The sequence below is a fragment of the Paenibacillus sp. FSL E2-0190 genome, assembly GCF_037992965.1.
In the GTDB taxonomy this organism is placed as follows: Bacteria; Bacillota; Bacilli; order Paenibacillales; family Paenibacillaceae; genus Paenibacillus_AQ; species Paenibacillus_AQ odorifer.
The window spans coordinates 3,459,793-3,517,463 of the sequence record NZ_CP150306.1 but is presented as its reverse complement, the minus strand read 5'-3'; the positions used below and the strand labels follow the sequence as shown (position 1 = coordinate 3,517,463).

At 45.8% G+C, this 57,671-nt stretch carries 36 protein-coding genes (2 of these 36 only partly in view); 5 read left to right on the top strand and 31 right to left on the bottom strand.

Going from position 1 to position 57,671, the window contains the following annotated elements:
- The 10 genes from NST25_RS15315 to NST25_RS15270 all read right to left on the bottom strand — a co-directional run.
- On the bottom strand, positions 1-1,970 hold the 5' portion of the coding sequence (locus tag NST25_RS15315; RefSeq protein ID WP_340391713.1) for a glycoside hydrolase family 9 protein. The gene continues 1,381 nt to the left of window position 1, outside the view; only the first 1,970 of its 3,351 coding nucleotides appear in the window; its start codon is at positions 1,968-1,970; its stop codon lies beyond the left edge, outside the window.
- Positions 1,971-2,197: 227 nt separating this feature from the next.
- Entirely contained in the window at positions 2,198-3,940 is a 1,743-nt protein-coding gene (locus NST25_RS15310; RefSeq protein ID WP_076130602.1) for an extracellular solute-binding protein, read from the bottom strand.
- The gene (locus tag NST25_RS15305; RefSeq protein WP_076306559.1) at positions 3,937-5,532 is read right to left on the bottom strand and encodes a response regulator; all 1,596 of its coding nucleotides are present in this window, start codon (positions 5,530-5,532) and stop codon (positions 3,937-3,939) included. Before NST25_RS15305 ends, NST25_RS15310 begins: the two co-directional genes overlap by 4 nt.
- Entirely contained in the window at positions 5,529-7,271 is a 1,743-nt protein-coding gene (locus NST25_RS15300) for a histidine kinase (protein ID WP_340391709.1), read from the bottom strand. Before NST25_RS15300 ends, NST25_RS15305 begins: the two co-directional genes overlap by 4 nt.
- Positions 7,272-7,413: 142 nt before the next feature.
- Positions 7,414-8,625, bottom strand: coding sequence for an FAD-dependent monooxygenase (locus NST25_RS15295; protein ID WP_340391706.1), 1,212 nt, complete (start codon positions 8,623-8,625; stop codon positions 7,414-7,416).
- Positions 8,626-8,630: 5 nt separating this feature from the next.
- The gene (locus tag NST25_RS15290) at positions 8,631-9,905 is read right to left on the bottom strand and encodes an MFS transporter (RefSeq protein ID WP_340391704.1); all 1,275 of its coding nucleotides are present in this window, start codon (positions 9,903-9,905) and stop codon (positions 8,631-8,633) included.
- Positions 9,895-10,458: a TetR/AcrR family transcriptional regulator gene (locus NST25_RS15285; RefSeq protein ID WP_340391703.1), complete on the bottom strand. Its 564-nt coding sequence runs from the start codon at positions 10,456-10,458 to the stop codon at positions 9,895-9,897. Before NST25_RS15285 ends, NST25_RS15290 begins: the two co-directional genes overlap by 11 nt.
- 324 nt (positions 10,459-10,782) lie before the next feature.
- Positions 10,783-11,124, bottom strand: coding sequence for a helix-turn-helix domain-containing protein (locus NST25_RS15280; RefSeq protein WP_036677218.1), 342 nt, complete (start codon positions 11,122-11,124; stop codon positions 10,783-10,785).
- A gap of 515 nt (positions 11,125-11,639) precedes the next feature.
- The gene (locus NST25_RS15275; protein ID WP_339167805.1) at positions 11,640-12,497 is read right to left on the bottom strand and encodes a hypothetical protein; all 858 of its coding nucleotides are present in this window, start codon (positions 12,495-12,497) and stop codon (positions 11,640-11,642) included.
- A gap of 136 nt (positions 12,498-12,633) precedes the next feature.
- On the bottom strand, positions 12,634-13,389 hold the full coding sequence (locus tag NST25_RS15270; RefSeq protein ID WP_076130950.1) for a hypothetical protein: 756 nt from the start codon (positions 13,387-13,389) through the stop codon (positions 12,634-12,636).
- A 373-nt stretch (positions 13,390-13,762) separates the two neighbouring features.
- Here NST25_RS15270 and NST25_RS15265 point away from each other — a divergent pair, with 373 nt between their 5' ends.
- The 3 genes from NST25_RS15265 to NST25_RS15255 are packed head-to-tail and all read left to right on the top strand — an operon-like array spanning position 13,763 to position 15,590.
- The gene (locus tag NST25_RS15265; protein ID WP_036677226.1) at positions 13,763-14,203 is read left to right on the top strand and encodes a BlaI/MecI/CopY family transcriptional regulator; all 441 of its coding nucleotides are present in this window, start codon (positions 13,763-13,765) and stop codon (positions 14,201-14,203) included.
- Positions 14,200-15,348, top strand: coding sequence for a M56 family metallopeptidase (locus NST25_RS15260; RefSeq protein ID WP_340394343.1), 1,149 nt, complete (start codon positions 14,200-14,202; stop codon positions 15,346-15,348). Before NST25_RS15265 ends, NST25_RS15260 begins: the two co-directional genes overlap by 4 nt.
- A complete protein-coding gene (locus tag NST25_RS15255) occupies positions 15,345-15,590 on the top strand; it encodes a hypothetical protein (RefSeq protein WP_036677231.1) in 246 nt (81 codons plus the stop codon). Before NST25_RS15260 ends, NST25_RS15255 begins: the two co-directional genes overlap by 4 nt.
- Positions 15,591-16,445: 855 nt before the next feature.
- Here NST25_RS15255 and NST25_RS15250 read toward each other — a convergent pair.
- The 4 genes from NST25_RS15250 to NST25_RS15235 all read right to left on the bottom strand — a co-directional run bounded on the left by NST25_RS15250 (position 16,446) and on the right by NST25_RS15235 (position 27,315).
- The gene (locus NST25_RS15250) at positions 16,446-21,371 is read right to left on the bottom strand and encodes an S-layer homology domain-containing protein (RefSeq protein ID WP_340394342.1); all 4,926 of its coding nucleotides are present in this window, start codon (positions 21,369-21,371) and stop codon (positions 16,446-16,448) included.
- Positions 21,372-21,396: 25 nt separating this feature from the next.
- A complete protein-coding gene (locus tag NST25_RS15245) occupies positions 21,397-22,494 on the bottom strand; it encodes a hypothetical protein (RefSeq protein ID WP_340394341.1) in 1,098 nt (365 codons plus the stop codon).
- A 417-nt stretch (positions 22,495-22,911) separates the two neighbouring features.
- Positions 22,912-25,077 (bottom strand): GH92 family glycosyl hydrolase, encoded by a 2,166-nt coding sequence (locus NST25_RS15240; RefSeq protein WP_340394339.1) that lies wholly within the window; start codon positions 25,075-25,077, stop codon positions 22,912-22,914.
- 63 nt (positions 25,078-25,140) lie between these two features.
- Positions 25,141-27,315, bottom strand: coding sequence for an alpha-amylase family protein (locus NST25_RS15235; RefSeq protein WP_340394338.1), 2,175 nt, complete (start codon positions 27,313-27,315; stop codon positions 25,141-25,143).
- Positions 27,316-27,585: 270 nt separating this feature from the next.
- Between NST25_RS15235 and NST25_RS15230 the strand changes: the two genes are divergently transcribed.
- On the top strand, positions 27,586-28,869 hold the full coding sequence (locus tag NST25_RS15230) for a response regulator (RefSeq protein WP_076307826.1): 1,284 nt from the start codon (positions 27,586-27,588) through the stop codon (positions 28,867-28,869).
- Positions 28,850-30,628, top strand: a complete 1,779-nt coding sequence (locus tag NST25_RS15225; RefSeq protein ID WP_143764970.1) for a sensor histidine kinase — start codon at positions 28,850-28,852, stop codon at positions 30,626-30,628. Before NST25_RS15230 ends, NST25_RS15225 begins: the two co-directional genes overlap by 20 nt.
- A 370-nt stretch (positions 30,629-30,998) precedes the next feature.
- Here NST25_RS15225 and NST25_RS15220 read toward each other — a convergent pair whose 3' ends face one another.
- The 17 genes from NST25_RS15220 to NST25_RS15140 form a co-directional block, all read right to left on the bottom strand.
- Positions 30,999-32,039 carry a hypothetical protein gene (locus NST25_RS15220; RefSeq protein ID WP_076218692.1) on the bottom strand — a complete coding sequence of 347 codons (1,041 nt, stop codon included), beginning with the start codon at positions 32,037-32,039 and terminating at the stop codon, positions 30,999-31,001.
- A gap of 60 nt (positions 32,040-32,099) precedes the next feature.
- Positions 32,100-34,562 (bottom strand): hypothetical protein, encoded by a 2,463-nt coding sequence (locus NST25_RS15215; protein ID WP_340394336.1) that lies wholly within the window; start codon positions 34,560-34,562, stop codon positions 32,100-32,102.
- 101 nt (positions 34,563-34,663) lie between these two features.
- Positions 34,664-36,094: an extracellular solute-binding protein gene (locus NST25_RS15210; protein ID WP_081383668.1), complete on the bottom strand. Its 1,431-nt coding sequence runs from the start codon at positions 36,092-36,094 to the stop codon at positions 34,664-34,666.
- A gap of 142 nt (positions 36,095-36,236) precedes the next feature.
- The gene (locus NST25_RS15205) at positions 36,237-37,121 is read right to left on the bottom strand and encodes a carbohydrate ABC transporter permease (protein WP_051490964.1); all 885 of its coding nucleotides are present in this window, start codon (positions 37,119-37,121) and stop codon (positions 36,237-36,239) included.
- A 5-nt stretch (positions 37,122-37,126) separates the two neighbouring features.
- Positions 37,127-38,059, bottom strand: coding sequence for a sugar ABC transporter permease (locus NST25_RS15200; protein WP_197740348.1), 933 nt, complete (start codon positions 38,057-38,059; stop codon positions 37,127-37,129).
- Positions 38,060-38,269: 210 nt separating this feature from the next.
- Positions 38,270-40,375, bottom strand: a complete 2,106-nt coding sequence (locus tag NST25_RS15195) for a hypothetical protein (protein WP_340394335.1) — start codon at positions 40,373-40,375, stop codon at positions 38,270-38,272.
- A complete protein-coding gene (locus NST25_RS15190; RefSeq protein WP_340394334.1) occupies positions 40,368-43,016 on the bottom strand; it encodes a glycoside hydrolase family 2 TIM barrel-domain containing protein in 2,649 nt (882 codons plus the stop codon). The genes NST25_RS15195 and NST25_RS15190 overlap by 8 nt, the downstream gene beginning before the upstream one ends.
- Before the next feature lie 840 nt (positions 43,017-43,856).
- Positions 43,857-46,661, bottom strand: a complete 2,805-nt coding sequence (locus NST25_RS15185; RefSeq protein ID WP_340394332.1) for a glycoside hydrolase family 2 TIM barrel-domain containing protein — start codon at positions 46,659-46,661, stop codon at positions 43,857-43,859.
- 10 nt (positions 46,662-46,671) lie between these two features.
- Positions 46,672-48,276 carry a response regulator gene (locus tag NST25_RS15180; protein ID WP_076184639.1) on the bottom strand — a complete coding sequence of 535 codons (1,605 nt, stop codon included), beginning with the start codon at positions 48,274-48,276 and terminating at the stop codon, positions 46,672-46,674.
- Positions 48,276-50,066 (bottom strand): sensor histidine kinase, encoded by a 1,791-nt coding sequence (locus NST25_RS15175; RefSeq protein WP_076184638.1) that lies wholly within the window; start codon positions 50,064-50,066, stop codon positions 48,276-48,278. Before NST25_RS15175 ends, NST25_RS15180 begins: the two co-directional genes overlap by 1 nt.
- Positions 50,067-50,168: 102 nt before the next feature.
- Entirely contained in the window at positions 50,169-51,854 is a 1,686-nt protein-coding gene (locus tag NST25_RS15170) for a hypothetical protein (RefSeq protein WP_076184637.1), read from the bottom strand.
- Between the two features lie 30 nt (positions 51,855-51,884).
- Positions 51,885-52,781 carry a carbohydrate ABC transporter permease gene (locus NST25_RS15165; protein ID WP_076218970.1) on the bottom strand — a complete coding sequence of 299 codons (897 nt, stop codon included), beginning with the start codon at positions 52,779-52,781 and terminating at the stop codon, positions 51,885-51,887.
- Positions 52,782-52,787: 6 nt separating this feature from the next.
- Entirely contained in the window at positions 52,788-53,681 is an 894-nt protein-coding gene (locus NST25_RS15160; RefSeq protein ID WP_081383282.1) for an ABC transporter permease subunit, read from the bottom strand.
- 207 nt (positions 53,682-53,888) lie between these two features.
- Positions 53,889-55,235, bottom strand: a complete 1,347-nt coding sequence (locus NST25_RS15155; RefSeq protein ID WP_076125544.1) for an LLM class flavin-dependent oxidoreductase — start codon at positions 55,233-55,235, stop codon at positions 53,889-53,891.
- Positions 55,236-55,310: 75 nt separating this feature from the next.
- Complete coding sequence (locus NST25_RS15150) at positions 55,311-55,790, bottom strand: DinB family protein (protein WP_076184634.1); 480 nt, start codon at positions 55,788-55,790, stop codon at positions 55,311-55,313.
- Positions 55,790-56,962: an N-methyl-L-tryptophan oxidase gene (gene solA, locus NST25_RS15145; protein WP_340394415.1), complete on the bottom strand. Its 1,173-nt coding sequence runs from the start codon at positions 56,960-56,962 to the stop codon at positions 55,790-55,792. Before solA ends, NST25_RS15150 begins: the two co-directional genes overlap by 1 nt.
- Positions 56,959-57,671, bottom strand: the 3' portion of a protein-coding gene (locus tag NST25_RS15140) for an amidohydrolase (protein ID WP_076218973.1). 469 nt of this gene lie beyond the right edge of the window; only the last 713 of its 1,182 coding nucleotides appear in the window; its start codon lies beyond the right edge, outside the window; its stop codon occupies positions 56,959-56,961. Before NST25_RS15140 ends, solA begins: the two co-directional genes overlap by 4 nt.

Sequence of the window (57,671 nt, the reverse complement as noted above, 5' to 3'; positions counted from 1 at the left end):
AGTAACTTCGTACCGATGATCATTTCCATCGGTGTGTCCGCAACCTGCATGGTGATTCCCCAATAGTAGTTACCATCTTTTATGATGCTTTTCCAAGGGCTATCGTTATATCTGCTCACTTTGTCATTGAACCATTGCTGGAATTTATCCGAATACCAGCTTAAGACTCCGGAGTCCGGATTAGCAGATTTCAGATAACTGAAGAAGCCTGTATTCCAGGTGTTTGCCCAACCACTGGCGAAATCAAGGGTATCCTCAAAAAATATTCCCATATCGGTGTAATTCGCCAGGAAATAATCATTGTATTCGGCATCGCCGGTCGATCGGTACAGGGAGCCTGCAGCCCACAGACGATTCGAAGCGTCATCCGTCACATCGTAAGGCCATCTGCCCGTGTTAGGCGTCCGAATATTTTCCGGATGTGCTTCCAGGTACCCCCATGCGTCTATTGCCGCATCCAAGCAACTTTGGGCAAAAGCCGGATCAATATTCTGATAAATTAAGTAGGCATGTGCCAATACACCGGCTGCGGTAGCTGTATCGGCGGTCGTTTTGATATCAGTCCGCGAGCTTACCGTATCCTTATCGATAATTTCTCTGTCTACCATATTGTCGTCATCCTGAAAGGTCACTCGCGCATAGAAACCGCCAGTTGCAGCATCCTGCATTTTGAGCATCCATTCCAGTTCCCACCTTGCCTCATCCAGGATGTCGGGAATGCCGTTTCCGCTCTCAGGAATATTAAATTGATTGTCTGTAAATTTCTCCGGCATCATTTCATAGGCCCAGAAGAGATCCGACAAGGCTTTGGCTCCTGCGTTAACGTACTTGCCTTTATCGCCCGCATCGTACCATCCCTTGGAAACATCTTTTTTGATGGAAGGGTTGGACATTAAAGGTACTGCTGTGTCAGGAGTAAAATCTGTTCTTTGATAATTTTGAGTGTATGGGCTGGTAATATTAATCCCGGTTCTCTGGTAATAGAAGTATCTCGTTACGTCATTTAAAAAGGGTTCATAGATTTCGTTAGCTTCGCCGATAGTGAACTTGGGCGAATTCTGGAGACCCTGCACTGAAACATAATATTTTCCCGGAATCGTTAAATTTGTGAAATCGGCGGTAAAAATACGCTCCCCGCTATCGATAGCATCATAATTTTTGGTGAGTACAAGCGTTCCGGAGTAAGCTGTCGAATTATTTGTGGCGTTAATAATGTTAAACGGAGTACCTGCATCGACCGTGAGCACATCCTCAAAACCAGTTACAAGCGCTTGCTTTACTCCATCTACGGGATATCCTAATTGATTAACCTTGATGGGGGCGTACTCTTTCTCCTTATCGGGAGACGTAACCCTAATGTCATTAAGCCACACTTTTAAAGGTTGAAAACCATTATTCTTGATGGATAATGCATCTATGGAAGATACATCAATTCCTTGGGAGACCTGAATTAGATCCTTTAACGGGATCTTCACATGGGTCCAACTTGTAGTAATGTTGACGTAATTGTTAATGTTTACTGTAGTGGTAATTTCATTGCCGGCAGCTCTTTCGAATACCCGGTCTTTGAAGCCCAGTAAAAAGGACTCTCCGCCCGCATTTCCTTTGATATTAAACTCAAGGAATCCATTTGGATGGTAAGAGGTAAAGTCATATGCTTTCCAGCCGGCAACCGTAATTAAAGCGTTGTACCAGGAAGGACTGGTAGGCGTCTTCGCATTCAACAATAATGAAGGCAATCCATTGTACATTGCTGTAGAATCAATGGGAAGCTTGCTGTTCTCCGTCTCCAATCCAAACCCGCTATCTCCTGCCCAGCCGTCGGATATATTACTGAATATTTGGTAATCTAGTAAGTCTCTCCACCCTGCAGGCGCTTCGGGGGTTGCCGCATTAGTCTTGATCGGATTTGAAAAAAAGATAGTCACAAACATAGTTAATGCCAGAAACACGCTTACTTTTTTCCTCATTACCTCTCCTCCTAAAAAGTTTTGTGAGCATAAACTGCTTCGCTCCGCTTCATACAAAAATCAGTTCGAAAGTTTACACTTAGTTAGTGAGAGTTACTCTATGATTAACTTCGTATACCATCACCTCTTTTTTTGAAAACGCTTTCTAATAAAATCATTTTAATTCACGAAGTTAATCCTGTTATATAGAAGAAATAAAGGAACATAGAAGAAAACAAGCCACAATATTATGGCTTGTTTTCCATGTACCAATTATTTACTTCTCTCGTGATTACGTCGCCGCCATTCTTGTAAAATTGGGCTACGAACTCATCAAAGTAGGAGATCGGCTTCTCGCCATAAATGATGCTCAGATAACTCTCCGTTGCGAGTTTCTGCAGGAACACTCCGTGTTTCTCCATCCCGTCCGTTAAAGGTCCGTGGTATCGGTTTGGGATTTCGAGTCCCTGCTCGGCAATCGCCACCCCAGCCGCCGTAAGTTGAGCTGAATTTAAACCTTTAATAGCTTGTTCGATCGGCGTCGTCACTATGGCTTCCGAATTTTCAGATAATTTTCTGATTGCATCCGCATTCATATAAGGCAAGGCTGGAGCACCACCTGTCAGCGGATAGAGCATCCAGCGCATATCCATTGAAGACCCGTCCGCAAGCGGCCACTTATCATTTGGCACGCCTTCAGTGGCGAAATTGACAGTAATGACTTTGTCGTTCATGATCACATAATCGTAACCTTCGTGAAACCCTTGTGCGAATCGGGGATCGAAGTACGGGTCATCCGGGCCGAAATTTTTGGCAAGCAACTTGTTATAATAAGCGAACCAGGCTTCCATATTCGTGAAATCCTTGCTGAACACCGTGTAGATACCGTACAACGGCTTTTGTGCCTTGCCCTTTAACCCATCTGGTCCGGCAGGAAGGGGGTAAGCCTGCCAAGCCGCTTCCGGGTCGACCTTCACTGTATCGCCGAGCGGCCAGGCTCCCATCCAAAACGGGCCGAACATGACACCAGCCATTCCGTTAACCGCCAGTTCGGACGCTTGGCTCGGGTCCTGCATGCCTGCATCCCTGTCCATGTAGCCCTTCGCCATCCAGGACGCCATCGTTTCCAGGTATTTCTTAGCATCCGGGTGTACGGCGCCAAAGATCAAGCTGCCCTTCTCGTCTTCATTCCAGAACAGTTTGATGTCAGACGTGCTAATCATCTGCCTTGAAAAAGCTCCGGCAATCGCATCTGTCTGCCCCATCCAGCTCCAGGGACCTTCCTTCAGCGGAACCGCTAGACCAACTTCGTCATCTTCGCCATTCCCATTAGGATCTTGTTCAGAAAATGCCTTCAGCACGTTCTCCAACTCACTTATCGTCGTAGGCGGGTTCAGCGACAGTTTCTCAAGCCAATCCTTACGGATCCACATGACCGTTCCCTCATCTCCTGCACTAAAACGGGGAAGTCCATATATCTTGCCGTCTTTGGTCACTTCTGCCATGGTATAAGCGTACTTCTCCAGCGCTTCTTTTAGCTTAGGATGAGCATACTTCTCGATGGCATCATCCAGCGGAAGCAACTTGTCGGCTTTGAGCAGATACTTCAGGATGTCTCCTTCAGCGCTAAGGGTGTCCGGCAGCTTGCCATTCACAGCCAGCGCGAGCCGAATTTTGGTATCTGCATCTTCGAACTTGCTGACAATCCAATCAAACTTCGTGACGATTCCCAGATTATCTTCCATCCAGCGGGTATGCACGTTGTCTGTAAGGCTTTCATCTGGCTTGAATGCGTTAGGCCGATTCTCGTCTACGATTCCTGTTGTGATCGTTATAGGCGGATCGTATTTAAAGTCCCATACCGGCTTCTTTTCCCCATTGGATGTACTGTTCTGTGCCGTTTTCCCTGTGCTACTTAAACAGCCGGAAACTAGCAGCACTCCGCTCAGAACTGCCCATAGAAAGATGGCCTTTCTTTTTTGCTTCTTCACCGGCCCAATCCCTCCATTCCCGATCGGTATCTGTCCCTGAATTCCTGCGGCGTCACCTGATAATAGTCACGGAATTTCCGAATAAACCAGTTAGTATTGGGATAGCCAATGCTTTCACCAATATGGTAGATTTTATTATTTGTATGCTTGAGCATCTCGCAGGCTTTGAGCATACGCTGCTCGTAAATATATTGGGATACGGTAGTGCCTGTACACTGCTTAAAGATTTTTGACAGATGGTTAGGATGTACGAAGACGCGTTTGGCCAGCAAAGTAAGTGACAAGTCCTTGTCCAGCTCCTTCTGGATGTAGAGTTGCGTCTTCCGGACGATCACCTGGCTGTGGTCCTCGGTCTCCTCCCCTAGCTTATCGCGAAGTGTGCGTAGTAAGTCGAGCGCCCAGCTTTCCAGCTGCGATGCGTGCAGCATTGCTTTTCCTTTTACGAAAGCCGATTGCTCAGGAGTGAGCATTTGGGCCAGCGTCCTGCCACTGCGATTCGCGATATACTGGAAGGCATTGGAGAGAAAGAAAAAGACGTCGCGCATGAGGTAAGGTGAACCCGTATGCATAAGCGGTGACACGAACGCTCGGATCTTAACTTCCGCCGCTTCCCATTGCTCCGTTTCCAAAAGATGTGTCAGCAGAGGCGTTTCATAGAGCTTGCGCATAAGACGCGCTTCCTCTTCATTCCGCTCTGGCACCTGCCCATCCGAAAAACTGTCACTATCCAATCGTGATTTAGCTGTCATATAACTAGCTTGCAGTTCTTCCGGGAATAGACAGTCGGTTTCTCCTACAGAAATTTCACCTTTAAGCAAACGCTGTACTTCTTTCTTTAATCGCTCTATCCGCTCAAGCACCCATTCCGGTTCGGGTGGTGCTCCTGATAGGTCGTATACCAGAGCGAGCAGGTTTCCTTCATCATCCGCAGCCGACCAGCAGTCATAGCGGTCCATCAGCAATTCTTCCAGCATGTTTGTTACCGCGAACCGGATCAGTGACTGCGAATAGAGATCTTGTCCGTCGAAAGGGGAACCCAACCGAACAAGGCACATCGAGACATGACCTGGTATTGGAAGAGGGAGGTCAAACAGCTTTAACTTCTCCGCAAGCGCCTTGCCATTCAGATTTCCGCTGAGCACTTTGAGCAACAACCCTGCTTTCAGTTCTGCACTATTGTCTCGGTAGATACGGAAGCCCTGTTCGATTGATCGCTCCTGCTCAAGCTGCTTAATGATCCGGCCCATTGCCGTAAGTAGCTGCTCGTCCTTCGCGGGCTTCATCAGGTAATCGAGCGCTTGCAGCTCAATCGCTTTTCGGGCGTAATCGAAGTCCGCATAACCTGTGAGCAGCAGGCACTTCAGCCCTGGAATACGAAGCCTGGCCTGTTCGATCAGTTCCAAGCCGTTCATGCGTGGCATACGGATATCCGTCATAAGGATGTCAATGGGGAAGGAGTCTATCAGAGCAAGTGCCTCGCTCGCGCTGTAAGCCTTCCAAACGCGGGAGATACCAAGTGTCTCCCATGGAATCGTATCTGCCAGACTGTCCGCATAATGTTTCTCGTCATCAACTACAAGCAGGCTATTCAATGCTCTTCCTCCTTCGTTTCTTCTTTCATCCCCTGTCTCCAATTCAGCCTCACGTTTAGACCACCCAGTCTGGACGGGCAAAACTCAATTTGAGCGTCTGAACCGAAGTTGCCTTGCAGTCTTTGATATACGTTCCAAAGACCGCAGCCTGCATATTCGCTGGCCGGAATATGAAGCTCCATTTGCAGTTGGTCCATCCGTTCTTTATTTAATCCTTTTCCGTTATCCTCCACTTCCAAGTGCAATTGGTCTTCATTGACGTAAACTCTAATTTCAACCCGGCCTGGATATTCGACGTTCTCAAGTCCATGCACGATCGCATTCTCCACGATTGGTTGGATAAGAAGCCGGGGAATTCGCAGCTCCGCCAACTCTTCAGGCAGTTCGATGCTGTAGGACAGTGTCTCATTGCGAAGCCGTAGAATCTCGAGGTGAATACGCACGAACGCCAGTTCTTCACCCAGGCTGACTCCTTGATTATCCATTCGCGTCGTATACCGGTAATAGTCGGCCAGATGATACGCCATGTCTATAACTGCCCGATTCTTTCCCATTTTGGTCATATTAATGATGAAACCCAAACAATTGTACAGAAAATGAGGATGGATCTGTGCTTGTAGCTGTTTTAGCGTGGCATCGCGCGCAAGGATACGCGATTGTAGGACATTCTCGATGAGATCTTGGATCTGCGTCGCCATCTCGTTAAAGTTCTGCATCAGGAACGTGAATTCATTGTTTGATTTCTTCGGTAGCCGGTACGCGTAATCGCCTTCCTTAATCCGCTGCACCGCACGCACAAGTTGGAAGATAGGTCGATGTACGTTCCAGTACAAAGCAGACGCGGCGGTAATACAGGATAGGAGCAAAATAATCGAAGAAGCTCCAAATAATAACCTCTGTTGCTTGATAGGTCCGATAATCTGGTTAAGTGGAACAGAATCGACGAGATGCCACTCAAGAATATTGGAATAATAATAGGTAATCAGATAAGGCCTGTCGTCGAAGGAATGAATTAAAAAACTTGAATCCCGGCTATTGATCCTGTCGCCTAATTCCGCGATAATTTGGTCCATCTTGGACCCATCTGCGGATCGGCTGGCGATGATGGCATGTCCTTCTTTGTAAAAAAACGGGTTGTCAGAGTGCCCAGATTTGTAGGTATCAAGCAAATTTTCAAAGCTCCACTTGTAGAGGTTAATGCGAACGGCAACATCCAGATCGTCCGGACGGGCTGGTTTGTAACCCGTAGTGACATAAGTTCGAGTAAAACCGGAGCCAATCTCCAAATCTTCGCTGTAGCTCCACCCTAGCGAAAATCGGCTATCAAACTCTTTAAGGTCATATTCATAGGAGGGGGAAGAAGAAATACTATCGTCTCGTTGCGGGAAATAGACGGTCACGTCATTGCGCCAGTTGCCCGATGCGCTGGCCAGCGACAGCTTCTCTTGGATCAGCAGCCTTGTCTTCATTAGGGAATAATCGCTCATGTTGAGGTTGTAAAGGTATTCCAGCACGTTCGTGTCAACTAGCATAGGTGCGGAGACTAAGTCGAATTTCTCAATGCTGGCATCCAGTTGTGCCACGAAAAGCTCCATCCGGTTCAGGCTGGCTTTGATAAGCTCCTCCTGTATGACGTTGATGCTCTTAGAGGTAGAATAATAGTACAGCGCCACGACCGGAGTTAGCAGAATCAGCAACAACACTAACATTTTCTGAAAAATATTAAATTTGATCCGCATGGGATTTCCATCCTTGTTTTGTAATTACACCTCAACCTGTATTTTACAATGGATAGAAAGCGTTTTCTATACAAATTCTTTGCGTTTCAGCAAATTAAAATAACCTCATTCCCAATGAACTCTACTTAGGAATGAGGCTGCGTTAAAATTTGAAGGCATTATCAACCGTTATTTTAGGACTCCCCAAAAAGAATCTCCGCATTAAATATCTTGCGATCCTGCTATTTCCCATCAGTTTCATGCAGGCTAGCGAGAATTTTTTAACCCCTTTAGGGGATTTAACGGCTATGCTGATTATCAACTGTTGAGCAAAATGCACAAAACGAATTTCCCGATTACGAATGGGCTGCAAACGATCTAAACACTTGTATTCATGATTTGGCTCTAATTTTGATGCAACAATAAGTTCAGCAGCGACCAGCGCTGTTTCAAAAGCCAAGGACAATCCGATAGCTCCGAGTGGTGAGGAACAATGTGCAGAATCACCGATTAGAATACAACCCTTATTATGCCAATTGTCCACCATGAAAGTTTCTGATTGGATAGAAACAAACGATTTGAAATCAATGATCTTTTCAATGTCTTCTTTAAGCTCAGGAAAGGCCTTTATGAATTCAAGCTTTAATGGTTCGATGCCTTTGCTTTTTATGGAATTCCATTGGTCTTTCTTCATTGTAAAACCTATCTGCACACAATCAGAGGAATAAGGAAGCCCTATGAAGTTACTAAAATCAGACAATCTGAAAAGGAGTTTTTGATTTAGCTTGAACTCATTAGTCGATATTTTGCACCAGATTAAATCAAAATCTTCTTTTTTATACTTAAAAGAAAAATCGCTTGTCTTCCTAACCGTGGACATCCGTCCATCCGCTCCGACTACTAAAGAAGCATGGATCGCAGTCATTTGTCCATCTACTAAGGCGTTTACTCCGACTGTTCGATTTGCACTTTTAATAGTTGAAGTGACCTTTGCGTTAAAAATGAGCTCAAAATTACTAAAATCCTTTGCTAGATCATAAAGAAAAGTTAACAGGACGGATTGTTTTATTTTAATTGCGTAAGGTGCCTCCGGCATTTCTTTTTCATAATCAATTTGAGTGATATATTTCTTATTATTCCATATTTCAGCATTAAATAATTTTATATGCTCATACTTTTCAAGACGCTGTTCCAGATTCAACTCTTTCATGAGCCTTACAAATCGAGGCTGAAGAACTTCTCCTCTGAACTTGCGATTAAAGCTTGTTTGACTTTCCAGTACGGTAACTCTAATTCCGTTTTTGGCTAACAACAGCCCTAGAAAGAGACCAGAAGGTCCACCACCAACAATGCAAATCTCCGTTTCTTTATTCATTCCTATCACTCTGTGGGTAAAGTAGCAGCCCGTTCAATTTTCACTACTGGAACCACCCTAGCCGATAATCTAAGAAAAAGAGAAATTAAAAAACCTAATAAAAGAATAGAACCTAATATAGTAAAGGATAACGAATAATTTTCTGTTTTTAGTAATTTCAAAGCTAATATCGGGCCTGTGCTAGCGCCTAGGAATAGAATAAATGCATTGAATGAAATCGCAGACCCTCTTGCATTTCCCCCTAATTGACTGACGATTGAGATGATAACGGGAGTTACCAGCGCGATACCAGCCACAAATACAACGCTCATTAGGACAAGAAGTGGCAGGTTCGTACTAAAACCTAGAGCAAGCAACCCAATTGCAGCTAAAGCTAAGCCTCCCCTTAGAACAGCGGCCATTCCAAGTTTTTGAGCAATTCTTCCGGAAAAGGGTGATAAAAGCATCCCCGCGATTCCAAATGCACGAATATAAAGGATATCCTGTGAGGAAAGACCAAACTTAGCTGAGCTTAAATAACTTCCCAAAACGGTGTACATGCCAACTAAAGTTAATAGAAGCATAAAGGTTATCGCAAAAGCCAAAAGCAATTGTGATTGTTTTAGCAGAATTGTCATTTGTTTAAACTTCCGCAGAACATTTTCTTTCGGTCTTAGCATTTCATCTTTAGGAAGGAACCTCATTACTATCACTGAAGTAATACCATACACAATTCCCAAAATAAAGAAAATAGCACGCCAGCCAAGAGCTTCGTTAACAATCCCACTAAAAACCTGGCCTACTATACCTGCCATTAACAGTCCTGAGCTTATAAATCCAACGGCTGTTAGTCTTTTATGAGGCGGGAACATCTCCCCTGCATACACTAGCGCAATAGGTGCAAAAGCAGCAGCCACTAGGCCTTGCACTCCTCTGAGCATAATAAGCCCGTAAAAACTATCCACAAATCCTAATGCAAGCGTAACTACGGTTAACCCAATAATGCTGGCTACTAAAAATACTTTACGTCCATATCTGTCTGAAAAAGGTCCATACAAAAGACAGCCCAGAGCATAACAAAGAGAAAATGAACTCCCAATCCAAGCCGCCTCACTCGAGCTAATCTGAAAGGCATGTGAAAATACTTCGGATAATGGAATTGTAATATACATGCTAGTTAAAATAACTAATCCACACCAAAATAAAATAATCGTCATTAATGAATAGTTCTTATTGTAATTCTGAACGTCTATCGTCTGATTCATAAAGTAAATATCCCCCGGTTTACTATTAATTTGCAATAGTGATGCCTTCCAAGACATGGATCAACAAATCGTTTATGTAATCCGCATCCGGAATTTGTTTATAGATGAGAATTTGAAAGTATATGGGACCATAAAGCAGATCTAAAGTTATATCCAGGTTGATTGTTGGTTTCAATTCTCCCATATCTATGGCTGCTTGGAGTAATTGTTTGGCTTCATTTCTTTTTGTCATTAAAAACAATACGTAAAAATCTTTCGCGATTTCTTCGCTCTCTGTAACTATAGTTAAAGTGGATTTCCCGATTTTGCTATTGAGGATACGAGCTAAAGCTTCAAGCTGTTGTTTGAAGTTATCCTGAATGGATTTATTACTATCAAATTCAAACTCTGATTCTACGGTCATTAGAAAAGCGTCCAGTACAAGACGCGCTTTATTTTCCCACCATCTATAGATGGTTGTTTTGCCTACTCCAGCTTGTGCTGCAATCGCCTCAATCGTTAAAGATGAATAACTGTTGGATTCTAACATTTCAAGTGTTGCAGTAAGAATCTCTTTTTTACTTCGAGGTTCTTTGTTTTTCAAGTTCATATTCATTTCACCTCCTAGATGTTATTTAAGTTATTAAAAGGATGTAATTATAGAACGATACGTATCGTTTCATTTGTTACACTATCTTATATCATTTTCATAAAATTAAAAATAGTTAATTTGAAAATTATTATTTTCTGGATTTAGGCATGCGGTAGATGACGAAACATAACTTGCGCATACAAAAAAATAACGCTTCGGAATGGTCCGAAGCGTTAGTTTTCGTGGATATTTGCAATTAAGGATTCGATGACTAGTCCAGATACATCATTCCACTGATGATGGCTAAAACTTGAGCTACATCTGTTATCGGTGCAATATCCTTTAAAATTCTTTCCTTTGTTGGATAGATTCTTTTATCCAATCATTTAAAACGGATGTACTAACAAAAATTTCATCTCCGATTTTAATAATGGGAAACAACACACCGGTATATGCACCTTGTGTTTTCAACATTGTTTCTTCTGTAGTAATAATCTTGCGCACTTGAGATTCAGTGATGTTTAAATATTTAGCAGTTTCTTTAAGTGTCATTAATGGTTTATTTGAATATTCATTGTTAATTGTTGGACTTATAGATGACTGACTGCCTTTGATGATAAAACAACCAGTAATGATTGCAATTCCTAAAATTATTGAACTAATAACGTTACTAAGATTTTTCATAGATATTCCCCCGCTTATTTAGTTCTTGTAATTTTTGCAGCTAATAAACTTCTTAATTTTATTTAGTTTGCTACCTTTAATAGAAACTTGTTCGTTTTTTCAATAAAGCACCATTTCTAATTCTTATTGTAATACATCAGAAAAAGATGAGTGTTGTACTTAGTTACATATTACTCCTCAATTTTATTCGACACACCACATATTTTCAGCTGCTCTCATTTTAAAGTGAAATAACTAAAACGTTCAGCAAATCATTAGACCCATGAAGATTGTGATAAAAGACAAGCAAAGGGAACGCGATCGTTACAAAGTTGCATCTGGAGAGAAGTGCCGCTTATCATACTTCCATCGTAAAACACTCTGGATTAAACGAAAAATGTGCATATTACTATTCATTGTTTCTTTTCTTATAGATTCTATATTAGCATTTAATACTTTTAGTATAAGCAACTATTACAAGTCATCTTCATGAAATAATTACTTATCTCCTATTTTTATATTAATAATATATTTTTCTAAAAATTAAAAAAACTTATTGGTGTAAATGGTGCTAAACTTTGTTCTTTATTATTATAAAGAAGTTTTATTTCTGGTTGAAAAACTATATTCTCCTTTTTCTTAATAATATAATTACATTTAATTTCATAAACTTTCAGTTCTTTTAAAATTTTTTTATCAACTTTATTTCTGAATTCTTCCTTAATTTCTTCCTCTGCATATATATCTGGATTAACTTCTACAGTAACAATTTCAATAAAACTCTTTACTTCTTTCGGATAAATTAATTCTGCTTTTATATCACTAGTAATAATATGATTTGAATCTAATATCTTATACGAGTATGAATACTCTTTATTTAGTGCTGTTACATTTTTAGGGGATATCGGAGATTCCATTACGGAAATTCCATTTTCCTCACCAGAATAAAATTGTAAATATACTGGACTAATATTTTTTTTAAAGGTTTTACTTCTTAGTTTTATTTTGATTTTATCAAAACCCAATTTTTCTAAACCTAATATCCTATCAGAATTTAACCTTATAGAAAATCCTTCTACTAAAAAATTCTGGTCAGTCAATTCCCATTCTATATCGTCTGGGCTAAATTCAATTTCATCCTTTTTTTCATTGGATAAAGTTATTGTTATATCCGATTTATTTAATTTTTCAAAAGTATCTTTTTTTAAATTTGATGTTGATCCAAATAACAGCAATGACGAACCATTATTTTCTGAATGTTTTATATTGATCGTATATATCCCAACTGCTTGGTTGAATTCTAGCTTATTTAGTATATTACTAATGCTATTAGATTCACACCCAAATACTATTAATAGAAGAGCTACTTCAATCAAAAACATTATTTTTTTCAAATAGTGTCAATTCCCTTCCAGTTATACAGATATAAAAAAGGAGTGAATAGTATGTATCCACTCCTTTTTTACATTAACTAAACTCTTAAACTCTCAAACCTATTTCTGCTGTTATAACTCATCTTTAATATCAAATCTATAGAGCAACCTGCTGTAATGCGTAATATTGGTCATGTGCTTCAGTAAAAGCGCTGCCTGCATATTTAACACCTAACTTAGTAACATCATAAGTATACTGTTCTTGGTAATATCTTAAAATAATCCTACCTTTGTATCCTTTAGTAGTTGGGTACGAAATAGTCTGTGTCGTTGTGAATGCAGCACTTGAACCGATCGTTCCTGAAATATTGGTTTTTAAAAACGCTACGTCCACTCCACCACCACCCGTAACTGAAGCAGTGACAGTTGTGGTTACTCCTTTCGAAACTGAAACAGTACCAGGATAAGCAACGTAATCTGAGACTGGCTTAAATAAATTATAACTTATAGGCTTACTTACATTAGAAAGTGTGTATGTCGCTCTTGCCAAATAATTTGTTGCATCGGGTTCATTCGGCGTAATTGTTTCCAGTTCTGGTGTAAAGCTGCGCTTGGTTGAATAGTCACCGATATATGTTTCAATTGCACCTGGTTCATTTACAGTAATTGTATCCTGTTCGGATTTAAAGATACTCTCGGATGCATAGTCACCGATATAAGTTTCAGTTGCGCCGGCTTCATTTACAGTAATTGTATCCTGATATTCTGATGCTGCAAAAGCGGTTGTGCTTAGACCAAAACAAAAAAAGCATGCAAGCAGCATTGTAAAAACTTTTCTAGTTTTTTGTGTTCTTACAGCTCCACCCCTTTTTTTTAAACCACCTATCTTAGTACAGTTTTTTTCATATCGCATCAAAGTCACCCTTTCGAATTTATGGAATTTTTCGTTAAAATGTGTTATCCAAATAATAGTTATTTACATCATCAACAATTTAGTTTCAAAAAATATCACAAGAAAAAAGTAACAACAATTGTACTTATTAATAAATCAATATGACCACCCACCTTCATATGAATAAAATAAAGACATGTATATACTTTTAACATTAACGCTTAACATTTAAAGTGTATGGATAAATTACCATTTAAATCATTATTTTGTCAACAATAATTTAATAGATACCATTATTCTCTTAATTATTAATATAAAGTAAAAATCAACGGTTGATATAACGTGAAAATCGATCTATAATTTTAAGATACTATATTATACTGGGGGAACCTTTATGTCCTATACAAAATTGACTAATCGGGAATTAGAAATCATGCATATTTTATGGAAGGAACCCCACCCTCTTACCGCGACAAATATTTTTGAGAAAATCGAGGAGAAATTTAGTATATACAGCATACAAAACGCCTTACAATCGTTACTTACTAAAAATGCAATTGAAGTTGCAGCTTATACAAAGGTTTTTAAAACAACTGCAAGAAAGTACAGACCTATTATCACTACAAATGATTATGCAGTTATGCAATTTGCTCAATATTACTCAACGGATGATGCTCAAACTGGTATTACAGAATTAATCTCAACATTATTTAAGTTCGAGGATGAAAATATTGATATACACACGATTGATAGATTAGAAAAGTTAATAAAAGCGAAAAAAACAGAGCTTGAACAAACGAAACTGACGCAAAAAAATGGGGAGGTCGATAGATGATAACCATTTGGAGTATACAAACTACTCTATTAGTAAGTAGTTTGTTTATTTGCTTATATTGCCTTATAACTAAAAAATCATCTACTATTAGTAAAGTTGGTGTTCCGGTTTTATCCCTATTGCTGTTACTTATTACAATCAGATTACTTGTTCCAATAGAAGTACCTTTTGCTCATACTATCGAATTACCAAAATTCCTACCCATAATAAATGATTTTTTTAATTTTTCTATTTATTCATTCAGCGATCAAATAAAGATTAACTTATATCTTTTTTTGGGTGTTATTTGGTTATCGGGAACACTCATAAGTATTAGTCGGATTTTTCAAAGATACTCTAATTTGTGTAAATTAATAATGACGTGTTCTATCAAGAAAAATATAAACTCTGAACTTTTAAGTGTCCTCCAGAAGGAAATTAAAATACCTAAAAATTTAAAGTTAATTGAAACCTCATTGACTTCAGTTCCCATGATGTATGGTTTTTTTAGACCCACAATTGTTTTTCCAGTACATAATTTTACTGATCAAGAGGAATATTTTATTATTCGGCATGAATTGCATCACTATTTTAATAAAGATAATTGGATTAAAACTATAATTGAACTGTTATGTGCTTTTTATTGGTGGAATCCTTTTGTATATCAATTGCGTAACCAAGTGGATAGAATTTTGGAAATAAAAAATGATCTTACCATAACAAAAAATTGGGAGGAATATAAACGGCTTAATTACCTCGAATTTCTTGTGAATACCTATAAAAACTCTATAAAATCTAAATATATGCCCTTTACTATGGACCTTATTGATAAAAACAGATCTACTTTCATGAACCGCTTTGAGCTACTGTTATCAAACAATAAACCTAAAGAATCATGGTTAAGGTTTTCAACCACGAGTATATTAGCCTTATCATGCTTTGTGTCTACATTATTTTTTGTTGTACAACCACGATATTCTTTTCCAGATAATTACGCTAGCACAGCTATTGATATAACGCCTGATACAGCTTACATAATAAAAAACAAGGATGGTACTTTTGATATTTATCTCAATAAATTAGGTTATTTCACTACCATACAAGAGATTAATCCGTTTTACGATAAGTTACCTATCATAAAAATGAAAGAGGACGATATTAAATGAAGAACCAGAAGATTTTCAAGAGGATCATTGGAAGTATTATAATCATTGCTTTTTTTAGTAATTTTTTGAGTGTACATATAGAAGCTAGTTCATATACAACACCACTCGAACAAAGTGACTTTAAAATATTTGCAGACGTACTGGAAAATAAGATAGTACTTATTGACGGTAAATGGTATGAAATCGTATTTAATAGAACTACGGGGAAGATCATTAGTAAAAAAGAAATTAAGCGGAATTAGATTATCTGCACGAATATAATTTTCTGAAAAATGATAAATGAGCTAAAAAAATCTTAAGATGCACGAGCTACCAAAGTCAAAAATTAAAGCGAGACCGTACTTCAATATAGAGAGTACAGTCTCGCTTTTTCAATATAAATTAAGATCATGGATAAACAATACCTAGCAATTTCACAGAAAAGTGTGGCTACACTAGCTGCGCGGTTCGGGTAATTTATCCACTAGAATTGTAAGGTCAACAACATCGGATAGTTCAGTTAGCGAGCTACAATTCCCTTCAGAATAATTACCTTTGAAGGGAATTTTGTAATAGATACGCTTTAATACCATTCACAGACGAAAAACGAAAATGGTTTTATTCTGTGTTTTACCACTAATCATTAATTATATTATAGTGTCTCAGTTCACAATCTTCCATTTATTACCAGAGTATATTTTTGCTCCGTTGTATAGGAGTCACATTCATCATTAGTGATATTCGCTTCGAAGAAGTTATCGTACTCTATGACTGTAGCATCCAAGTAAGAAGTAACCTCAGCATCACAATAAATTCACTAGTAACACTGCCTCCATCCAAAGACTCGACCAAAGGGCTGGTTCGTCCAACCCAACGATCCTTAATAACAGAAATAAGTGGCTGAATAGCGTCCTGTGATTAGTGTGATAAATGCTATTCTTCCATGTTTACCACTCCTTACTTCAAAAGATATTTATTAATAATTGTAGCTGTTAATGGATACATGTGAAAGGAAACAACATTTTTAATTATTAGATCTTTCGCCACCTATTAATAAACACTTTGTAAGCAAAAAAAGCTAGAGCCAAGTGAACTTGGCTCCAGCTCTTTTGTGGTGCTTACAATTCCATTACTCTGTAAATTAAAGCAGCGGCTTCCGCACGTGTGGTCAGGCTCAGTGGTCTGAAGGTACCGTCGGTATAACCGTTGACAATTCCTGTCTCCCGCAGGTACTCAACCGCATCCATCGCGTAAGAACCGATTTGCTTCTCATCGGCAAAAGTTGCTGCCTTGCCGGAGCTATCCGACTGGAGAGCAGATAATCTCAGAGCGCGAAACAGAATAACAGCCATTTCTTGGCGGGAAATAGGTTCTTTTGCGGCAAATACGCCTTCGCTACGTCCGTTAACAAGCTTTAGCGCCTGAGCTGTTGAGACAGCTTGGTAATACCAAGCATTTGAACTCACATCTTTGAAAGTACTGCTACTCTCGGCTTGAAGTTCTAGCGCTGATACTAACAGCTGAACAAATTCCGCTCTTGTAATTTGCCGGGCAGGCTCGAATTTGCCCCCGCCTGTGCCATGAATAAGATCACGGGAAGCCAAAGCTTCCAAGATGACTGTGGAGCCTGAATCAACATCAGAGAAGTGGATATTTGCATTAGCTGCAGCATAGAGTCCAAAATCACTTGATGTAAACGTAATTTTTCCAGTACCTGATACGTATTTGGAGTTTTTGACCACTTTGGCCACTCCCTCTCCGGTAACAGAGTAGACGATGGCTTGATGTGGGACTTCATCAGGGTTTAATTCATATCCAAATGATACCTTCATTGCCGCAGAAGGGCTTAATGTTTCTTTGGACTTACCGTCTACCGTCATTGAGATCCGGAACAAAGCATGCGTTTTCCATTTCTCTTTTAAGGCAACTGGAAGGGTTGACGCATCAACAAAATGGATAGATAGCTCCAACTGCCGGGCACCCTCTGGAATATTCTCACCTAAAGTGTTAATTGGAAGTGTTATTGTGGCAGCACCTGCTTTTACAGTTAGGGAAGTAACATTATCTTTTAGTTCGGGAACGGGCACTTGAAAAGCCACACCACTGGCAGTCGCATCCTCTTCAGCAAGCTCAAGTACTAAAGCTCCATCTTGCACTCCCTTCATCGCTTTTTGGAGTTCTCCTGTGGGAAGCTGTGCAATTTTCATTCCTTCAGCACCGGGTGAACCCTGAATGCGAATACGGCCCGCTGAAATTATATTCACTGGATTAACTATTTTTCCTCCACTACTCTCATTTGTGTTGCCACTATTATTGCTGCCGGACGAATTGCCGGGCGTATCTGTTCCCCCACCTTCTTCACTCCGCACTACATTCAAAGTGTATGTCTTAGTTGTTATGCCGTTCGCAGCGGTAACTTTAACATCGATTCTGTTATCTCCTACCTTAAGCTCACTTCCGCCTGTTACCGTCAATTTGGCTTCTGCATCAGAAGGTGTCCCAGTTACAGCCACCGCTGTCTTGGAAAAGGGCACATTTATTGTATAGGTCAGTTTCTTACGGTCAAACCCAGGGATGTCTGTACCGTCCATACTCAAAACGCTCAAATCGGCATTATCACTCAGTGGGGTCTCTTCTTCACCTTCTACGTTCATAAACTGGAAGGTGCGGAAAAGTGAGGCGTCCTTCGCAGCGCCAATGCCTGATCCCCATTCAATATATCCTTTTCGACCCGCGCCATCATTATCGTTAACCAGCATGGAGAAGCTTAAGATATCGCTCGCCGCTGGACGGATCGGGCTTATTTCGCTCCAAGGTAGTGCCAGTGCATATGATGTAACCTTGGTCGCCTCATCTCTGGTCACACTTAAAGTTCCCTTAGTCAACACTCCGGTAGCTGCACCTTTCATGGACAGCCAACGATATATTTGCGGCCCCTCTGGGGTTTGCGAGATTCCGTATTCATACCAGGATTGACTATCGCCCGGTACACCGGGAGCAAGACTGAACTGAATACTGTCATTTTGCCAAATATTAATCCCGGCGGCATTATGGCTGAATACATCATCGCGGATATCGGCGGTCAAATAAATGTGTTCTTCATCCCAGCGTAGTTGCGCTGTTCCACTAAGATCATCCGCACCCTTATATCCGTTGAGCAAAGGGGTTCCGTCCGCAAGATCAATCAGAGCTGGACTTCGTGTATCGGACTGATGCTGCATCCGGTTAATATCTATGTTTTGCTTGAGGTGAACTGTCTCATAACCTTCAAGGTCAACTGTCAACTCAAGAGGATATTTAACCCCTTCAGAGAATCCCGGCAGTGGAATTGAATAAGTAAATCCACTATTTGGGGCAATTTCAGACAATTGCGATTCACTACCGCTGATCTGACCAGTCTCTTCCCCTAGGGTCCAGGAAATCTTTTTAATTCTCAGAGGATCCACACTGGAACTGTTCGTAAATTGAAGTTGTAGCGACATGCCGCCGTTATTACCATCTGTAATATGAGGAGCAATTTTTAAACCTTGAAAATATAGTCGCAGATCATCTACAGGGGCTTCTGGAAGCGTAGCAGGATCAAGTCCGGGTCCATTATAAGCTCCGATATTCGGTGGAGTTGCTGCTGAAACGGGATTGCCCCAGTAGTCCCGCCCACCGCTGTCTGCAATGACAGCACCGGCCCCAAGTGCAGGAGACCCCTCTCTCAGCTTGTAACCGTCCACTGTATTCCAACCAATTCCGGCGGTGCCCTGAGCAACTAAGAGTGGATTTGCTGTGATAGGATTGGTATTTTCCGGCTCGCTTACTGGATGGTTGCCATATAATAGATTATGGTCGAAGCTACCGTTCACCCCTGGCAGATTATAACCTCCTTGACCAAGGTTGTAGACCAGATTGTTCCTAAAAGAATATGGAGCGTTAATATTTCCTGCGTCATCCCATTCATGATCGATAATTTTGGTGTTTTGCCCAGCTCCGATATAGATAGTATTGTTATAGATTTGTGTATCTGGCGTAACCCCGCCTGCAAAATTAAACGTATGCGTTAGATCATTCTGGCTGATGTTGTATCTGACTACATTGTTAGAGGAGCCTGTCAGCACGCCTGGAGTCAAACGGGCATCGACAAAAAGCATGAATCCGCCTTTGTTGCCATGGCTGTAATTATATTGAACCACACTGTCCATCGTATCGATATCCAGATTGAAGCCTTGACCATCTCCCTCTGGTTTGTTCGTGTTAAAAGACTCATTGAACTGGACGATATTATTCTTGCCGCGAGTCGGCCAAATTGCGGCAGAGCCGTTAAACTCGCCTTCTTCGGAATAATTTCCGCCTTCCTCCGCTATGTTATGCTCAATCACCGCTCCATCCGCACCGAAGGTGAGAATACCGTCGCTGTCGGCTTGTTTGACATAATTTCCACGGATCGTAACATTGACCGTAGCATAGTCTGCTCCGTTAAAACGCTGATCCCATACCACAATACCGGTCCGGCCTATCCGTTCCACTGTATTGCCCTCGATCCATACCCCATCGAACTTGTCCGTGCCCGTCGTTCCGCCCACATATACGGAGATACCTCCAAACGCATGTGGGCCACCTTCGGCTCCGGAAACCGTTGGATAACGGAAACTGCTTGATACATCATGGACATAGTTATCCTGAATGCGGATATTACTTAATGTTCCTCCATTTGCGTTCTCCACCATAATACCTTCCCGGTAAACACTTCCCCTCTCGGAAGCATAATTAGTGACCTCAAGATCCCGAATCACCCAGTTCGAAGCGTTACGTAGGTATACAGCTGCTCCGGCCATGCCTCCACCGTTGATAATCGGTTTGCTTCCACTCCCATAGGCAGATATTGTAATCGGTTCTTCATCTGTGCCGCTGCCCTTAGGATATAATTGTTCATTCCAGATTCCACCCTTCTTTAACAAAATACGATCCCCAGCTTCAAAGGTAGTCTGATTCACTACAGAGAAGGTCTTCCAGGCAGTCTCCGGTGTTTTTCCATCGTTGTTGTCGCTGCCTGCAAATGAATCCACATAATATTCTCCGTCTCCACCGCTGCTCCCTCCATCTCCAGGCAAGCGGTTGGATAAGGTGACCGATCCTAGTTGCATCAGCCAGGGTGCGGAATCACCGCTAAGTTCTATTTTTAAGTAATGAAGTCCGGAAGGAATCCCCTGTGCCGGAGTATAATTCGTCCCGGTCCAAGCCGCATCACCAGTGGCCTGTGGAGGTTCATGAACAGCAGAAAGTTCTGTCCAAGTGGATGCATCCGCCGAACCATAGAACTTGATAGTCCCGCTAGACCCGGCAAAGGAATGCATGCGGGCTGTGAAATGTTGCAGATTATGCAAATGGTACACGAGTGATTCTGCTGAGTCTGCTGTTCTCACCGCACGAGAATGATCTCCACCAAAAAAAGCGGGATTGCTTGTATCTAAAGACCAATTTGTACTGTGTGTATAAAGCTGTGCAATGTCGTCAAGCTCATCAACAATCGTTTGTGGTGCAAGCGACACATTGGAGAGCGTAAGGTGCCCAAGCTGCATCAGCCAGGTATCGAGGTCACCACTGACTTCAATTTTGAGATAATTGACACCATCCGGCAGCGCCCCCAAGGGTGTATATACTGTTCCGTACCAGCCAGAACCGGTTGCGGTTGGACTGTCGTTGATGGCTGGAAGCTCCGTCCAGATATCTGCATCTGGCGATCCGTAGAACTTGATAACAGCCGTGGAACCAGAGAAATAATACGCTTGAAGCGTAAACGACTGAACTCCAGTCAAAGGGTAAATGGCATAGCCAGTCTCCGTGGAGGTTCTGACCAGCCGGGCTGCATCTCCTCCGAAAAATTGAGGATTACTACTGTCAATCAGCCAGTTCTCGGACCTGTGTTCCGCTGCCGGTAGGGTTGAGAAATCATCGGCATTCGCCTCTTCAGAATGGGCAGAAACGCCCATTACGGGAAGCACCGCTGTGAAGATCAGCACCATTATAAGCAGTGATTTTGCGAGTTTTTTGAACATTATTGTATTATTCCCCCTTGAACATTTATTGGATGGTTTGGTTTGCGAGACCTTCAGCCATCGGGTAATTCCATTCCACGACAGCTTCGGACAGCTTTTCGTCCACAATGGATCTATACTTCTGCTGCGCCAAATTCAGTGCGATGGCATCCTTCACATGATCGAGCGGCTGAACAACTGCATCATCTGCCGACAGGCAGTAAAGTAGATGGATAGCCCCATTTTCAGCAAACAAACTGCTAATCTCTCCCGGCGCCAGTTGCTCTGCGGTAAGCAATACCTTTGGATTTTCCAGAGCTGCTGTTCGCCGTGAAGCACTTGTTATTTTCACCTCGCCAACGTTTACGCCAAACTCTTTTGCCTGGTCTTGGAAGCCTGTGCCTGAAGAATCTGTTGCTGCTGTCGCTGTTGCTATTGCATGGAGCTTTTCCATTCTTTCTAAGGCTTTTTGCTGATCTTTGTACTCTGTTTCTGGGCCAAAGGGAAGCGTTGCCCATTCCAGACGAATCGTTCCCGGCAGAGAATATTTCGCAATTAGATTTGCTGCATATTCCAATTTCACCTGTTCGTCTGAAATCACGATACTTCCGTTACTGCGCATGGCCTCAATCGTGGCATCCTCAAGGTTGCTCATGTAATAACTGAAATAGGCCTGCGCCTCCAGATGAAGAGGACCATACACCACCTCCTTATTCGCTGCTGCCTGACTCCGCCGATTATTCTCGCGCTCCATTTCCTTGAGAAAACCTTCAAAACTGATATCCGTTACGACTCCTGCTTCTTGAGCAAGCTGTAGCTCCATCCGCTTCGTCAAAAGCTGAGTTTGAGCTGTATTGATCCATTTCTGCATTGGATTTTCGCCGGAATAGTAGGCAGACCAGAAGTCTTTTGAATAGTCGGCGTTGTAAGTTTGTTTAAAATAATCAACAATCAGTGCCCGATTCATTTGAAGATGCCAGTTGAACTCCGCTGCTGTGGCCTCCTGATCGTTAAGGGTCAGAAGCATTTCTTCTGCTTGTGGAGCTTGCAACTTCTTCGCACCAATCAGCAGCAGGCTTCCTGCTAACAGAGCGGTCAGAATAACGATTAGCTGATTTCTTTTGGAATGAAGTTTTAGAGTCATAAGTTATTTCCTCCTCTCTCATCCTCGATGTTAAGCGCTTTCATTCTCTTCGATATTAGACATGTTTACGTTGAAATAACAGGCGGGAAAGCTGCGAAATGGTTTGCCATTTCACGATTTGACCGTAAAGCCCAGTTTTCGCCCTATAAAAAAATGCTGTCGGAGAATAGAGAAGTTACGTATTCGAACGTGGAATGTTGTACAATGTGCAAAAATTCAGCGCGTTTGTCGGGAGTGAGCAGCAGCTTGTTGTATATCAAGCATGATTTCCATGCAATTACGGGATCGGAGTGATTTATAGAAAAGTCGATTTGCATTCATCACTGATTCAGTGTGTTCCTCAATTTTTTTTGATTGTAAAATCATCTAATAAAAACAAAGGCAGTCCGGAATTTTCCAGACTGCCTTGCATTGTTCTTAAGACTGATCTGTGCCCGAAAACATACAGAAATTCAAGACTCCACCTTTGACAATCTCATCATGTGACAGAGAGTGGTGCTGCCATAGCGATCCGTTCCAGTGGACGGATTTACTGTACACATTGGCGGGGCTGTTGTTCTCTGCTTCAATGATCCATTGCTGCCCATTTTCAAGCTGAATAGTTACCTTATCAAAAAGCGGGCTGCCGAGCACATATTCAGGAATTCCAGGACTTAAAGGGTACAGGCCGATGGCGCTCCAAATAAACCAAGCACCCATGCTGCCGTTATCTTCGTCGCCGGGTAAACCATCCATCTGGCTGCTGAACAGTTTGGTCATGGTTTTGCGGACCCAATATTGCGTTTTGGACAGCACACCCAGTCTGGCAAATATATAAGGAATGTGGAAGCTCGGCTGATTGCTGATGGCAAACTGCCCCAGATCGGCGGAGGCCATTTCCGACATTTCGTGTATTTCCAAACCATAGGATCCCACTTTAAATACCGGTTCCTCGGTCATCAACTGATCCAGACGCTGGACAAAAGCCTCTTCACCACCCATCAGCCCGGCTAGTCCCGGGAAGTCGTGGGGCACTGCCCAGCTCCCCTGCCAAGCCCCGCCTTCACAAAACGGATTACCCCACTCCAGAGGATCAAATGCTTCCTGCCAAGTACCGTCCTCATTGCGACCTCTCATAAACCCAACTGTTGGATCAAACAGCAGCTTATAATTCTGTGCCCGAGCCATAAAACGCTCATAATCATCCATTTTGCCAAGTGTTTTGGCAATCTGCGCAATACAGAAATCTCCGTATACATAATCCAACGTGTTGCTTACACTTTCATGGAAACGGTCATGCGGCAGATAACCATGCTGCAAGTACAATTCAAGGCCCCTTCTGCCCAGCTTCTCGTCCACTGATGGACGATCTGCATGCTTCAGAAGACCTTCATACAGTACCTCTGTATCAAATCCGCCGATGCCCTTAACCACGGCATCCGCAGCTGCGGCATCAATCAGTGTGCCTGGCATGGCACTGCGCTCCCCTGGTGACAGCCACTTTGGCAGCCAGCCGCTCTCCTTGTATGCCAATGTCCACGCCTGCATAATCTCACCCAATAAAGATGGGAATAAGATACTGTATAAAGGAAGGCTGGTTCGGTATACATCCCACAGCCCGATATCCGAATACATTGGACCCTGGCAGATGCTGCCATTAAAAGGGCTGTAATGGATTTTCTCGTTCTGCTCGTTATATTCATGCCACGTTCTCGGGAACAGGCAGATTCGGTACATGCAGCTGTAAAAGGTGCGGAGGTTCTCTTCATCTGCGCTTTCAGCAACAATGCGCCCCAACCGTTCTTCCCAGCTTGCCTCTGCTTTATTCAAGATCTCTCCGAAGCCGTCTTCCCCAATCTCTCGGTTCAGATTAAGCAGCGCCTGCTCTCCGCTAATAAAGGAAGTCCCGCACTTCACTCCCACTATGCCAGATTCCGGTGCAGCTATTCCTACGTAAGCGCCCAGTCGTTCGCCAGTCCCTTCATGGGTCTCCAGTGGCTGATAATCTCCGTTAAAGATTCCCGACTCCTCCATGTGAAAATCCCTATCGAACTGGAACACGAAATACATCGCGAAATTATCGGGCACCCCGGCGGTATGGCCTCTTGTGTAGCCGGTGATTCTACGTTTATCCGGCTGGAAGGTGAGATGTGACTCACCTTTCAGAGGTGCTATAATAAGCCTGTTCTGCTGCCTCTCAGCGAAAGTTATTCTTATCGCTGCACAACGTTCGGTTGGAGTCAGCTCCAGCCGGGTGCGGTAACGTTGAAGAAACACATCGAAATAGTGAGGGGACACTTGCATCTCTTCCGTTTTGAAGGAAGAAGAACGTGAACCGGGACTGAGCAGAAGTGGACCTGTCTGTGGCAACAGGGTCAGATGCCCATAATCTCCGATCCACGGGCTGGGCTGATGGGTCAGCCGGATACCCTCTAGGTGGCGATGGCGCGGGTGGAAGAACCAGGTTCCACCTGCTTCATAGGTTTGCGGGCACCAAGCCGCCATACCAAATGGCAGCGCTGTAAGTGGCAGCGTATTGCCATGTGAATACCGGAAATCTGACTCCGTCCCCTGCAATGGATTAACATAATCTAACGAACGCATATAGATACACTCCTTTAGCCAGTTTTCACCAGCTCTATATTCTCCGTTCTTTACTGATACCGGTTAAGATAATCGGAATACTTGAACATCTCCAGCTTCTACCCGCACAGTCAGTTTTGTAGTTGTGGGTTTCAATAGATTCATTGGTTGAATTTCAGCGCTGCCATCATCAAACCACGGTTCGACAGAAGTATAAACAATACCCAGCGTAACGTCAGCCTTAACCGCCATATCCCCTTCATTATGAACATAAAGAAATGCCCCTCGGTCCTGCTCACCTTCCCACTCGGAGAGATCCGCGCGGACACCGCCGCTTGCTTGTACATACGGCTGCAGCTTTAGTTCCTTCTGTAATAGATCCCGCACCAGCTGAAGCGTTCCGGGATGTCCATCCTGCCAGTAGGCAGCCGCAAGCAAGGTACCAAACCATACGGCACGCCCGTTGCCATAAGCGGCGGTAGTCAACACAGGCATGCGGTCCTCGGCAAATTCAGCCAGTACCTTCACATGGCTTTCCAGCTCGATATCCGATTTGTAATAGGATCCGTGCGCCGTATCGTCTGCTGCCGATTCCTCCGCCTTGCTGTGCTCCATAACATTCCGCAACGGAATCGCTGTCCGTGATTCGAACGCAACCTGATGATAGCTGTGATCCAGGTTCTCAGCGGAATGAATCCAAGTCTCACGGACCCCGAACACCTGGTCAAATCCATAACCGGGCACCGTATAGCTGTGGCAGCCATTCTCTGCCTGAAGTGCACCGAACGAGCATTCCGAAATCAAGATCCCGCCCTTTTCCACCCACTGGCGTAGGATGTCACACAGTTTGCGGTTCAAATATAGAGGATAAGGCATCCACAAGCAGTGGTATTGCTCCAGTGTCTTCTCGTTAACATCCGTCTCATGCAGAAATTCAACTTTATAATTGAGCTCATGCAGTAGTTTATGGGCGCCTTGTAAGGAATCGTTGTAGGTGTCCAGATGATCATGTGCCGCAAAGTTAGCAACCTGGTTCTGCGGACTGAACAGAATGGCAATCCCGTCTCCGCGCCGTTTTGCATGCATCAGCTCTTGCTTATTGTTTTGCACCAGCTTATTTAGATGAGCCATATCCTTGTACCATGGGGTTGGACTTCCGTCCAAATATACACTGCCCCATGCAGGGGCCTCCTGTCCCAATATCTCTGGTCTGTACTGCCAGAACAAATATCCCGTGATGCCACGAGCGAGCGGGGTCAGAATATGCCGTTTCATTTCCCGCAGGTCCGGCTGACGCGGCTTCATTGCAGTATTGCCTGGCAAAGCATGAATCTCCGAATTGATAATGGGTTTACCTTTGGCGGCAGAGATCAGTAGATCAGCAGACCAGGCCGAGGACCCAAGGCTATTGCCTGTCAAGTCACAGGGCTCAGCCAGCTTGAAGTCGTCCGAACCCGCTGTAATCATATTAAAGATAGGGGCGGGCACAGTGTGGGCCATAACAGGATGCAAAAGATCCAGTGACTTCACTATATCTACCCGGCTCTGCAGCTCATCCGTTAAAGTACCGGACATGAACAGGCGCCAGTCCACCAGATCATTAAATACGCCTTGTCCACGCGGTGCCTCTACTTCCTCCCAGCTCCCGTAAGTCCGCTGCCATGATTCATTGAGGGCTTCCAAAGTAACATATTTATTTTTTAGCCGTTCTTGGAACACCAACAGCGATTGCTCGCAATAACACACCTGGTTGTCAAAAGACAGCTTGCGCTTGATTCCTGTGGTTAGTTCAGGCTCATTCCATAAATCCCAGACCCAGAGCGCCGGATGATCCTTAAAAGTCTTCACCGTCTCCGCCAGAAACTTTGCCTTTTCTTCGGCGGCAGCTGCATGATGATAACAGGGCCCCGGCGCTCCGCCGATCTGGCGGCAGTTAATCGCCCTTGGTTCCAGAATGGAACCGTCCGCTGTAACCATTTTGGAATCAGGATATTTTTTATAGAACCAGGCCGGCGCCACGTCGAAAATTACATTCAAAATGACCTTCAAACCATTCCTCTGCGCAATATCCATTAGCTCCTGAATATCATCGAAATGATAGGTCCCTTCTTTGGACACACTCGCGCGCCATTGTACCCAATATTTCACACAATTGAAGCCCTGTCCGGCAATATTGCTTAGGTCTTGTTCCCATTGATCACGGAAGGGGGTCGGGGAACGGTAATATTGAAACCCAAATGGAATAAATGAATCTTGCATCTAGTGTACTCCTCCTACAACGTTCAATTTCGATCTCTCTATGTTTATAAAAGCGCTTACTGCTCTTTTACGCTTAAAGTCTATCACAGTGGATTTTGCAAAAGTTAGGATGGAATCCTATGAAACGGTTTGCGAAGCTGTTGAAATGTTTGATCCTTACGCTACGTGGCAGTCACTGCGCAGAGTCACCGGGGAATATACTGCGAAATCGTTTGCGATCCTGACAACCTCAGAAATTATACCTCCTCTTTAAGAGGTTTCATGTTTATAATGGCTGTAAGACATATTAGAAACTACTTCGAGGTGAAGCCAATGTTGAAAGCGCTTGTAGTGGATGACGAATATCTGGTCCGCATGGGCATCACCCAGACCATAGACTGGGCAGAATACAACGTCGAGATCATAGGAGAAGCCAGCAATGGCGAGGAAGGATTGGAGCTTGCCCTACTGCACCGTCCAGATGTGATCATTACCGATATTCGTATGCCGTATATGAACGGTCTTGAGCTCATCGAAAAAATACGGGAACAGGACATGCTCGTAGGGATTGTCGTGCTCAGCGGTTATGACGAATTTCAATATGCTCAGGCTGCTTTGCGTTATGGCGCCTCCACCTATTTGCTAAAGCCCATTAATATAGAAGAACTTGCAAATACAGTTCGAAGCGTGGGGGATGAAATCCTTGGCAAAAAGCAACTCTCCAAGCGGTATTCACAGCTTAATGAGGAATTGGCCTCGATCTCCAAGCAGTTCTGGCAGGATTTGCTGCATGACCAACTGCATGACGAAGAGTTTATTTCAAATAAGATAAAATTACTGGAACTGCAATTGGAACCTGGAAAAGCTATCCTACCGCTGTCCATTACCTTTCCTCCTGATAACGGCCTTCAAGGAAATACTGTAGGCAAAGCGCTGGAGGATGCAGCGGCGACTATTCTGGAAGCGCATTCTTTTGAGCAACTGTGTCTATTCCGCGACAGCCATCTGGAGTGGGTTATGATCCTTCGGACCGGGGAACCAGAGCTGGCCGGAGATTCTGCACGAAAATTGGGCAAACAACTATCTGAATGGAGCCAACAGCACTTCGGCCAGGCCTTAAGCGTCGGCATAGGTAAACCTGCGGGAGAATGGAACGGGATCGTAGATTCATACCGGCAGGCTGTACTTGCTGCGCAGCGTGCCCTTTCTGGCATTGAACGTGTGCTGTATGCTGAAGAAGAGGCTGGAGCTCGGTGCCGGCGCGAAATCAGGGACGCACTCGCTTTTATACGGGAGCACTTTGCCGGAAACATTACCGTTGAGATGGTTGCTGCGGCGGTCTTCGTCAGTCCAACCCATTTGATGCATCTGTTCCGTAAAGATCTGAACAAAACTTTTTACGAATGTCTGACGGAATACCGTATCGAGGAAGCCAAACGTATGCTGCGCAATCCGAAGTATCGGGTGTACGAGGTTGGCAATCAGGTCGGCTTCACCGACTCCAAATACTTTAGCCAGATCTTCAAAAAAATGACGGGCATCCCGCCGAGTGAATATGCAAAAACCTATGGGTAAGCGGAGACTAGCCAACCGGATGGATTCCTGGATGAGGCGGTTCAAGATCAAAAGCCGGATTGTTGTTGTTCTGTTAGCAGGACTGTCTATGCATCTGGTGCTGATGCTCGTTATTTTCAATTTTTATTCCTATACCTACCTGCAAAAGGATCTGTACCGCCATGTCGTTCAGACTCAGCGCCAAATTGGGCTTAGCGTGGAGCTCATGGTCGATGACATTCAAATGTTGTTTCTGCGGTTTCTGGTGAACAGTGATATCTACCAAATCATCAATAACGATTCCCTGCCGTCAGCTGACAAGGAATCGCGAATTGGAGCTATCATCGACGGTATGCTGGCCCAGAACGACCTGGTGGGTAATGTAATTATCAGCACCAACGATAATATGCTTTATTCTTACCAGTCTAAGGAGCAGATGCTGGAAGTGCCTGAAGCCCTGTTCATCAAACGCATTCAGGAGAGCAGCATGCCTGTTGTCGGTGAGATCAAACGGGATGGAGAAGGCAATGCGTATATTCCATTCGGCCAGCAGTTCCGCAATTTCAATACTGGACAAAATATCGGGGTCGTGATCATTTATGTCAGGGAGGCTGCTTTGGCGGACCTGTATTCCTCCAGCTTCACTGGCATCGGCTACTCCTTCCTGACTTCCGACAATCGGATTATTTCTCACCCCGACAAACGGCTCTTGGGCAATTTTTTGGAGGAAAACGCCCCTCTTCGCCCAGGTAAAAAAGAAGGCTATCGTACCTGGTCAGATAACGAAAATTCCTACATCATTGCTACTTATCCTTTGAATCCCCGGTTGGAGACACTTGGGGTCAGCTGGGAATTCACCAGTGTGATTTCCAATCACAAACTGCTCTCGGGAATCGCCAAAGGCAATCAAAATGCGCTTCTGTTCGCCAGCGTTACCTTTATTGTGCTACTGATTTTTTCCTTCTATCTGGCAGCCAAAATCACCCGTCCACTGCTGAACTTGAAGAAGAAGCTGAGCCTGTTTGGCAAAAAAGATCTGGCCGCTGTTTATGAACAGCGCGGTCAGGTTGATGAGATTTTTCAGCTTGAGAACAGCTACTATCAGATGGTGGAGCGGATCAGCCAATTAATGCTGGAGAAAGATGAGGAGAAAGAAAAGCAACGGAAAGCTGAGCTGACCGCACTTCAATCACAGATCAATCCCCATTTTCTCTACAACACACTGGATGCAATTGCCTGGATTGCCCGACTGAAGAAGCAGCCCGATATCGAACGGCTGATTTCTTCATTAGCTACCTTTTTTCGAATCAGCCTGCATAAAGGCGACAAGTTCGTGACCGTGGACGAAGAAATCCGCTTGGTGCAGAGTTTTGTGACAGTTGAGCAAATGAGGTTTCCGGATAAGTTCGAGATTGAATACGAGATTGAGGAATCGCTGCGCAAGGTTCGCATTCTGAAGCTGATTCTTCAGCCTATTGCAGAGAATGCGATCAAACACGGCATCAGCGAGAAACGCGGGATGGGCCGAATCTGGATTAAAGGCGAATTAGTGGCAGATGAGATTCGCTTCACAGTGACTGATGACGGGGTGGGATTTTCCAACGGTGCGACGCTTAGCCAAGCCAAGGAAGATGTGTTGTTTCAGAGCGGGTATGGACTAAGAAATGTGGACGAACGAATTAAACTGGAATATGGTCCTCAATATGGTTTAAGTATCTCCAGCACGCCGGGGCAAGGCACCACGGTTACGATCAACTTGAAGAAGGAACTGCCCAATTAGCGAATTTAGTTTATAAATGCGGACATAACAAAGAAATCGATCCTTTTTGAGTGGGTAGAAGGGACTTCTACTTTGCTTAAAAAGACGATTTCTTATTTTTTTCTGAGTAGTGGCAAATTAAAGATACTTTCGAGAATTATAGGTGCTTTAGTTGTATTTAATACAGCTAAAGTACCCTTTTTTTGCAGCGAGCAGAAGTTTAAGTGTATTTGGTACATCTATACGTTCCAATTCTGTTGGCAGCAACTAACTTTCCGAATAATAAGTGTACTGAATACAACTATATCTTACTTCATCCGTTTATTGCCCACGCTAGATGTATGAAATACACTTCGGTTAGCGATTTTCATGATTTAGACTCCATCTTATCTTAGTCTTTCATTGTTGAATTAATCTTCAGGTACAACTGCTTCAGTGGATTAACTATACTGCCGCTAAGCACTGAGATCAGCAGCCAGAACACTATGAACACTACGAGGTTCAGGGCGAGCATTAAATACTTAAACGTTCGCAGCTCTGCATTCATGCCATCTGCTGAGATATAGGTGACAATCCGCTCTGCCGATTCCGGTAGTGGATAGAGCAAAATCAGGCCGTCAGCCGTTTCCCGCTCCAGCAGATCTGCATCACCTCTGCCTGTACTATTTTGATCGATACCCTGTGTCACTGGCTCAGCCAAGGTAGCTTTTTCCGAAGTAACTAGTGCTGCTTTGATCTCCTGCAGTCGCTCCTTCGGGACATCGGCAGCACTCAATAGCTTCCCGTTTCCGGTCAGTAGGTAAACTTCATTTTCCCCGTAGATTGTATTCTCGCCAGATAGGTAGAAGCTGTAAAGCTTGTCAATCTCCACTTCGAGCGAGAGCAGACCGAGGACGTCTCCCATCGAACCCTTAATTTTTACTTCAAGCAACAGACGGTCGCGCAGATCCGAAGGTGCATTCATTAGATGCTCCCGGTTCAGCACCGTCCAGCGCAAAGCCTGCTCTCGGTTATTTAGAAATTGTTCCATCCCTGGTTCTTTTTTGATCTCTGCAAAGGGCAGCAACCCGGAAACATTGCTCGAGGAGTAAGTTCCCCCTGCTTCTCCCCAAATGTAAATGCCGAGAATGTCACTACTGGAAGAACGTATGCCCTCAAGTATCGGAGAGATTGCCCCGTCATATGTTGGTTTTTTCAGCGCATTCTGCACCACCTGGTTGTTGGATATAAGCTTCGAGGTCTCCTCCAGCCAGTTCATGAACAGAAGTGTGTTCTTATGCTGCTGGCCAGTGTACTGAACGGATAGCTGCCGCAGCATGTCAAGGCTTCTATGCTCCATAGTACGGTACAGAATGAAGCTCGAAGCGACAATATAGACAGTAATGAACAACACCAGGACTAGGCGGATATTGCGGCCGAACGATCTGAACATATGACTTCCCCATCCCCCTCCGGTGTATGAATCATGAAAACAAAATCAACTGAAATCAGACTAACAGCTAAGATGACTAATGTCGATCTCCTTGTAAAAGGAACCCTCATCTGTCTCATGCACTTCATGATTAGGCAGAATTATTGTAATTGCCGATCCGGCTTGCCAAAAAGCTTTCATGTGGAAGATCTCCTGTCCTGTTACTGAACGGATCTCCCATTTGATGTTTATTGGGCCGATACTTGTACTTACGGTTCCGCTGGCCTGCCGCAGTTCTCCATAGTGGGGCTTTATAGTTATTCCCTCTATTCCTTGTTGGACACCCAATATCCCTCTGGTGAACTCAGTGATCGGCAGTGCGCTCCATGCGTGGCAGTCACTTCTGGTGCCGGTTGAATCTATTTCTGGAAGTGTAGTGAGATTAAGCTCCAACTGCTTCAACCACCGTGTCCATAGTCCGAACGAGCGGTCATACATTCCGCATTTCTCTAGCGCGCGGAATAGATAGTAGCTCATCGGCAACGAAAGCTTAGCCAGTGATGTGTCTGTTAACGTTGACTCCAGCAGTGCCGCCCCTTCTACAACATCCACTGTGCCCGCCAAAACCGCCCAGACCTGCGTGTGCTGGCTATGCTGCGTTCCCGCAGTTGCCTCCGGACTGTCGCGGAACAGCAGACTGTTCGTTAGCCGGCAGCAATCCATTACCGCAGCGTTGACCGCCGCTTTGCGTTGACGCAGTTCACCAGCAATCTGTGTCCAACCGCTGGCTGCAAGCAATTCAGCCGCTTGCTCCAGCGCGGCCGCATACATCAGGCTCAGTACGGTTGCGGGTGCATCATCCGTACAATCCGGTGCGCCGAGCGGCCATTCCTCCACCCAATCGAAGTAATTCCAATATTGGCGGGGCGTTCTGTCCACCAGACCCTCCGGAGTCAGATGTTGATCGAACCAGTCCAGCACAGATAACAGCGCTAACCGGTACTGATTCACCAAGGCCATATCCCCGAAGGATCTGTAGTGGTCATGAATCATTCCGATCCAATATAGGGAGAAGGAAGGAATGACCTGCGGCAGCACTGAGGGATAGCGACTTTGCAGCATCCCGTTTGGTAGCTGAGAGGCCTTATAATCTTCCATAGCTCTCCGCGCTAACCGGTCGTCCCCTGATAATAGGTACGTAAACTCCATCATCAGTTTGGTATCCATGGTATACTGCAGCTGTTCATAATACGGAGTATCCTCGTAGGTCTCATGCATGCAGCGCTGAAGTGTTCGTACACTGAGCTCCCATAGTTGGTTATATTGTTCATCGGAGCAGTGAAAGTTTCCTTCCGGCTGCAGTGGATATCCGGTCTCCCTATAGCTAAAGCTGGAAATCGTTAGAGGCTCGACACCAGCCTGCACTTCCAGCCGTACATAGCGGAAGGTACGGAACCAGAACGGTTCGTAGATTTCCGTACGCGCAGAGATGCCGTAACCTGCCGGGTGATAGCTATCGTAACCGCCTCTTAATACATGTTCCTTCGTATTATCGCGGACAGCTTTGCGGCGAATCTCATCATCCCCCGTTTCTTCTTCATAACACTCAGCGCATAATAGGGTAATCCGGCTACCTTTGCCTCTAAGAAGTCTAAGCTGCAAATACCCTGTGGTTAGCTCACCAGCATCCAACTCCAACCAAAAATGTTGCCCTGCTTCTATTGTTATTCCAGCGGAAGGCAGTACTGCGTTGGGTGAAGCGCCGCCATCTCCATTTCGCAGATCCAGACTATGCCCTTCCTCAAAAAAGGCATGCCCTTCCCCGCTACTGCTGCGCATCAGCTTCAGAAAAAATTGCTCCCGCTCATACAACAGCGGAATCGGACGCCGGGCCAGCTGCCAAGGGGTTAATTGGCCATATTCATCCCGCACCGGTTGCACAATTCCGCTAGCAAGCCAGGCACTGTCATCATATTCGGGCAGTGTCCAATCCAGCAGCGCTGCGTCACCCTCCACTTCTTCCAGTCCACCCATCCAGCGTATGATCGGAAACTGCTGGAGCTTATAGCTGCGATCCTTAATACTTTTCCATGAGCTATCCGTATTTAGCTCCTGTACTAGCTGCCCGCCTTGTGTAACTGCCGCTTCCACAAGCAGCCCGCCTTTTTGCGAGCGCCAGACGGACAAAGGTCCGTCTTCACCCAGTTCAAAGGGCGTAGTCCCTGCATAATGAACGACCATAACAGCAAGCACATTTAAACCTGGTTGTAGAACATTGTCCAGACTGAATTCTTCATAATACTGTATATGACCATGTCCTTTACAAGGACCGGCCCATAAACGCTGCCCATTGACGAACAGCCTGTAGCGGCTGTCTGCGGTAATGGCCACATCCAGGGTGCAGGTCTTTCCGATACCAGCTGGCAGTTCGAACACTCTGCGAAAGTACGCACGCTCGTGCTGCTGTTCCCTATCCGCTGATCCTTGCTCCTCCTGCGGCCAGATCCAGCGTGCTCCCCAGTCTCCCCATTCTTTTGCTGCCATGTTATGCATATCTCCTTTATCTCATTTAAGTAGTTAAGGCAATCTACGCAGAAACGGCATCGCCGCCCTTCAGAAGGACGACGTCGCCGTTGGTCTGCGTTTTATTTAACCTTATCGAGATAATCACGTTGGAATTCTTCGGCAGCCCTATCCAAGATCTGTTGCGGATCTGCGTTCTTGTCCGTCAGTACGGTTTGCAGTACGATATCCAGCTTTTGGTACAATTCCTGTGCGTTGACTGGTTCTTCCGCCCGCATGCCTTTGCTGCCATTGTCCATATAATCACGGAACAAATCCAGATTGACGTTGTTGTATTTGTCGAGAATCTTTTGTTCTTCTCCAATCCGTTTCTCATCAGTCCAAATCCGCAGCCCGTAAGGCCCTACGATCAGCCCTTGATCGCTCAGTGTCTTCTTCTCAATATCCCAACCGGTCAGTGCCTCTTCAGAGGACTCTGGTGTAAATCCGTAGGTTTTTAGCCATTTGAATCCGGCATCAATCTGCTCAGGTGTTACATTAGGCGAGAACATATATAGGCCGCCACCGAGCAGGGTTACAGGTTTCCCGATTGGTCCTACTGGAAGCGCGGACATTGCCACATTGTCCTTGGACATCTTAGTCTGTTGCTGGATGACCGGTGACCAGTCATTCGTGCCGAAGCTCATAGCGACCTGATCGGTTCCGAACAAGCGGAACATATCGTTCGTAACATCGACCAGATTGTTGTCGGGCAGTACATCATATTTCCATTTTAAGTCCTTCACATATTGCAGGGCCGCTGCTGCTTCCGGCGAATTGAACACCGCCTGCCATTTCCCGTCTACCTGTTTTTCAAATTCTGCTCCGTATGCCCAGGCAATGTTCATGAACATCCAACCGCCTTGACCACTTTTTGTAGGCAAGAACATTCCGGCTTTACCGGTCTTTTGTTTAATAATCTGCGCAGTTTCTGCTAGCTCTTCATATGTTTTAGGAAATTTAGGAATCCCCTTGTCGTCCAGCAGTCCAGCCTCCTTGAAAAGATTCATATTGTAGAGCATACCGATGACGTATCCGTCCTTCGGAATCCCATAATACTTGTCGTCCTTGGTAACCATTTTCAGCAGATCTGGATTGATCGCCTTGTCGTAGCCATATTTTTTCATCGTATCCGTTATGTCAGCCGCGTAATTTGCCTTGATGATTTTGCTTGTTTCTGTAAAAAAGGTTTCGTATACCGTCGGAAGCTGGCCGCTGGCCGCTTTTGGCAGGAATGAGCTGACGTCATACCCCCATTCATCTTTGTCCACAATAATTTCCGGATAATTGGCTTTCATCTTCGCCATGACCTGCTCATACTGGGCGATTTTGGCTTCCTCATTCGGCTTTGGCCAGTTACTGACCTTGATCGTCACCTGTTGATTGCCCGCTGTCTCCGTCTTTCCTCCGGCATTCTTCTCATTGGAGCCGCCTCCGCAGCCAGCCAGTCCGGCAGAAAAAAGCAGCGTAAGTGCCAGTGTAGCTGTCAGGTTCTTGGTGTGTCCTTTTTTCAATGTAATTCCCCCTAGTCTTATTGTTAAAGCATTCTTCGCAACATGTAAAGCGCTTTCTTTTTGAATCTGAAATCATCTTAACATGCACCTTCTGCAGCACCCTACGGGGCAAAACTGTGAAATGGTTTGTGATCGGGTGATGTTACCCTTTAATACTGCCGCCGAAGGATTGCCCGTTCATAATGTACTTTTGGAAAAAAATAAACAGGATAATCGGCGGCAGAATCGCAAACGTCAACGCAATAAACTGTATGTCCTGCGGCAATGTCGCCTTCAGATTGTAAATAGCCACAATGACCGACCAGGTCGATTTATCCTTCAGCACCATAAAGGGCCAGAAGAAGTCCTGCCAGACACTGTTCATCGTAAGGATTGTAATTGTAGCCATAACTGGTCCGCTGAGCGGGAGAATGACTCGAATAAAAATACCGATGGTGCTCGCTCCGTCAATTTTGGCTGCTTCCAGCAGCGCTTGTGGGATGGTATCGAAAAAGTTTTTGAAGATCAGAATTACCACCGGATTCACAGCAGCCATAAACCACATCGGCCAGTAAGTATTGGTCAGGTTCAAGTGCAACAGCGGAAAATCAATCAGATTCTTAAACAGCGGCACCATGCCCACTGTATTCGGCACCATCATGGTCCACACGATCAGGGCAAACAGCAGGGCACTGCCCCGCGGCTTTAGCTTGGAGAAGAAATATCCGGCCAGTCCGTTAAAAGTAAGGCAGAACAGTACAGAACCTGCGGCCAGATAAGCCGTATTCAGATAATAACTGAGGAAGTTAAACTCCTGCCAGGTCTCCCATAGCTTGCCAACATTGAACGAGCGGGGGATCAGGGTGGGCGGGATTGCATAAAACTCTTTGATGTCCTTCAGACTTGAGACCATAATCCAGACCGGAGGCAAAATACAGACAGCGGCCAGCACAATCATCAGAATGAACATGCACCAATACAGCAGGCGCACCCAAGGTGATCTGTATTCTATATTGCCGATAATGCCATATGCTTCTTTAGTTTTCATAGCTTCTACTCCCTGTTCAATTTCTTATCCAGCCGGAAATAAATAATGGTAAGCACCATCAGGACTAGAAAAGTAATAACCCCGAGCGCCATTGAATGGCCTGCTTCAAAACTCCGGAACGCATAATAATAGCTTTGCAGCATCAAGGTCATTGAGGCATTGTTCGGTCCACCCTCAGTCATTACCAGGGGTTCATTGAAGATCTGGAATACACCGCTGATCTGCAAAATCATCATCAGTCCGATCATGCTAGAGATTTGCGGAATGGTGATACTTTTGAATCTCCGCCATACATTCGCACCGTCAATCGAGGCTGCTTCGTACAGATCATGATTAATACTCTGTAGACTTGCCAGATAAAGCAGCACTGTTCCCCCGAAATTTCGCCAGGTAATCGTGAAGATAATCAGCATTATCGTCATTTGCGGATCCTGAAGCCATTGCTGCACCGGAAATCCCATGGCACTCAGCATAATATTCAGCACGCCACCCTTTCCGGGCTCAAACAAAAACATCCATAACATCGAAGCGGCAATGCCGGGAACCATACTCGGAAAAAAGACCGAAAAGCGAAAAAATGACTTCCCATGTCTCAATTCATTAATCACGACAGCGACAATAATGGGTACGGCAAAACCGATCAGTAGTGACCAGAACACATACACAAAAGAGTTGGTCAATGTCTGTTGAAACGCCGAGTTCTGTATAACATCCTTGTAATTCTGCAGTCCGGCGAAACTTACGGCATTATAACCCTCAGTATTGAAAAAAGAGAGCACAATGCCCTTCACGAGCGGCTGCCAGGAAAAAAAGAAAAAGGCAAACAGTGTGGGTACAATTAATATCCAGGATGACCAATCTTTGAATAAACGCCGTACAGGATAACCTTTCTTTTTCTCTGTCATTAAAGGATTTAGTTCACTGGTTTTTCCAATCATGCTCCTGTCCTTCCTTCCTCCCGGAATCAAGCTTTAATCCGGTCAGGCGTTGTATAGTTGTTATACCTAAATGATAGCGCTTCCTACTGAGCGCCGAAATCCGGTAACCCTGCGAAAGCGTTTGTAAAGCTACTTATTTGTTGGCAAAAAAAAGCAGTGCACGCACCGGAATGGCCGCACACCACTTATGTTCATGTTATGGTGAATCGTTTAGGCCTCACTTAACCCTGCGCTGATGCAGAGGACGGCCGCTTCCGCCCGAAACGCTTCGCTCGCCGGATTGGGCTGCTCCTCCAAAATACGAAGCACCGACTGAGGCTCTACGCCGGGCTGTGGCACACGGGAGGGAGAAACTACGCTCCACTTCTGCTCACCCTTGAGCCTGTATGACAGCTCATAAAGATATAAGCCCGCATGTTGTCCGTCAGTGAGCTGGCTTACGCCATCCTGCCACGAGCAGAGTTCAAGCGGATGCTGTTTGTCCGGCAATACACCGGACGCCAGTGTGATGCGCTCATCTCGAACTACCTGCTGCTTCTGTTCCCAAGCCTGCTGATCTAGGATTCCCAGATCCAGGCGGTATTCCATTCCCGGCTCTCCATAAAGAGTCCAAGCCACAGGGCTACCCACCGCTACGAACTTAGGTGCTTCCAGAAAAACGGGTTGATGAGTTGGGACAAAACGTTCGGTCTGCTCCCACTCTCCCGCAGCCGGACTGCGTCTGCGATAATGCACCGTGCCCGTGAATTCGAGCTCCTGTTCCTGTAGCAGAGCTATTAGACATAGAGTAGCTTGCTCGTAAAGATCCGTGCAGTTGTTATGGCCGAAGCGGTATCCGATCTCATGGCGAAGCGGTATCCCGCGACTCCGGACCAAAGCCGCGAAGGAAAAGCTGAAGCGGCTAAGGGTAAAGGCATCATGCGTGCCATGGTTAATCAGCAGCTTTGTGCCACTCGCTTTAAGACCCTCCAGAAAAAATTCGGATTCCAGTCCGGTCGTTTCCTTTAGACTTGCAGAGTCAATAGTTCCCGTCAGAGTCTGTAGCAGAGTCTCGGTTCCCGTGCTGCCGTTCTGTGGATGCTGCCAATCTTTCTTCCAGATTTCCCGGTAACCGGTGTCTACTTCCGCCACATGCCAGATCAGTGGGCAAGCTCCTTCGGCAAACTCACGGGTAAGCCCGTTCAGAATCAACGGCGGTGCATAACACAGTGTGTAGCGCACCCGGTAGGGTAAGCAAAGCGGATTGCCTCCAGCCAGCAGCGCAGTTAAGCCGCCGCGCGAACCACCTACAGCCACTACCTGCTCTGCATCACCGCCATAACTTTCTTGACCTCTGGTAATTGCCGCCCCAATGCCAGCATAGATGGAGCCTTGCAAGGAACGGCTGCCGATATATCCTCCTCCGTTCCACAGAATGCCGACAACGCCTTTGCCGGTGCTGGCCAGAGTCTTGCCGATGATTTCCAGAAATGAGGGACCTACCGTACTGAAGGTATTCTCATTGGCATCATAATAACCATTGAACAACAGTGGATATCCCTTAACATTTGCCGCGCTCCAAAAGGGCGGCAGAATATAGGAAGCAAGGCTATGCTGGTCATTCTCTGTAACTAGCAGACTGCCGCTGATGAGCTGAAATACAGGCGCATTACTTAAAAGTGAAGCATTGTCTGTGGATGCATTGCGGAAAACCACCGGAAATCCGAAGGTCTTAAGGATGCGGTCGCTCAAGGAAACTGCAACTAGATCATCTACAGCATAGAGACTGTAGCGGTCACCGATATAATGCTCGAATTGCGGAGTTTTAAAATTCTTATTTCCCTCGTTGCCTCCGAACAGCTGATGATCTTCCGTATTGTATACATAAGGGCTATCTGGGTCGCTATTGTAGAGCCGTGCATGCTCGGAAACAACCTTTTCCCCGGCTTCGTCCATCCGCAATGTCCCTATGCCATCTGTTCCGCCATAACGGAAGCCTCCTTTTCCCTCAGCAACGCTATTATCCCAGTGAGACACTACAGGAAGCATATTGGTCAGCATAGGACTGACTAATACAAATACCCCCTCCTCTTTCTCGGAGATCCCTTCTGCTGCTTCAACTTCAACAGTGTCTTCATGGAGGGTTGACCAATTCGCTTTCTGATAAGCTACTTCGCCGCCTCGCAAGCAAGCAAGCAGCAGTGGAGCGTTGTGCAGCCTTAAGTAATCAGCCACTGCTCTGCTAACAGGTATAGCGACAGGTGTAGATCCCTTGGCTTGAATAAACCGACTTAGCGGAACATGTACCTCCGGTACAAAACACAATGTTTTACTCACGATTTTTTTCTCCTCCAACCTGTATCATTCTGCTCTGTGCTGTTAGGAACGACATGAATCTAATTTCTGGCAAGCCATCTGTGATCCTATAATTTTCCCCAGACAGGAATCCTCCTGAGAGTTTAGGAGTGCAAGTAACCGTTACTGTTTTGGTCTCACCCGGAAAGAGGGTATGGAACTGCTCATCCGCTTCCATCCAGTAGCGGTCTCCCCTTTCCTCTGCATGGATATGCAGTAAAACTTCACTACCGGTATTTTGGACTGTAAAAAGGGCCTGCTGGCTCTTCTCCTGAGCACCCGTCGGCTGCCATAAACTCTCCTGACGCACCTCAAGATTGCCTCCTATAAGTGCAAGCGCGGGAGCATATGGATGCTTTTTATTGGTAGAGAATACATATAAATTCTGCTGTGGTGCTTCATCGCCGTCCTGGTAGGACAATCTGACGAAATATAAAGCATTCTCATGCTCTGGCACGTTGAAATTCAGCACCCCAGCGCCGACAGCCTGATCTTTGTTTCCCTCTGCCTCAAATGATTGCTGATAGATGCACCGTCCGACTGCATCGAAGACTTCCGCGTCGACTTCTACCCTGTGTCCATTTCCTCCATGCACGTATACATCTCCCTGAAATCCGGTGCTTGGTGTAAGCAGTAGACTGCGGTAGTCCAGCGAAACATGTAGCGGACGGAAGGCAGATTTCACCCAATGGTAGGCCATCTTCGTTTCACCGTAATAATCGACAAGGTTAGTGCAGGACACATTCGGCCACGGCTCGTTGAATTGCCATACAATGCTGCCGCTGTTTCGGAACTTACGGCGGCGGTTAGCCTCCAGCACGAACCGGATTCCTTCCGCCTGTATCCACTGGCTGCAGGCAGAGAACTGCTCCAAATCTGTCATGCTGCCGAACATTTCTTCTTCACGGCTCAGCGTATCCCACCACTCCCCGTGATGTCTCCATATCGCGTTGTTCTCCATAGAAACCGGTCGCCGGTTGGTCTCACTCAGAAATTTCTCCAGACTTTTGAGAGAACTCAGACCGTCCACCCCAAATTCGCTGTGCAGCAGATTATCGTTGCTGCCATATAACTCGTAGTGATAAGGGTTTCCCATATACTTCCAGTAACCGTGCACATCATGCCCCTGACCTTTGGCATCCGTAATATATTCTACCGGGCCGGAAGCTGAGGTCGGTAGGAAGAGTCGCTGCGGATCATACTGTTCTACCAGTTCTTTCAACATCGCCAGATTGGAATCGCTGCTGTCGGAAGGCTTATTTGGCTCACTCATTAATTCATTGCCGCCGCTCCATACCGTTAGCGATACATGATTGCGTTTGTCACAGAGCGCTGTGCAGGCAGTCTTGTGAAGCAGCTCCAGAAACTCCGGCTGCTTCGAAGGGATATTGTCAATACCTGAACTCGACTGAATGAACTCCTGCCAGACCATAATGCCGTTCACATCACATAAGTCGTAAAAAGCCTTTTTCTCAATGATTCCACCGCCCCATACCCGAACGAGATTAATATGAGCTGCTTTCATCAGACGAATCATCAGTTGATATTGTTCAACCGTTACATTCCCGTAGAGATGGTCCAGAGGGGTCATATTTACCCCTTTCATATAGATCTTGCTTCCGTTAATCACCACTGTATATGGTAGAGCGTTGTCTGGACTGTCTACATTGTGGATATAATCGAGCTTGCGAATGCCCGTTTGAAAGCTCTGGGTATCCAACTCCGTTCCAGCTTCATCCAGTAGCTTTAGTTCAAGATTGTACAGTGGCTGCTTTCCATAACCGTTTGGGTACCATAGCTCAGGTTCGGGTATGTCCAGCTCCGCGTTCAGAAGCTCTCCAGCTCGAACTAGTCGCGATTGAACCAGCAGCGGATTCCCCTCCGGATCAGCACAGGTGATGCACGCTGTCAGTGTCCCATCATCTTCAGAGCCAGCCATTCGCTTGATTCCAGCTTGAATGGTAATTCGACCAGACGAGATCTGATTTCTATCGTTCTCGCCAAACTCCGCATCTGTAGTGATCGACACATCATCCCAAGAGCACTGTTGATGTACCCTCAATACCACATCATCCCAAATTCCGACATTGACCAACCGGGTAGAGAAATCCCATTTATAATTAAAACGGCTCTTCTGCGTGAAGGTAGCCGAGGTTTTGCCGATTTGCCCCATTTCATCTGGCGCCTGCTTCAACAGCACTGAAATTTCAAGGCTTTCCCGCCCGGAGAGCAGGTCTGTAACATCAAATACAGCCGGCTCGAACATACCTTTATGTTCACCCAGCAGTAAATGATCAGCGTATACCGAGGCTTCATAGTCCAGTCCCTGAAAGACCAGTTCAACTCTGGCTGCTCTCAGCTCAGGCTGCTTCAAGGTCGTACGGTAAACCCACCAGCGGTTCTCCACCCATTCACAACTCAGGCTATTTAACTCTTGATTAGGGTTGGTAATCCAGCCCTGTCTGAAGAGATCATAGTGAACTCCACCCGGCACAGTGGCAGGCATCCAGTCCGTAACCCCCATCAATTCCTGTCCCAGCTCCATACTGGTGCCCTTTAGCGGAACCCAGGGCCAATACCCTTTGACTTCCCACTTCAAATCGTTCAATCGAATTTCATTCATGTCTTCCCGTTCCCCCAAACCCTGCTAAATTTGGCGCTGTTCCTGACGATGAGCGGCTCTGGCGCCATTCGTTAATGCGCTTACAACTTTAGGTGTGCAGCTTCATTACCAATGATAGCACCGGGTTAATGTTTTCAAAGGTCTCCAACCCTGTGAAATCGTTTGTAAAACTGCTCAGTTGCTGATAAACACAAACAACCCCTCTAGGCTGGAGTGAGGCTTATCAGCAATCATCTATAGAGGTGGCTTTTTAAGGCTTGTTTTGTTTCGGAGCCTCTGACTCCCGTGCTTTACCAATACGTGTAATACGTCGAACGCGAAAAAAGGAGTTCCCTTGAGCCGCGAAAGGCTGCTTGGTGAACTCCTTTACTTTTTGTTCGATAGAAGTTCTAAGAACTATTGCAACAATGTAGCACCACCTATCGGACATAGATGACGCTAAAAGCAGTATTATTGTACTTTTGGTGGGCTAACGGTCCCCATAGCCACTATCTGTATGAAATACAACACATATGGACCTCTTTTTAAGCAATAGCGTCACTGGAGTCCGAAATGTTGTTCAAAAGGCTGAAAATTAGTAAATAGTGTCATCTGGGTCCGAAACCCTCAGAGACTCAGATAACGATGACACTGTTGAAGCTGGCGGCTACCAATAAACTAAAAGCAGCAAAAAACTAAGAGCAGCGAATCTCTCTTTATTAAGAGAATCGCTGCTCTAGATCTTTTTACGATGAAACCGTCTGTCTTACTCAATGAAGAAAGTAGTTTTTAGTATAGCGCCCTTGGACTGTTCATCCATATGAAATGCGATAAGGAGCCTTAGTAATCGCCTGCCTCTACCTATTGGATCAGCTCAAGAAGCTCCGCAACATTCGCCTTGTACTGTGGTTTGAAATCATCTGATTTCATATAACCCGCAAGGCTGGATAAGAACTGTCTGCCTTCCGGCGTATCGCTAACCTTATCAGCATCCAATGCGCATATCAGCAGGTTGCCTGCTCCTACACTGCATTCCACTAGGAAACTCAGCTTATGATTGCGTTCAAAATTATCGATAGTCTGCACTACGGGATTCCAGTTGCGGTCTGCCGCATCCATGATGAGCGATTTCGAATTCTCAACAATACTCCACCAAGGATAGGTAGAATATTCCTCGCTCGGGAACTCACGAAGCACCGGGTGCTTGTTATCAATCAACATCCCCATAGTACCAATGGGTACTGGCCGGTTCATGCTCTCTGAGATCGAGCGGAACATTGGATAACACCAGAAATCTGTGCAGTAATAACCTTCAACAGCATTTTGGAGAGATTCCGGGTTCGGCATAAGCAGCACATTCTCACCTTGCTCCAGCAATGCAAGCGCATCATCAGATAGCTTGTCGAAGACATGGACACCCTCCAGCATGTTGCCACTCTTCACTGGATAAATCCACAGGTCATAGCTCTTGCGGATATCTGTTCCCTGTATGGAGAGGGATAATACGATAGTACTCATCCGTTCAACTACAGGTAGTTTTATTGCCAGATCGCAGATATCGATATAATTCGTTCCTGCAGGTACGTCCACCTCGGTTGAACCTGAGGCGAGTATACCGTAATCCTCGGTAAGCTCCCAATGCAGTTCAAATGTACTCGGCATACCACTGCGGAAACAGCTCAGTTCGACATGGGCATCGAACGTTTCACCAGAGACATAGTTATACTTGGGAAATCTCGCCAACAGAACGGCATCATTACAAAAAGTTCTCCAGTCCTCAGCACTTATCATTCCTTTGGAATCCATAAAGGCGTCGAGGACACCCACCAGCGCCGTTCCCTGGCCACTGAAATCCTGCAAATCAAGCAGTTGGAAACCCGCAAGCCGACGGGAGCGGAATGCCGCCTCGAGTTCCTCTTTGTAGCAAGCTACTGCCAGTTGCCCCGAGCATTCGAAATATTTGGCGGCCCAATGACCCAGCCCTTTACTTTCCAGTCGTTCACGGAAAATTTTGAAATTCTCAGCTTTGAGCGGACCGTTGTATTTATCGATTTCCCCATAATTAGGATAGGTAGCATACTGTCCGATCTCATGCGAGATTACCGGAATGTGCGGTATCCATTCTGCGGAAGCGTCTCCAGCCTTCACCGTCTTGGCTTCCGTACCATACTGGATCTGGATCTCTCCGCCAGCGGCAGCTTCCATCCCCTCTCCGTTGAAGAGATCCTGAGGGACGATCTGATCGTCATAGTCTTTCATCGTGCCTGGCAGATCAATCTGGACATGACCTAATGGAGCATCACACATCGCATAGGAGCCTCTGAACAGCCGATCTCTGGAGAAGCGCACGCCGCTGAAGAAATCGTCATGTTCCAGAATTTCTGGCACCCATTGGTGGTTATTGGACCCCTGTGTATAGAGAATCCGATTATCAAATGCTTTATAGTCCTTTAGGAAGGAATCAATCTTAGCTTTGCTGCCCCATAGCTCGTTGCCAAGCGACATCATCACGAAGGAGGGGTGATTGCCAAAAGCCTGGAGAATGGCATAGCCTTCGCTGATCAGATAGTCCTGCTCCGCCTGATTATGGCCCTCGTCGGTTTCTTCCGTGATTGTTCCCCAAAATGGAAGCTCTGGTTGCATGTAGATACCGAGCATATCCGCTGCGGTGAAAGCAGCTTCCGGCGGACAGCAGGTATGAAAGCGATAATGATTGATGCCGTAAGACTTGGAGATGCCAAGGATTCTTACCCATTCCTCGACGTCAGTCGGGGCATAACCGGTAAGCGGGAAGATTAGGCCGTCATGTTTGCCGCGGAGGAAGGTTTTTTGTCCGTTGATTGTAAACTTATCGCCCTCTGCCCGGAATTCCTTCAATCCAAAAACGAGCTCCTGTCGGTCCATTATATATCCATCGCTGTCTTTCAAAACAAGGTTTATGTTATAAAGATTGGGAGCGCCTTCACTCCAGAGCAGCGCGTCTTGACCAAGCTCATAGTTAAAGGAAAAACTACCCGGTGAGACTGGGTACTCCCGCTGGTCCACAGCATGTGTATTGTCGCTGTTGAAGCTCTGCGCAGACACTGTAAGTATAGATTCGTTCCTGCTGTCCAAGGTTGCCGTGATTCGGACTGAGCGGGCTGAGAGATCCGGATCGAGCCGGATGCCGCTGAGCCGTGACTCACCATAGAACTGAAGCTCCATACGTCCGGTAATCCCATTCCAGTTGGTCTGGGTATCCTGCGACGTTAAATGTCCACCTTTGGTTGGGTAACCAGTATTGTCCACACGGATGGTGAGCGTATGATTCCCAGGTTGAAGCTGCGGCAACTCGTATATATGTGGGGTGTTCAGACTGTTACGGCTGCCTATTTCCTGATTGTCCAGCCATAGAGTCGTCAGCCTCGTGCGTTCCAAATATAGGAAGCAGACTTTGCCGGCTAGTTCTTCCGGAATGACGACCTCTTTTGAATACCAGACTTGCCCTTCAAACAAATACTCATCCGTTAATGCGCTTACTAAAACATCCTCGTTCTTCGAACCTTTGCGTGCGTAGGACGTTGTTCCCGGCAGTGTGATAACATCTGTAAAAGGCAATGCCAGTCCTTGATTTCCCTCATCCAATTGCAACTTCCATTCGCCTTCCAGGCTGATCTTTGTCTGCAAAATATCACTCCTAATAATGATAATCTCTGAACTCCTGAGGTGTAGTGCCGGTTGTTTTCTTAAAAAGGAAGGCAAAATAAGCCGCGGTTTGAAAGCCCACCTGTTCGGCAACCTCGTAGACCTTAATATTGGGGTCACGAAGCAGTTCCTTGGCTTTGTTCATACGCGCTTCCTGCACGAAGTCGGAAATCGTGCGGCCCATTTCTTTTTTGAAGAGCACACTTAAATAGCTGTGATTCAAGTGAAACTGCTCAGCAAGCTGCTTTACAGTCATGTTCTCATGCAGATGCTCCTCCAGTTGGCGGGCGACCCGCTGGATAAGGTTATGCTGCTGAGCGACCTGCTCTCTTTGATTAAGCTTAGCATATTGCGCCAAATATTCCAGTACGACCTTCCTGACTTCATCTACGCCTGTACAGTCGATCAACCGCTGCCACATGAGGATGTTCATCTCTGAATCCTTCTCATGTATACGCTTCAGTTTTCTGGCTAGTTCGCTAAGCAAACCCATTCCGAAAGCCTGCACATAGGAAAAGGATACAGGCTCTCGCGCAAGTAACACTTCGAAAGCATGATTGAAATAAGCGGAAGCTTTATCGCTCTCTCCTCTGTCCAGTAGCTTAACGATTTCCGGAATGTATTCTTCACGCAACCGGAAATCATGATATTCATTCATCAAGTTCCGGTCGAAATAAAGGATTTGTCCGTAGCCGGCCAGCCTGGCACCGGTCATCATATGCCTTACTTCCTTATACAGCAACGGTATTTCCGTCCAGAACAAACACTCTCTGCTGATTCCGACCGAGACGGAGGCTTTATACTGCTCTCTTAGGATATCTTGGATAAACGCAAGCTGCTTCTCAAGTCTTGCCCGCACCAATGGCGTTGCGTTCAGCACAATGACGGCCAGTTCATCCGCTCCTGTCTTCCCTATATAGGTACCGGAGAAACCAGATAGACCAGTCTTAACGCAGTTCAATAGCCCTTCGCTAAGCAGGATCCGATCCTTGGCATCATGCGGATTATCTAGGAACCTGCGGTCATATCCAAACAGGAATAAAGTTGCCTGCCATTCCCCATTAGGCAGATCCAGCAGGCGCCGCCAGGATTCGAGCAGCTCATCACTGTGGATCCAGCCTTCGACCATATCTTTGACGAAACGTTCCTGCAGCACCTCATAGCTCTCTGTAACTTTCTCCCTAAGTACAGTGGTTTCCTGTTCAATCTGTTTTTTCTTCTCAACTACTTCTCTGAACACAGCCAGTTTCATTTCGAGTTCTTCCGTCTTGATGGGCTTCAGAACGTAAGCTTTAGCTCCCAGATGTATAGCCTCCTGCACAAATTCAAACTCGTCATATCCACTGATCATCACAGTCTGTAAAGACTGGAGTGTCGGATAATCCGCTCTGCATCTGGCGAGCAGTTCGATCCCTGTCATACCGGGCATCGAGACGTCAGCGATCATCACATCCACAGGAGTTTCTCCTAGAATCGTTAGTGCTTCTTCACCAGATAATGCAGTTAACGGTTCCTCATACCCCAGAGCTTTCCAGCCAATATGACGAAGAAGCCCTTGAATCTGCATAGGCTCGTCGTCGACAATTAATGCCCGCATTAAGCTCCATCCCCCTTTTTTATCTCAGGACTTTCCTTGCAAACAGGGATATCAATGGTTACACAAGTCCATTCGTCTTCTACACTTTCAATCTCAAAGCGGCCCTCTGTGCCAAAATACAATGCAAGACGTTCACGGATATTGTTCATCCCGAATCCGTTTTGCGTACCCGTGTAGCTGCCGGCACGGATCTGTTCCAGCTTCTCACTGCCAATCCCTTTTCCATTATCAAAAATCTGAAACTGCACCGTATTCTCCACTCGTTTGATCGTAATTTGTATAAAAGCATGAGTTCTAGTTGTGATGCCCCCGTGCAGATAACAGTTCTCGACCGTTGGCTGTAGGATCAGCTTAATGCTGTACAGGTCAAGAACGTCCGGCTCTACCAGCCACTCTACGGATACCTGACCGGGATAACGCAGCTGCTGAATTTCGATATACGCTTTCAGATGCTCAATTTCGTCACGGATCAGCGTCACATTAACCCGGTTATTGAGTGCCAGCCGATAGAATGTCGTCAGCGCATCTATGGTTCGGATTTGCAATTCGTCCTGCTGATCTAATGCCCGCCAACGGATCAGACTTAACGAATTATAAATAAAATGAGGGTTAATCTGTGCCTGCAACGCCCTGAATGATTGCTCCCGCTCTTTGAGCATGGCCTCTGTATGTTCTTCGACCAGTTTTCTCAAACGGCCAGACATGGAATTGAACAGTACCTCAAGCTCCCCCAGCTCATCGTTGTCACGGTTTCTCACTGTAACTTCGAAATAGCCCTGTGAGATATCTGTCATCCTGGTGCCCAGCTTGCGGATCCGCCAAATCACATTTTTAAGTACAATCATGATTAGAAAGATGGACAGCAGCAGGAAAAAAGCAATACCTGCTCCGATATAGTACATAATCCGCGTAGACTGCTCCTCCAGTCGATCAAGATGCACAAGTGCGGCAACCGTCCAGCCAGACTTAATCTCCTGAGTGATCAGCATCATCCCGCTTTTTGTCGCTGAGGTTTCCAACGAGTTGTTCCAGTACTGACCTAAGGAGGATGAGGATAACCGGCTGCCAATTTCAGAGGGCTCCGAGGATGCAATAATGCGTTCGTTGTCGTCAACGATATACAATTCTCCGGCCCCTTCAAAAGGATGTTCGAACGATTCCATGAAGACACCGTTATAGTTCAGTAACAGGTACACAATCCCGTAAACATCTCCATACGCGTTCAGAATTTTATGGGATACCACTAGCTTAGTCCTGTCGTCAGCTGCATTAGTCCATACCAGATTGTCTGTTGTGCGAAGCATTTTCGTATACCAATCCCGCTCTCGAATTCCCGAAAGGCTCCGTTCTTCCGGCTTCCACAGAAGCCCTCCATCTTGCACTAGTGTATCGTTGGTATGATAGATTCGGAAGTTCTCAATCCCTGGCAAGTATTTACTGGTGAGCAGGAAGGAACGGTCCACATAATTGACCGTACCCAATTGTTCATCGATATCCGCATAGTCCCTGGCTAATCTAGAGATCAGCTCACCATCCGTAGCCGTTCGGGTAGCCAGCAGATCATAGCTTTGCTTCCTGAATTCAATACTCTGCGCACTTTGCCGAACGGCTTCCCTGATCGTAAGCATATAATTGGCCCGCACCGTATGAAGCATCATGTACCCTGCACCTGCAGCCAGCAGTACGGTGGGGAGAAATACAATTAGTCCGTAGAATAATACAATTTTACTCCTCAGGTTCATGGAACGGGTCATACGGATGATCCATTTCTCTATTTGTTGTTTAATCATAGATTCCCCCCATGAAGTGCAAAGGGAGCCCCCTCCAAGTGAGAGGTGCTCCATTAATTTTTTATCGTTTACGATCCGCGACTGAAAGAGCATCACGGTTGTCTATTGCAAGGCTGTTACTTCCTCCTTGTACGTATCCAGCCACTCCTGCTTGACTTCACTCCAGTGCCCACGCTTCTCTAGTGCTGCTTGGAAATCGCTCCAATTCTTTTCGAATTGCCCCTCGTCTTTGGCCATTAAAAGCTTGGCTCGATATTCCTTGCGGATATTTTCGATCTCCGGTGAATATTTCTCCCATGCGCCGCCCTGTTTCATCTGGAATAGATCATAAGGCTCTGCCACGCGGATCGTTCCCATTTTGCCGATAGCTTCAGTGAACTTAATGGTCTTAGCAGCTCCGGCTTTTCCTGCATCCTCTGTGTTCCACCATGGGTACCATTCATTGCTGTAAGAGGCAGTCATGTAAAGCTCAGGGGTGACTTTAGCTTTTTGTGCGGTGTCTCCGGAATTGCGGCTCGTCTTGTAGGTTTCGTCTGTGAATTTCCATTTGCCCAACGGTTGATCAATCCAATCCCAGTATAATCCCGCCGGTCCTTCATTAATGACCTGCTGCTGCTCGGGTTTTGGCTGCAAGGTATAATCGAAGAATTTCAGAATAGCTTCCAGATTTTTAGTTTTTTCACTAACATAGACATCATAGCCTGGATTCGGATTGGTAACCTGGTTAATTCCGACTTTCTCTACACCATCCACTTTAGGAAAAGGGATCGCTTCGTAAAACCACCCTGGCTCTGTTGGGCCGTCCAATGTCTCCCAGGCTGAGGCAGGAATGTTCCAGAAGCTGCCGACATTGAAGGCAATACGACCCGATTTGTTCTTTTCTGTATACTGTTCTCTTTTGCTGGTGACGACCTCTGGATCGATCAACTTCTCCTGGTACATCTTGTTCATCCATTGATAAGCTGCTTTATAATTGGGATCGTCGTAAGCGAATACAAAATCATCGCCGCGTTTGTCAACGCCATTACCTGCTGTAGTCACCCCGAATGCTGTCAAAATCGCGTTTTCATCGCTCCAGCCCAGATTATCACTAGTGTCCATCAGGAATGATAGAGGAATAAGCGATTTGCCGGAAGCATCCTTCTCTTCTGCAGCTTTCCGAAGGAAGGTCTCAACTCCTTCTAACGTTGCTAAGTCCTCTTTGGTCATACCTGTTTTCTCCAGCACATCACTTCTGACAATCCAGGCTTGAGATGCCCAGCCTGGCCACGGATCTTCCGGGTTTTGGTCAAACCAGGTAGGAATGGACCAGATATGACCCTCATTATCCTTCATAAGTTCCAGATACTGCTTTGGAATAGACGCCAGTCCTGGATATTTGTCAGGCATGTCGAAATACTGCTCTAGCGGCATAAGCTGTTTCGACCGGTTCATCGCGCTTTTGACCGTTTCGTTTCGGCTGAAGATAGCTGCATCTTCAAAGCCGCCTGTGTTTATCTTCAAATTAAGTGCAGTCATTGCGTCGCCTTGAGTGGTTTCCAGCTTCACATTTACTCCAGGCTCCTGTTCACGCCAATATTTCTGGACCAAACTATCATTATTGATGGTTGCCGTCCATCCAAGCCAGAGATTAAAGGAAGTCGAGCCACTGGCGGGCTGGTTACTTGACGTTTCATTGTCGCTTCCAGGCTTGTTCGCAGTATTCCCACCTGATCCGGAGCATCCGGCAATAGACATCAGTAAGGTTGCTGCAGCCAAAGCGGCTAGACCCGTTTTTTTGAATATCATTGATTTTTCCCCCTGTTCTATTATTGAAAATCAACCTTTTACTGACCCTACAAGAACTCCTTTCACAAAATATTTCTGCAGGAACGGATACACGCACAGGATGGGGATTGCACTCACCATAACGACTGCCATCTTAATCGACATCAGTGTAATGTTCTGCATTTGTGAGCTTCTCGCCAAAGCCTCTTGATTGGTATTCGAGCCAAGGACAGCGGATAAATCCTGTGCAGCGAGCAATTGCTGCAGGAAGGTCTGCACCGGAATCAGGTTCTGCTTCGTGACGAAGAAAGCACCGGCGAACCAGTCATTCCAGTGTCCCACTGCGGTAAACAATCCAAGTGCGGCAAGCATAGGTTGAGAGAGTGGAATAATAATCTGAATCAGAGTACGAACAGGACCGGCTCCATCTAGTTCAGCGGATTCTACCAGAGCTTCAGGGATTCCCTGTATAAACTTCAGCATGACAAACATGTTCCAGACCGAGAACAGCCCGGGGAAAATATACACCCAGAACGTGTTGATAAGCCCGAGATTATTAAGTTGAATATAGAAAGGAACCAGTCCTCCACTGAATAACATGGTTAAAAGAACATAGCCTAGTATCGTGCTTCTTAATGGAAGACCGCGGTAGGACAAGCCAAAGGCTACCAGAAGTGTGACGATAAGTCCTGCAAATGTGCCAATGACTGTCCTAGCGATTGTAATTAGATAAGACTGGCGGATAATCTCATTTCCTAATACAATCTCATAATTAATTAATGTGAAATTCTTGGGCCATAGATACACGCCACCTTTGGCCGCACTTGCACCGTCATTCAGTGAGATAGCCAGCATGTACAGGAATGGATATAGTACAGACAAGCACAGACCGGCCAGTACTATGACGATGACGTATTGAGCTATTTTTTCACCTCTGCTGAGCTTCATATACCATCACCATAATCCTTCACCATTTATTTTTCTGGATAACTGATTAGTCGAAACAACCAATATCAAACTGATCACTGAGGATAACAATCCCACTGCGGTCGCCATCCCAAAATATCCCTGCTGCAATCCGTTGCGGATGATATACGTATCCAGTACATCCGCGACCCCTTGATTAGCAGAATTCATCAGCGGATAAATCTGATCCATCCCTACTGAAATCAGGCTTGGGATACTCAGAATTAGCACAATCGATATTGTCGGTAGAATACCCGGGAAGGTGATATGCCGAATCTGGGCTAGCTTTCCTGCACCCTCTACTTTGGCGGATTCATACAATTGCGGATCAATCGTTGTGATCGCAGCCAAATAGAGAATCGTGTTCCAGCCGGTCTCTTTCCACAAGCCGCTTAATATAACCATGGGCCGGAACCACTCCGTGGAACCTAGAAAAAATACAGGATCACCGCCTGCTTTCTCGATGAACTGATTGACCAGCCCACCATCCAATGTCAGAAAAGACTGCAGGATGTAAGCGACTACAATCCATGAGAAAAAATGTGGCAAATAGCTGACCGATTGCACGAATCGCTTAAATACAGGCCGGGTTACCTCGTTAATCACCAGTGCCAGTAGAATCGGTGCCGGGAATCCGAAGATGAACTTAAGCACAGATATATATAACGTATTTTTGACGACAGTTAAAAACTGGGGATCTTGCAGGAAAGAAAAGTTGTCTAATCCCACCCATGTGCTGTTCCAGATCGAGGTGCCAATCTGAAAGTCGCGGAAGGCGACCTGAATCCCTGCCATCGGAATATAGCTGAACAGAAATAGCAACAGCACTCCCGGAAGAATCATTAAATATTGCCATCGGTACTTGTAGAACTTAGCGTACAATTTACATCCCTCCTTGATATTTCTATCATAAGGTGCAGCGGGAACCCTGCCTATATAACAGTGATTGGTTATCTATTGCTCTGATTGGTTCTTTAAAGCGCTTACGTTGTTAGACAAGCTCCGCGCGCACGCAAATAAACGCAGCCTTAAACGGCTGCGTTACATTTTTTATGACGAAAGCTAATTATTCGATTCAAATTATTATTGTTAATGTACGGCTTTTTGCCCTACCGGTTGTGAAGCCTTGGAATAGCGGTTCTCTGGCAATGGAATACCGAGATTTCCACGCAGGGTGCTACTTTCGTATTCAGTGCGGAACAGGCCCCGCTCTTGCAGAATCGGCACTACCCGATCGACGAATTCCTCCAGTCCATTAGGAACAGCAGCTGCGATCATAAATCCGTCTGCTCCTCCACCCTCAAACCAGGTTTGAATCTGATCAGCCACTTGCTCAGGTGTGCCAATAAAGCTGCTGCGCGGGGTAGCGGATTGTAAGGCGACCTGTCTTAGTGTTAATCCTCTCTCCTTCGCGTCCTTTTTGATTTTATCCGTGCCGCTCTGAAAACTATTGCGCCCCAACTCACCAAGCTCAGGGAACGGTTCATCCAGCGGATATTGCGAGAAATCATGATGCTCGAAGAATCTACCCAAATAGTTCAGTGCATTCTCAATCGTCACGAGACCAGCAACCTCCTGATATTTGCGCTCTGCTTCCTCTGATGTGTCGCCAATGATTGGTGCAATACCAGGAAAGATCAGCACCTCATTCGGATCCCGGCCAAATGAAGCTACCCTTGTCTTAACATCGCTATAGAATGCCTGGGCATCTTCTAGCGTTTCGTGGCCAGTGAAGATAGCATCCGCTTCCTTTGAGGCGTAATTTTTACCAACTTCTGAGGAACCTGCCTGAAACACTACTGGCTGCCCCTGCTTCGAACGAGCAATATTGAGCGGTCCTTTCACGGAGAAGAACTCTCCTTGATGGTCCAGGGTATGCATTTTTTGCGGATCGAAGAATACACCTGTTTCTTTGTCTCGAACAAACGCATCATCCTCCCAGGAATCCCATAATCCGCGGGTCACCTGCAAATATTCGGTAGCAATACGGTAACGCTTGCCATGGTCAGGATGCTCTGTTTTGCTATAATTCGAGGCAGAGCCTTCCAGCGGTGAAGTCACCACATTCCAGCCGGCCCGGCCACCGCTGATTACATCCAGTGAGCCGAATTGACGCGCGACGGTAAACGGTTCACTGTAGGAGGTGGACAGGGTACCAACCAGACCGATGTTGGTGCTGACGGCGGCGAGTGCGCTAAGAATGGTCAGCGGTTCAAACCGGTTAAGGAAATGCGGAATGGACTTTTCATTAATGTACAAACCGTCTGCGATGAAGATCAGATCCAGCTTGCCTTCTTCTGCCTTCTGTACCCACGCTTTGTATAATTCAAAGTTTACACTTGCATCCGGCTTAGCATCAGGATGGCGCCACATCGACGTGCTGCCTCCTACTCCATGCAGCAGTGCGCCTAGCTTCAGTTGTTTTGGTTTGGTCATGTTCATTCCTCCTAAAAGTTTTGTGAGCATACGATTCCCAGGTTTTACTTCATGCAAAACTAACTATGAAAGTATTCATTGCACGAACGATGCATTGGCTGCGCCCTGCTTGATTCGCTCAATCTGGCCAAGATGTCTCTCTACATGTGCGGTGAAGCTATGGACGATATCGGAAATTTTAACGTTTTCCCCCTTGAAGTTAACCCCGCTTTTCTCCCAATCCTCTGCGCTGAGTCGTTCAAACAATAGACTGTTATAATAAAGCAGGCTGCGGAACAACTCCAGACTATCGGAAGCACTACCACTATTGGCGTACTGGCCGCTGACCCAAGCGTCCTGATTGAAGACTGGCAGCTGCGCAGTTGTAGCAGCGAGAATATCACGGATACGGAACGAAACCACAATGCTGTGATCAGCTAGATGGGCTAAAACCTCAGTAATACTCCAACTCGTTGGTGCTGCCTTCCATTTCAGCTGTTCCTCTGATAACCCTGCGGTTGCATGCACCAGTTGGTTGTGCGTACTTAAAAAATTGCTAATTTGAACTTTGCTCATTAAATCCCCTCCAAAATAAGGCCTGCTTGCGAATGATCAGGTGTAAAACGTGATAACGCAAAAGGTTGAATGTTGTGGTAGGTAGCTCCACTTGTCGCCAAATCAGCAAGTATTTCACCTACAACACTAGAAAATTTAAAACCATGCCCTGAGAACCCTCCGGCTACCAGCACATTGGAGTGGAGCGGATGGCGGTCAATAATGAAATCTTCATCAGGTGTATGCTCATATTTGCATACAGAGCCTTTAAGTAATCGGCCAGCTGCACCCGGCATGTAAGTCTCCAGTACTCTTCGGAGGTCTTGCTCATCGCTGGCTTCACTGCCAAAGGGAGCAAGTAGTGTGCCTGGTTTCCATTCCAGCCCCGTATCGTGCCGGCCGATCTTCAGACCGGCTCCAGCAATGCTGGGAAAGCCATAATAGCCACCTTCCTCAGCTCCTAGCGTGAAGCCAGGGAAGTTACCGGCTGCAAAAGCAGGTGAGCTCTCAAACCAGCCCACAACTTTGCGGATCGCCTTGATTGGCAAATGCACAAAAGGCGCTAACGCACCAAACCAGGCTCCGGCACTAAGGATAGCTGACGCTCCGTGATAATCGCCGTTTGTTGTATGAACTGTTACACTGCTTTCGCGGGCGGTGATGTTTACTACCGAAGTGTTCGTCAACAGTTCCGCACCCTGTCCAAGGGCAAGCTGGCGGTTGGCGGTGATACAGCGCTCGCTGTACAAATACCCGGCATCCGGTTCATACATTGCTGCGAATGTTTCCGGAATGTTCAATCCCGGCCAGCGCCGCCGGATCTCTCCGGCATCCAGTTGCTGGACCGGCACCTTCCGTATCTTTGCTTCCGCGAGACGACCGCTAAAGGAATACACTGCACTATCTGCGAGATTCAATACACCCGAGCGGACAAGCAGTTCTATTCCGCTCAACTGCTCAGCTTCTTTCCATAAACGATCTGCCCGCAGAGCCAAATCAATGTAGGCGGGATCACCACTGTAAGCATGCCGGATCAGCCGCGTTTCCCCGTGATGGCTTCCCTGTGTATGTGGAGGATCAAAGGCATCAATTAGCAGCGTCTTCACTCCGCGCCTCGCAAGATAGTAACCGGCACTCATGCCCATCGAGCCTGCGCCGACGATAATTACATCGTAACTGTTATGTTCAGCTATAATTCTGCACCTCCATCGGGACTGTACTGCACTAGGGATCGTACAGCTACATCCGCAAGGAAACGTGCTGCCACAGGGAGTGCGCGTTCATCCAGATTGAAGGCCGGATGATGCCATTCCTGGCTTCCTTCAGTACCTACAAAAACGAACAGTCCGGGTACCACGCGCTGATAGAAGGCGAAATCCTCTCCAGCCAGAGAAAGCTCTGGCTGAATCGCTCGGTAGCCAAGAGCATCGACCGATTCACCTCCAAGCGCTGCTAGGGAGGGATCGTTGATAACCGGAGGTGGCCCTTCTATCCAGCGAACGGTAGCTTCTGCTCCAAGAGCCGCTGCTACACCGACCGCCACTTCCTGAAACCGGTCCAGCACTTTGCTGCGCACCGTTTCATCAAAGGTGCGGATCGTCCCTTCAAGCACCGCTTTTTCGGGGATAATGTTCCATGAATTGCCGCTGTGAATCTGCGTCACACTGACCACCGCACTCTGCAGCGGGCTGACATTGCGACTTACAATGGACTGGAATGCCGTCACAATATGCGAAGCCGCTACAATCGGGTCTATGCCAGCCTCCGGAACGGCAGCATGAGAACTGCCACCCTGCACTTCTATCACAAACCCGTCAGCTGCTGCCATTAAAGGACCACCCTTAATACCGATGGTTCCGACTGGCAGGTCTGGCTTGTTATGCAGCCCGATCACTGCCCGGA

Coding starts and splice junctions, on each gene's coding strand:
- NST25_RS15300 (WP_340391709.1), bottom strand. CDS start 7,271: ATGCGGATCAAATTTAATATTTTTCAGAAAATGTTAGTGTTGTTGCTG.
- NST25_RS15295 (WP_340391706.1), bottom strand. CDS start 8,625: ATGAATAAAGAAACGGAGATTTGCATTGTTGGTGGTGGACCTTCTGGT.
- NST25_RS15285 (WP_340391703.1), bottom strand. CDS start 10,458: ATGAACTTGAAAAACAAAGAACCTCGAAGTAAAAAAGAGATTCTTACT.
- NST25_RS15280 (WP_036677218.1), bottom strand. CDS start 11,124: ATGAAAAATCTTAGTAACGTTATTAGTTCAATAATTTTAGGAATTGCA.
- NST25_RS15270 (WP_076130950.1), bottom strand. CDS start 13,389: ATGCGATATGAAAAAAACTGTACTAAGATAGGTGGTTTAAAAAAAAGG.
- NST25_RS15265 (WP_036677226.1), top strand. CDS start 13,763: ATGTCCTATACAAAATTGACTAATCGGGAATTAGAAATCATGCATATT.
- NST25_RS15260 (WP_340394343.1), top strand. CDS start 14,200: ATGATAACCATTTGGAGTATACAAACTACTCTATTAGTAAGTAGTTTG.
- NST25_RS15255 (WP_036677231.1), top strand. CDS start 15,345: ATGAAGAACCAGAAGATTTTCAAGAGGATCATTGGAAGTATTATAATC.
- NST25_RS15250 (WP_340394342.1), bottom strand. CDS start 21,371: ATGTTCAAAAAACTCGCAAAATCACTGCTTATAATGGTGCTGATCTTC.
- NST25_RS15245 (WP_340394341.1), bottom strand. CDS start 22,494: ATGACTCTAAAACTTCATTCCAAAAGAAATCAGCTAATCGTTATTCTG.
- NST25_RS15240 (WP_340394339.1), bottom strand. CDS start 25,077: ATGCGTTCGTTAGATTATGTTAATCCATTGCAGGGGACGGAGTCAGAT.
- NST25_RS15235 (WP_340394338.1), bottom strand. CDS start 27,315: ATGCAAGATTCATTTATTCCATTTGGGTTTCAATATTACCGTTCCCCG.
- NST25_RS15230 (WP_076307826.1), top strand. CDS start 27,586: ATGGCTGTAAGACATATTAGAAACTACTTCGAGGTGAAGCCAATGTTG.
- NST25_RS15225 (WP_143764970.1), top strand. CDS start 28,850: ATGCAAAAACCTATGGGTAAGCGGAGACTAGCCAACCGGATGGATTCC.
- NST25_RS15220 (WP_076218692.1), bottom strand. CDS start 32,039: ATGTTCAGATCGTTCGGCCGCAATATCCGCCTAGTCCTGGTGTTGTTC.
- NST25_RS15215 (WP_340394336.1), bottom strand. CDS start 34,562: ATGGCAGCAAAAGAATGGGGAGACTGGGGAGCACGCTGGATCTGGCCG.
- NST25_RS15205 (WP_051490964.1), bottom strand. CDS start 37,121: ATGAAAACTAAAGAAGCATATGGCATTATCGGCAATATAGAATACAGA.
- NST25_RS15200 (WP_197740348.1), bottom strand. CDS start 38,059: ATGATTGGAAAAACCAGTGAACTAAATCCTTTAATGACAGAGAAAAAG.
- NST25_RS15190 (WP_340394334.1), bottom strand. CDS start 43,016: ATGAATGAAATTCGATTGAACGATTTGAAGTGGGAAGTCAAAGGGTAT.
- NST25_RS15180 (WP_076184639.1), bottom strand. CDS start 48,276: ATGCGGGCATTAATTGTCGACGACGAGCCTATGCAGATTCAAGGGCTT.
- NST25_RS15175 (WP_076184638.1), bottom strand. CDS start 50,066: ATGATTAAACAACAAATAGAGAAATGGATCATCCGTATGACCCGTTCC.
- NST25_RS15170 (WP_076184637.1), bottom strand. CDS start 51,854: ATGATATTCAAAAAAACGGGTCTAGCCGCTTTGGCTGCAGCAACCTTA.
- NST25_RS15165 (WP_076218970.1), bottom strand. CDS start 52,781: ATGAAGCTCAGCAGAGGTGAAAAAATAGCTCAATACGTCATCGTCATA.
- NST25_RS15155 (WP_076125544.1), bottom strand. CDS start 55,235: ATGACCAAACCAAAACAACTGAAGCTAGGCGCACTGCTGCATGGAGTA.
- NST25_RS15150 (WP_076184634.1), bottom strand. CDS start 55,790: ATGAGCAAAGTTCAAATTAGCAATTTTTTAAGTACGCACAACCAACTG.